The organism is Ascidiaceihabitans sp. (assembly GCF_039986515.1).
Lineage (GTDB): Bacteria > Pseudomonadota > Alphaproteobacteria > Rhodobacterales > Rhodobacteraceae > Ascidiaceihabitans.
Genome location: NZ_JBDWQO010000015.1, coordinates 1 through 54,032, shown reverse-complemented (window position 1 = coordinate 54,032; position 54,032 = coordinate 1). Strand labels below are relative to the sequence as shown.

At 55.4% G+C, this 54,032-nt stretch carries 67 protein-coding genes (1 of these 67 running past the window's edge); 45 read left to right on the top strand and 22 right to left on the bottom strand.

Annotated features, from left to right (window positions below; translation table 11 throughout):
• The 6 genes in view from ABJL60_RS14840 to ABJL60_RS14815 are tightly spaced (at most 31 nt apart) and all read left to right on the top strand, a layout consistent with a single transcriptional unit that may run on beyond the window.
• Positions 1 to 364, top strand: partial view of a Fur family transcriptional regulator gene (locus tag ABJL60_RS14840; protein ID WP_348374442.1) — the 3' portion only. Its footprint begins 23 nt before the window's first position; 364 of the gene's 387 nt are visible here — the last part of the coding sequence; the start codon falls outside the window, past its left edge; it ends in the stop codon at positions 362 to 364.
• A 31-nt stretch (positions 365 to 395) separates the two neighbouring features.
• A complete protein-coding gene (locus ABJL60_RS14835; RefSeq protein WP_348289979.1) occupies positions 396 to 1,103 on the top strand; it encodes a DUF2796 domain-containing protein in 708 nt (235 codons plus the stop codon).
• A gap of 14 nt (positions 1,104 to 1,117) precedes the next feature.
• Positions 1,118 to 1,819, top strand: a complete 702-nt coding sequence (locus ABJL60_RS14830; protein ID WP_348374441.1) for an ABC transporter ATP-binding protein — start codon at positions 1,118 to 1,120, stop codon at positions 1,817 to 1,819.
• Positions 1,816 to 3,066 (top strand): ABC transporter permease, encoded by a 1,251-nt coding sequence (locus ABJL60_RS14825; RefSeq protein WP_348286795.1) that lies wholly within the window; start codon positions 1,816 to 1,818, stop codon positions 3,064 to 3,066. The genes ABJL60_RS14830 and ABJL60_RS14825 overlap by 4 nt, the downstream gene beginning before the upstream one ends.
• Positions 3,067 to 3,081: 15 nt before the next feature.
• Positions 3,082 to 3,588 carry a DUF3299 domain-containing protein gene (locus ABJL60_RS14820; RefSeq protein ID WP_348374440.1) on the top strand — a complete coding sequence of 169 codons (507 nt, stop codon included), beginning with the start codon at positions 3,082 to 3,084 and terminating at the stop codon, positions 3,586 to 3,588.
• 5 nt (positions 3,589 to 3,593) lie between these two features.
• Positions 3,594 to 4,085, top strand: a complete 492-nt coding sequence (locus tag ABJL60_RS14815) for a DUF3299 domain-containing protein (RefSeq protein WP_108830239.1) — start codon at positions 3,594 to 3,596, stop codon at positions 4,083 to 4,085.
• A gap of 30 nt (positions 4,086 to 4,115) precedes the next feature.
• Here the strand turns inward: ABJL60_RS14815 and ABJL60_RS14810 are convergent, their stop codons facing one another.
• A complete protein-coding gene (locus ABJL60_RS14810) occupies positions 4,116 to 5,093 on the bottom strand; it encodes a glutathione S-transferase family protein (protein ID WP_348374439.1) in 978 nt (325 codons plus the stop codon).
• A gap of 194 nt (positions 5,094 to 5,287) precedes the next feature.
• On the opposite strand from ABJL60_RS14810, the gene ABJL60_RS14805 reads away from it, so the two are divergent.
• The 4 genes from ABJL60_RS14805 (at position 5,288) to ABJL60_RS14790 (ending at position 9,139) form a co-directional block, all read left to right on the top strand.
• Entirely contained in the window at positions 5,288 to 5,644 is a 357-nt protein-coding gene (locus tag ABJL60_RS14805) for a hypothetical protein (protein WP_348374438.1), read from the top strand.
• A gap of 68 nt (positions 5,645 to 5,712) precedes the next feature.
• Complete coding sequence (locus tag ABJL60_RS14800; protein WP_348374437.1) at positions 5,713 to 6,123, top strand: hypothetical protein; 411 nt, start codon at positions 5,713 to 5,715, stop codon at positions 6,121 to 6,123.
• A 60-nt stretch (positions 6,124 to 6,183) separates the two neighbouring features.
• Complete coding sequence (locus ABJL60_RS14795; protein WP_348374644.1) at positions 6,184 to 7,569, top strand: PepSY domain-containing protein; 1,386 nt, start codon at positions 6,184 to 6,186, stop codon at positions 7,567 to 7,569.
• 187 nt (positions 7,570 to 7,756) lie between these two features.
• Complete coding sequence (locus ABJL60_RS14790; protein WP_348374436.1) at positions 7,757 to 9,139, top strand: MATE family efflux transporter; 1,383 nt, start codon at positions 7,757 to 7,759, stop codon at positions 9,137 to 9,139.
• Positions 9,140 to 9,182: 43 nt separating this feature from the next.
• Here the strand turns inward: ABJL60_RS14790 and ABJL60_RS14785 are convergent, their stop codons facing one another.
• Complete coding sequence (locus ABJL60_RS14785; protein ID WP_348374435.1) at positions 9,183 to 10,352, bottom strand: MalY/PatB family protein; 1,170 nt, start codon at positions 10,350 to 10,352, stop codon at positions 9,183 to 9,185.
• A gap of 101 nt (positions 10,353 to 10,453) precedes the next feature.
• Between ABJL60_RS14785 and def (ABJL60_RS14780) the strand changes: the two genes are divergently transcribed.
• The 5 genes from def (ABJL60_RS14780) to ABJL60_RS14760 all read left to right on the top strand — a co-directional run bounded on the left by def (ABJL60_RS14780) (position 10,454) and on the right by ABJL60_RS14760 (position 13,206).
• The gene (gene def / locus ABJL60_RS14780) at positions 10,454 to 10,972 is read left to right on the top strand and encodes a peptide deformylase (protein WP_348286781.1); all 519 of its coding nucleotides are present in this window, start codon (positions 10,454 to 10,456) and stop codon (positions 10,970 to 10,972) included.
• On the top strand, positions 10,969 to 11,469 hold the full coding sequence (def, locus tag ABJL60_RS14775; protein WP_348374434.1) for a peptide deformylase: 501 nt from the start codon (positions 10,969 to 10,971) through the stop codon (positions 11,467 to 11,469). Before def (ABJL60_RS14780) ends, def (ABJL60_RS14775) begins: the two co-directional genes overlap by 4 nt.
• On the top strand, positions 11,466 to 11,957 hold the full coding sequence (gene def, locus ABJL60_RS14770) for a peptide deformylase (protein ID WP_348374433.1): 492 nt from the start codon (positions 11,466 to 11,468) through the stop codon (positions 11,955 to 11,957). The genes def (ABJL60_RS14775) and def (ABJL60_RS14770) overlap by 4 nt, the downstream gene beginning before the upstream one ends.
• 94 nt (positions 11,958 to 12,051) lie before the next feature.
• Positions 12,052 to 12,957 carry a methionyl-tRNA formyltransferase gene (gene fmt, locus ABJL60_RS14765; RefSeq protein WP_348374432.1) on the top strand — a complete coding sequence of 302 codons (906 nt, stop codon included), beginning with the start codon at positions 12,052 to 12,054 and terminating at the stop codon, positions 12,955 to 12,957.
• Between the two features lie 12 nt (positions 12,958 to 12,969).
• Positions 12,970 to 13,206 carry a hypothetical protein gene (locus ABJL60_RS14760; RefSeq protein WP_348286773.1) on the top strand — a complete coding sequence of 79 codons (237 nt, stop codon included), beginning with the start codon at positions 12,970 to 12,972 and terminating at the stop codon, positions 13,204 to 13,206.
• Positions 13,207 to 13,219: 13 nt separating this feature from the next.
• On the opposite strand, the gene rnhA is transcribed toward ABJL60_RS14760, so the two are convergent.
• From rnhA to ABJL60_RS14720, 8 genes are all read right to left on the bottom strand, one after another.
• On the bottom strand, positions 13,220 to 13,675 hold the full coding sequence (gene rnhA / locus ABJL60_RS14755; RefSeq protein WP_348286771.1) for a ribonuclease HI: 456 nt from the start codon (positions 13,673 to 13,675) through the stop codon (positions 13,220 to 13,222).
• Positions 13,668 to 14,261, bottom strand: coding sequence for a class I SAM-dependent methyltransferase (locus ABJL60_RS14750; protein WP_348286769.1), 594 nt, complete (start codon positions 14,259 to 14,261; stop codon positions 13,668 to 13,670). The genes rnhA and ABJL60_RS14750 overlap by 8 nt, the downstream gene beginning before the upstream one ends.
• Complete coding sequence (locus tag ABJL60_RS14745) at positions 14,258 to 14,710, bottom strand: DUF3429 domain-containing protein (protein ID WP_348374431.1); 453 nt, start codon at positions 14,708 to 14,710, stop codon at positions 14,258 to 14,260. The genes ABJL60_RS14750 and ABJL60_RS14745 overlap by 4 nt, the downstream gene beginning before the upstream one ends.
• Entirely contained in the window at positions 14,710 to 15,324 is a 615-nt protein-coding gene (locus tag ABJL60_RS14740; RefSeq protein ID WP_348374430.1) for a LysE family translocator, read from the bottom strand. Before ABJL60_RS14740 ends, ABJL60_RS14745 begins: the two co-directional genes overlap by 1 nt.
• A 22-nt stretch (positions 15,325 to 15,346) precedes the next feature.
• Entirely contained in the window at positions 15,347 to 15,739 is a 393-nt protein-coding gene (locus ABJL60_RS14735) for a RidA family protein (protein WP_348374429.1), read from the bottom strand.
• Positions 15,736 to 16,686, bottom strand: coding sequence for a 4-hydroxy-3-methylbut-2-enyl diphosphate reductase (gene ispH, locus ABJL60_RS14730; RefSeq protein WP_348374428.1), 951 nt, complete (start codon positions 16,684 to 16,686; stop codon positions 15,736 to 15,738). Before ispH ends, ABJL60_RS14735 begins: the two co-directional genes overlap by 4 nt.
• Positions 16,687 to 16,715: 29 nt before the next feature.
• Positions 16,716 to 17,033, bottom strand: a complete 318-nt coding sequence (locus tag ABJL60_RS14725; protein WP_348374427.1) for a hypothetical protein — start codon at positions 17,031 to 17,033, stop codon at positions 16,716 to 16,718.
• 96 nt (positions 17,034 to 17,129) lie between these two features.
• Complete coding sequence (locus ABJL60_RS14720) at positions 17,130 to 17,702, bottom strand: NYN domain-containing protein (RefSeq protein ID WP_348286758.1); 573 nt, start codon at positions 17,700 to 17,702, stop codon at positions 17,130 to 17,132.
• Positions 17,703 to 17,850: 148 nt separating this feature from the next.
• Here ABJL60_RS14720 and folK point away from each other — a divergent pair, with 148 nt between their 5' ends.
• The 13 genes from folK (at position 17,851) to recO (ending at position 28,004) form a co-directional block, all read left to right on the top strand.
• Positions 17,851 to 18,420 carry a 2-amino-4-hydroxy-6-hydroxymethyldihydropteridine diphosphokinase gene (folK, locus tag ABJL60_RS14715; RefSeq protein ID WP_348286756.1) on the top strand — a complete coding sequence of 190 codons (570 nt, stop codon included), beginning with the start codon at positions 17,851 to 17,853 and terminating at the stop codon, positions 18,418 to 18,420.
• Between the two features lie 75 nt (positions 18,421 to 18,495).
• Positions 18,496 to 18,849, top strand: a complete 354-nt coding sequence (gene rpoZ / locus ABJL60_RS14710; protein WP_348286754.1) for a DNA-directed RNA polymerase subunit omega — start codon at positions 18,496 to 18,498, stop codon at positions 18,847 to 18,849.
• A gap of 25 nt (positions 18,850 to 18,874) precedes the next feature.
• Positions 18,875 to 21,016, top strand: a complete 2,142-nt coding sequence (locus ABJL60_RS14705) for a bifunctional (p)ppGpp synthetase/guanosine-3',5'-bis(diphosphate) 3'-pyrophosphohydrolase (protein WP_348374426.1) — start codon at positions 18,875 to 18,877, stop codon at positions 21,014 to 21,016.
• Between the two features lie 19 nt (positions 21,017 to 21,035).
• Positions 21,036 to 21,695, top strand: coding sequence for a DUF2062 domain-containing protein (locus ABJL60_RS14700; protein ID WP_108829521.1), 660 nt, complete (start codon positions 21,036 to 21,038; stop codon positions 21,693 to 21,695).
• A gap of 146 nt (positions 21,696 to 21,841) precedes the next feature.
• Positions 21,842 to 22,591 carry a pyridoxine 5'-phosphate synthase gene (locus ABJL60_RS14695; RefSeq protein WP_348374425.1) on the top strand — a complete coding sequence of 250 codons (750 nt, stop codon included), beginning with the start codon at positions 21,842 to 21,844 and terminating at the stop codon, positions 22,589 to 22,591.
• Positions 22,588 to 22,899 carry a Dabb family protein gene (locus tag ABJL60_RS14690; protein WP_348286750.1) on the top strand — a complete coding sequence of 104 codons (312 nt, stop codon included), beginning with the start codon at positions 22,588 to 22,590 and terminating at the stop codon, positions 22,897 to 22,899. Before ABJL60_RS14695 ends, ABJL60_RS14690 begins: the two co-directional genes overlap by 4 nt.
• Positions 22,896 to 23,297: a holo-ACP synthase gene (gene acpS, locus ABJL60_RS14685; protein ID WP_348374424.1), complete on the top strand. Its 402-nt coding sequence runs from the start codon at positions 22,896 to 22,898 to the stop codon at positions 23,295 to 23,297. The genes ABJL60_RS14690 and acpS overlap by 4 nt, the downstream gene beginning before the upstream one ends.
• A 54-nt stretch (positions 23,298 to 23,351) precedes the next feature.
• The gene (gene lepB / locus ABJL60_RS14680) at positions 23,352 to 24,176 is read left to right on the top strand and encodes a signal peptidase I (RefSeq protein WP_108829517.1); all 825 of its coding nucleotides are present in this window, start codon (positions 23,352 to 23,354) and stop codon (positions 24,174 to 24,176) included.
• Positions 24,177 to 24,253: 77 nt separating this feature from the next.
• Positions 24,254 to 25,309, top strand: a complete 1,056-nt coding sequence (lepB, locus tag ABJL60_RS14675) for a signal peptidase I (protein ID WP_348374423.1) — start codon at positions 24,254 to 24,256, stop codon at positions 25,307 to 25,309.
• A complete protein-coding gene (gene rnc, locus ABJL60_RS14670) occupies positions 25,306 to 25,992 on the top strand; it encodes a ribonuclease III (RefSeq protein WP_108829515.1) in 687 nt (228 codons plus the stop codon). The genes lepB (ABJL60_RS14675) and rnc overlap by 4 nt, the downstream gene beginning before the upstream one ends.
• Positions 25,989 to 26,897, top strand: a complete 909-nt coding sequence (gene era / locus ABJL60_RS14665; protein WP_108829514.1) for a GTPase Era — start codon at positions 25,989 to 25,991, stop codon at positions 26,895 to 26,897. Before rnc ends, era begins: the two co-directional genes overlap by 4 nt.
• A 51-nt stretch (positions 26,898 to 26,948) precedes the next feature.
• On the top strand, positions 26,949 to 27,278 hold the full coding sequence (locus tag ABJL60_RS14660) for a DUF1491 family protein (RefSeq protein WP_348286744.1): 330 nt from the start codon (positions 26,949 to 26,951) through the stop codon (positions 27,276 to 27,278).
• Positions 27,279 to 28,004: a DNA repair protein RecO gene (gene recO, locus ABJL60_RS14655; RefSeq protein WP_348374422.1), complete on the top strand. Its 726-nt coding sequence runs from the start codon at positions 27,279 to 27,281 to the stop codon at positions 28,002 to 28,004.
• Here recO and ABJL60_RS14650 read toward each other — a convergent pair.
• Positions 27,988 to 28,377 carry an META domain-containing protein gene (locus ABJL60_RS14650; protein WP_348374421.1) on the bottom strand — a complete coding sequence of 130 codons (390 nt, stop codon included), beginning with the start codon at positions 28,375 to 28,377 and terminating at the stop codon, positions 27,988 to 27,990. The genes recO and ABJL60_RS14650 overlap by 17 nt on opposite strands.
• A gap of 11 nt (positions 28,378 to 28,388) precedes the next feature.
• Positions 28,389 to 28,901: a TetR/AcrR family transcriptional regulator gene (locus ABJL60_RS14645; RefSeq protein ID WP_348374420.1), complete on the bottom strand. Its 513-nt coding sequence runs from the start codon at positions 28,899 to 28,901 to the stop codon at positions 28,389 to 28,391.
• 101 nt (positions 28,902 to 29,002) lie between these two features.
• Here ABJL60_RS14645 and ABJL60_RS14640 point away from each other — a divergent pair, with 101 nt between their 5' ends.
• On the top strand, positions 29,003 to 29,587 hold the full coding sequence (locus ABJL60_RS14640; RefSeq protein WP_348374419.1) for a hypothetical protein: 585 nt from the start codon (positions 29,003 to 29,005) through the stop codon (positions 29,585 to 29,587).
• A gap of 3 nt (positions 29,588 to 29,590) precedes the next feature.
• Here the strand turns inward: ABJL60_RS14640 and ABJL60_RS14635 are convergent, their stop codons facing one another.
• On the bottom strand, positions 29,591 to 31,279 hold the full coding sequence (locus ABJL60_RS14635; RefSeq protein WP_348374418.1) for an acyl-CoA dehydrogenase family protein: 1,689 nt from the start codon (positions 31,277 to 31,279) through the stop codon (positions 29,591 to 29,593).
• Positions 31,280 to 31,427: 148 nt separating this feature from the next.
• On the opposite strand from ABJL60_RS14635, the gene ABJL60_RS14630 reads away from it, so the two are divergent.
• Positions 31,428 to 32,195, top strand: coding sequence for a sulfite exporter TauE/SafE family protein (locus ABJL60_RS14630; protein ID WP_348286733.1), 768 nt, complete (start codon positions 31,428 to 31,430; stop codon positions 32,193 to 32,195).
• Between the two features lie 12 nt (positions 32,196 to 32,207).
• Here the strand turns inward: ABJL60_RS14630 and ABJL60_RS14625 are convergent, their stop codons facing one another.
• Positions 32,208 to 32,564: a helix-turn-helix transcriptional regulator gene (locus ABJL60_RS14625; RefSeq protein ID WP_108829506.1), complete on the bottom strand. Its 357-nt coding sequence runs from the start codon at positions 32,562 to 32,564 to the stop codon at positions 32,208 to 32,210.
• 190 nt (positions 32,565 to 32,754) lie between these two features.
• On the opposite strand from ABJL60_RS14625, the gene ABJL60_RS14620 reads away from it, so the two are divergent.
• Together ABJL60_RS14620 and ABJL60_RS14615 are read left to right on the top strand one after the other, a co-directional pair.
• Complete coding sequence (locus tag ABJL60_RS14620) at positions 32,755 to 33,642, top strand: LysR family transcriptional regulator (RefSeq protein WP_348286730.1); 888 nt, start codon at positions 32,755 to 32,757, stop codon at positions 33,640 to 33,642.
• A 50-nt stretch (positions 33,643 to 33,692) separates the two neighbouring features.
• Positions 33,693 to 34,424, top strand: a complete 732-nt coding sequence (locus ABJL60_RS14615; RefSeq protein WP_348286728.1) for a hypothetical protein — start codon at positions 33,693 to 33,695, stop codon at positions 34,422 to 34,424.
• An 80-nt stretch (positions 34,425 to 34,504) separates the two neighbouring features.
• Here the strand turns inward: ABJL60_RS14615 and ABJL60_RS14610 are convergent, their stop codons facing one another.
• Positions 34,505 to 36,103, bottom strand: a complete 1,599-nt coding sequence (locus ABJL60_RS14610) for a phosphoenolpyruvate carboxykinase (protein WP_348374417.1) — start codon at positions 36,101 to 36,103, stop codon at positions 34,505 to 34,507.
• Positions 36,104 to 36,446: 343 nt separating this feature from the next.
• Between ABJL60_RS14610 and ABJL60_RS14605 the strand changes: the two genes are divergently transcribed.
• From ABJL60_RS14605 to ABJL60_RS14575, 7 genes are all read left to right on the top strand, one after another.
• Entirely contained in the window at positions 36,447 to 37,148 is a 702-nt protein-coding gene (locus ABJL60_RS14605) for a response regulator transcription factor (RefSeq protein ID WP_108829502.1), read from the top strand.
• Positions 37,149 to 37,188: 40 nt separating this feature from the next.
• A complete protein-coding gene (locus tag ABJL60_RS14600; RefSeq protein WP_348374416.1) occupies positions 37,189 to 38,880 on the top strand; it encodes a sensor histidine kinase in 1,692 nt (563 codons plus the stop codon).
• A gap of 3 nt (positions 38,881 to 38,883) precedes the next feature.
• A complete protein-coding gene (locus tag ABJL60_RS14595) occupies positions 38,884 to 39,318 on the top strand; it encodes an HPr kinase/phosphatase C-terminal domain-containing protein (protein WP_348374415.1) in 435 nt (144 codons plus the stop codon).
• Positions 39,315 to 40,208, top strand: a complete 894-nt coding sequence (gene rapZ / locus ABJL60_RS14590; protein WP_348374414.1) for an RNase adapter RapZ — start codon at positions 39,315 to 39,317, stop codon at positions 40,206 to 40,208. The genes ABJL60_RS14595 and rapZ overlap by 4 nt, the downstream gene beginning before the upstream one ends.
• Positions 40,209 to 40,221: 13 nt before the next feature.
• A complete protein-coding gene (locus ABJL60_RS14585; protein ID WP_348374413.1) occupies positions 40,222 to 40,623 on the top strand; it encodes a PTS fructose transporter subunit IIA in 402 nt (133 codons plus the stop codon).
• A complete protein-coding gene (locus tag ABJL60_RS14580; protein WP_108829497.1) occupies positions 40,620 to 40,889 on the top strand; it encodes an HPr family phosphocarrier protein in 270 nt (89 codons plus the stop codon). Before ABJL60_RS14585 ends, ABJL60_RS14580 begins: the two co-directional genes overlap by 4 nt.
• Positions 40,890 to 40,977: 88 nt before the next feature.
• Entirely contained in the window at positions 40,978 to 41,799 is an 822-nt protein-coding gene (locus ABJL60_RS14575; RefSeq protein WP_181364558.1) for a lysophospholipid acyltransferase family protein, read from the top strand.
• A 53-nt stretch (positions 41,800 to 41,852) separates the two neighbouring features.
• Here ABJL60_RS14575 and ABJL60_RS14570 read toward each other — a convergent pair whose 3' ends face one another.
• Positions 41,853 to 42,728 (bottom strand): 3-hydroxybutyryl-CoA dehydrogenase, encoded by an 876-nt coding sequence (locus ABJL60_RS14570; RefSeq protein ID WP_108829495.1) that lies wholly within the window; start codon positions 42,726 to 42,728, stop codon positions 41,853 to 41,855.
• Between the two features lie 162 nt (positions 42,729 to 42,890).
• On the opposite strand from ABJL60_RS14570, the gene ABJL60_RS14565 reads away from it, so the two are divergent.
• Positions 42,891 to 43,715: a DUF6473 family protein gene (locus ABJL60_RS14565; protein WP_348286717.1), complete on the top strand. Its 825-nt coding sequence runs from the start codon at positions 42,891 to 42,893 to the stop codon at positions 43,713 to 43,715.
• A 112-nt stretch (positions 43,716 to 43,827) separates the two neighbouring features.
• On the opposite strand, the gene ABJL60_RS14560 is transcribed toward ABJL60_RS14565, so the two are convergent.
• From ABJL60_RS14560 to ABJL60_RS14535, 6 genes are all read right to left on the bottom strand, one after another.
• The gene (locus tag ABJL60_RS14560; RefSeq protein WP_348286716.1) at positions 43,828 to 44,754 is read right to left on the bottom strand and encodes an FAD-binding protein; all 927 of its coding nucleotides are present in this window, start codon (positions 44,752 to 44,754) and stop codon (positions 43,828 to 43,830) included.
• Complete coding sequence (locus tag ABJL60_RS14555; RefSeq protein WP_348374412.1) at positions 44,754 to 45,512, bottom strand: electron transfer flavoprotein subunit beta/FixA family protein; 759 nt, start codon at positions 45,510 to 45,512, stop codon at positions 44,754 to 44,756. The genes ABJL60_RS14560 and ABJL60_RS14555 overlap by 1 nt, the downstream gene beginning before the upstream one ends.
• A gap of 144 nt (positions 45,513 to 45,656) precedes the next feature.
• Positions 45,657 to 46,229: a cob(I)yrinic acid a,c-diamide adenosyltransferase gene (locus ABJL60_RS14550; RefSeq protein ID WP_108829491.1), complete on the bottom strand. Its 573-nt coding sequence runs from the start codon at positions 46,227 to 46,229 to the stop codon at positions 45,657 to 45,659.
• 4 nt (positions 46,230 to 46,233) lie between these two features.
• Complete coding sequence (locus ABJL60_RS14545; RefSeq protein WP_348286710.1) at positions 46,234 to 46,440, bottom strand: twin transmembrane helix small protein; 207 nt, start codon at positions 46,438 to 46,440, stop codon at positions 46,234 to 46,236.
• A gap of 73 nt (positions 46,441 to 46,513) precedes the next feature.
• Positions 46,514 to 47,344, bottom strand: a complete 831-nt coding sequence (locus ABJL60_RS14540) for an SDR family NAD(P)-dependent oxidoreductase (RefSeq protein ID WP_348286708.1) — start codon at positions 47,342 to 47,344, stop codon at positions 46,514 to 46,516.
• A gap of 49 nt (positions 47,345 to 47,393) precedes the next feature.
• On the bottom strand, positions 47,394 to 47,993 hold the full coding sequence (locus ABJL60_RS14535) for an SH3 domain-containing protein (RefSeq protein ID WP_348286707.1): 600 nt from the start codon (positions 47,991 to 47,993) through the stop codon (positions 47,394 to 47,396).
• 228 nt (positions 47,994 to 48,221) lie between these two features.
• Between ABJL60_RS14535 and ABJL60_RS14530 the strand changes: the two genes are divergently transcribed.
• The 5 genes from ABJL60_RS14530 to ABJL60_RS14510 form a co-directional block, all read left to right on the top strand.
• Positions 48,222 to 50,531, top strand: a complete 2,310-nt coding sequence (locus ABJL60_RS14530) for a DNA topoisomerase IV subunit A (protein ID WP_348286705.1) — start codon at positions 48,222 to 48,224, stop codon at positions 50,529 to 50,531.
• Positions 50,532 to 50,708: 177 nt separating this feature from the next.
• On the top strand, positions 50,709 to 51,923 hold the full coding sequence (locus ABJL60_RS14525; protein ID WP_348374411.1) for a DUF898 family protein: 1,215 nt from the start codon (positions 50,709 to 50,711) through the stop codon (positions 51,921 to 51,923).
• Positions 51,923 to 53,101 carry a M48 family metallopeptidase gene (locus ABJL60_RS14520; protein WP_348374410.1) on the top strand — a complete coding sequence of 393 codons (1,179 nt, stop codon included), beginning with the start codon at positions 51,923 to 51,925 and terminating at the stop codon, positions 53,099 to 53,101. The genes ABJL60_RS14525 and ABJL60_RS14520 overlap by 1 nt, the downstream gene beginning before the upstream one ends.
• A 125-nt stretch (positions 53,102 to 53,226) precedes the next feature.
• On the top strand, positions 53,227 to 53,769 hold the full coding sequence (locus ABJL60_RS14515; protein WP_348374409.1) for a hypothetical protein: 543 nt from the start codon (positions 53,227 to 53,229) through the stop codon (positions 53,767 to 53,769).
• 126 nt (positions 53,770 to 53,895) lie between these two features.
• Positions 53,896 to 54,032 (top strand): GTP-binding protein (locus tag ABJL60_RS14510; RefSeq protein WP_348285774.1); only part of this gene is annotated, 137 nt, incomplete at its 3' end.

Here is a 54,032-nt window from a genome sequence, read left to right as displayed (position 1 = left end):
CCAAACAGATGTACTGGATGTGCTGCGGCAGCACGACAGGCCTTTGACCGCATATGCCATTTTGAACCAGATGAAGCAAAGCGAACCCGGACTTGCCGCCCCCACAATCTACCGCACACTTGAGGCCCTGACCCAGCAAGGGCGCGCCCATAAGCTGGAATCGATTAAAGCGTTCGTGCCGTGCCGGTGCGATCACAACGCCTCTGTTCCCGTGCTTGCTGTCTGCGAAGACTGCGGAATCGTTGAAGAACACGATGGTGCGCCGATCTTGCCCAACCTGAAAGCACTTGCGGAAAAATCCGCCTTTCAGGCCAAACGGCACATTGTTGAAATCCACGGCCGCTGCAAAACATGCGCGGCATAACCCCACCCCCGTTTCACAGGGAACTTCTGCTATGATTAAATCTTCCTCTTCTGCTGCTCTTATCCTTTTTGTTGCGGCGTCGGCGGCGACCGCCGAAGATGCGCGACAGTTAGATGCCCATGAACATGGCGTGGGCCAGTTGGACATTGCATTTGACGGAAACCAGATCGCTATGGAACTGCATGCGCCGGGGGCTGACATCGTCGGGTTCGAATATGCCGCGCAAAGCGCCGAGGATCGCGCAAAGGTAGACGCCGCAGTGGCCAGCCTTGCCCGTCCTCTTGATCTTTTCGCAGTGCCTGCCGCCGCGGGCTGTAGCGTTGTGCAGGCCAGCGCGTCCTTGGAAAGCGAAGAAGATCATGATGATCATGCAGAACACGACGATCACAGCGATCACGACGATCATGAAGAGCACGCCGAGGACGGTCACAAAGATGAAGACCACGCGCATGACGAGGGACATGATCATGATGGCCACGACGATCATGCAGATGGCGAAAAGCATGAAGGCCACGATGATCATGAAGAACATGCCGAAGACGCAGGCCACACAGAGTTTCACGCAGAATATATGTTGGAGTGCGCGGCCCCTGACCAAGCGACCCTGATTGAATTCGCGTATTTCGACACGTTCCCCAATGCGTTGGAACTGGAGGTTCAGGTGATCACGGACAAAGGCGCGACTGCTTTTGAAGTGTTGCGTGACGCGCCAACCCTTGATCTGCGCGACATGTTCTGAGCCTGAACCGCACAATGGGGTCGGGGCCTGCCATACTGTCGTTAAAGGATGTCCGCTACGCTTGGCCGGGGCGGGCGTCTTTTGCTTTGGATATTCCCGACTTTACGCTAGCTGCCTCCGAAAGCGTTTTGTTGTTGGGGGAAAGCGGGTCCGGTAAATCGACGCTTTTGTCTTTGATTTGCGGAACAATCACGGCGGATGCAGGAACGGTCACAGTTGCAGGAACAGATATTGCATCCATGTCTGCGGGCCAACGCGACCAGTTTCGGGCCGAACATATCGGGCTGATTTTCCAACAGTTTAATCTGCTGCCCTATGCCCGTGTTCTTGATAATGTCCTGCTGCCCTTGCGGTTTGCGCCTTTGCGGCGTGCCCGTGCGCGGGTGCCTCGGGAAACCGCGTCGCAGCTGTGTTCAAGCCTTGGGTTACCCGCAGATGCCATCGCGGCGCATGCAGGGATGCTAAGTGTCGGTCAGCAACAGCGCGTCGCAGCGGCGCGGGCCTTGATCGGTGCCCCCCCTTTGATTGTTGCAGATGAACCGACGTCTGCACTGGACGCCGCAACGCAGACCACGTTTCTGGATTTGCTGTTTGCGCAGGTCCAGACCTCGGGCGGGACGCTTTTGATGGTCAGCCATGATGCCCGCCTTGCACCGCATTTCGACCGCGTTGTGCATATGTCGGACATCACCCGGATCGGGGAGGGCGCATTATGATGCTACGCCTTGCCTTCGGGTCGCTGATGGCCCGTGCCCTGACTGTGGGCATGACGATCCTTGCCATTGCTTTGTCTGTTGCATTGTTTTTGGGTGTTGAAAAAGTGCGCACCGGCGCCAAGGCCAGTTTTGCAGATACAATTTCGGGGACAGACCTGATTGTAGGCGCACGGTCGGGGTCTGTTCAGTTGTTGCTGTATTCTGTTTTCCGCATCGGCAACGCCACGAACAATGTCACGTGGGACAGCTATCAAGATATCGCATCGCGCCCCGAGGTCGATTGGATCGTGCCCATTTCGCTGGGCGACAGTCACCGTCAATTTCGGGTTATGGGCACAACCCGTGCGTTTTTTGAGCGCTATAAATACCGGTCGGGACAATCGCTGGCCGTGGCGGATGGCGCTTTGATGGATGACGTGTTTGATACGGTCATCGGGGCGGATGTGGCAGCCACGCTGGGATACAGTGTCGGATCCCCGATTGTTGTGGCCCATGGGCTTGCGTCGTTTGTGGAACACGACAATCAGCCCTTCCGTGTCTCTGGCATTCTGGCAAAGACCGGCACGCCTGTGGACCGCACTGTCATTGTCAGTCTGGAAGCGATCGAAGCGATTCATGTGGATTGGCAAAGCGGGGCGGCCATCCCCGGGCAATCAACATCGCCCGACACAATCCGTCAGATGAAGCTGGAACCCAAAGCCGTAACCGCAGCCCTCGTGGGGGTCAAAAGCCGCCTTAAGGTCTTTGCTTTGCAACGCGCCATCAACGAATACCCGCAGGAACCACTGCTGGCGATCCTGCCCGGCGTGGCCCTGCAAGAGCTGTGGCAAATCGTAGGAATTGCAGAAACGGCGTTGATTGCTGTGTCGGGTATGGTGGTGGTGACGGCCCTGATCGGGATGATGGCCACGATCTTTTCAAGTCTCAACGAACGTCGCCGCGAAATGGCAATATTTCGTGCAATGGGGGCGCGCCCCCGCGTGGTGTTGGGATTGTTGATTGTCGAGGCCGCAATGATGGCGGCGTTCGGGGCCGCATTGGGATTAGGGGTGCTTTATATTGCGCTGTTTGTGGCACAACCTTTAATGGACGCCGCCTTTGGCTTGTGGCTGCCCATTGATCCGCCATCCTTGCGCGAGCTTTGGGTGCTGGCCTGCGTTGTCGGTGCTGGCGTAATTGTGAGCATCGTGCCAGCCCTGCGAGCCTATCGTATGTCGCTGGCTGATGGTATGATGGTCAGGATTTAGCAAAAGAGGGTTGATATGGCACATTTATCGCGCCGCACTCTGATCTCGGTGGCCGCGGCTTTTGGTGCTTTGCCGCAGCATGCGCTTGCAGCATCGCCAAAGATCATCGGTTGGGAAGATTTGATTCCCGCTGGTGTCCCATATGGCGAAATCATCGGTCAGGGGGAAATTGACGCCCTGAATGATACCTGGTTGCCCGAATTCGACGAAAATGCATCCAAGCTGAACAAGGATTTGCACGGGGCCTACATAAAGATGCCCGGCTATATCCTGCCCATTGACGTGTCGACCAAAGGGGTCACCAGCTTTATCTTGGTGCCTTATGTCGGGGCTTGCATCCACACACCGCCGCCGCCGGCCAATCAGCTGGTTTTTGTCGATAGCAAAAAACCTTGGCCCAGCGACAAGCTGTGGGATCCTGTGTGGGTGACGGGCCGAATGCGTCATGAAATGCAATCTACATCGGTGGCTGACATCGGATACGCGCTGACGGCTGAAGCGATGGAAGTCTACGTCTGGTGATGACGATGCCTGACCGCCGCGCCGTTCTGGCCGCCCTTGGGGCGCTGTCCATTACGCCATCCGTGGCGTTTGGCAGTGAATACATTGACTTGGAATGGACAGATCTGGTGCCGGAGGGCCAGCCTGCGCTGCCCCCCGTAATTCAGGACCTGATCCAGCACGATGGCCCCGACATGTCTCGTCAACAGCCAGTGTCGCATGGGGTTCGCACCGATTGGAACGGTGAAATTGTGCGGCTGCCGGGGTTCGTGGTGCCAATCGACTATTCCGGCACAGGGGTGACCGCGTTCATTCTGGTCCCGTTTGTCGGGGCATGCGTGCATGTGCCACCGCCCCCCGCAAACCAGTTGGTTTTTGTCACGACCCAAACGCCCTACGAAGGGTCCGGCCTGTTCGAGGCTGTGAACGTCATCGGCATGTTCGGAACGGCCTCTACATCCACGCAGTTGGCGGACATCGCCTATGCTTTGTCAGCAGACCACATCGAACCCTTTTAACGCGGTCTGATTACCCGCGCCTTATCTGCCTCATCCACCGCGCCCGTGCGGGGCCATGAAGTCAAGAACAGGGTTCGTTGGAATGATCCGGTTCGGGTTAATGGAATCATGGCTGTAGTGATAATGGCGCACGATATGGTCCATGTTCACGGTGCCTGCCACGCCGGGATGTTGGTACAACTCGCGTGTGTAGGCCCAAAGGTTGGGATAATCCACGATGCGTTTGCGATTACATTTGAAGTGCAAATGATACACCGGATCAAAGCGCACAAGCGTTGTGAAAAGCCGCCAATCGGCTTCGGTTAGGACATCGCCCATCAGATACCGGTTCCGGGCCAAGCGGTCTTCCAACCAATCAAGCGTGTCGAACAAAGGTATGATGGCTTCGTCGTAGGCGTCTTGGGTTGTCGCGAACCCGCATCGGTAAACGCCATTATTGAAGGTGTCGTAAATCCGGATGTTTACGGTTTCAATCGCGTCCCGCTGGGTTTCGGGCCAAAAGTCGTCTGTGTTACCGGTGATGGCGTCAAAGGCGCTGTTGAACATGCGGATGATTTCAGAGGATTCGTTGGACACAATCGTGTTTTGATGCGTGTCCCATAGTATTGGCACTGTCACGCGGCCTGAAAAGGCAGGGTCCGCCTTGGTGTAGATGTCGCGGGCAAACGGCAGGCCAAACAAAGTATCGCCTGTCGCGCCATGGTCGTCCTTTTGGAACGTCCAGCCGTCGCCCAGCATGTCAGGATGTACGGCAGAGACAGAAATATGGTCGGATAGGCCTTTGATTTGGCGAAAGATCAACGCGCGATGTGCCCACGGGCAGGCGTAGCTCACGTACAGGTGGTAACGCCCCGATTCGGCAGCGAATCCCGAAACGCCGGTTGGACCTTTTGACCCGTCAGGGGTCACCCAATTGCGAAACTTTGCAGCCGCGCGTTCGAATTTTCCGCCAGAGGATTTTGTGTCGTACCACTGGTCGTGCCAGACGCCGTCAACCAAAAGGCCCATGTGACTTCTCCTTGTTTGTAAAGGAAAGTTAGGCATGAAAGATGATGTGCACCAGTGCAGAACCCGCGCAGCCGCCCTGCGCAAATGCACAAATCTGCAACATGCTGCGATGCGTCGTAAAAAATTAATTTGAAGCTGCTATAGATTGTTCCATGTTCAGTTTCGGGTGGGATGACCTTGAGGAGAGGCTCGCGATGTCGACGTATGTTCCAAAAGAAGTTCAAGCGGGTTTGGACCGTGCACGCCTGGCGCGTCTGGCCAAAGGATCACGGTTGCGGATTGACGTAGACGGGCAGATTTACCGTGTTTTGCGCATGTGGAAGACGGGCTTTTCCATGGATGCGGCGTCCGCGCCATCGCAGGTGCGCGGCCATGTCGATTTATACGACGGTACACGTCACTTGTTCCAGTGTCTGGTGATTGCCAGCGAAGAAGATGCGGGCGAAGTGTCTTTTGAATTCAAACGTTTGACCGCAGTCTCGGATGCTCCGGCCCTTGATTTCGTAAAGGCGAAAGACGCACCCGTGGCCTTGTTGGCAAACGGCAGCTAGCGCAATTTGGCGCAGGGGTAGAAGTAGCTCTCGCAATTTGTGCGGCCCCTTTATAAACCTGTGCCGAAATGACTGTGCGCACACAACATAAATTTGCCTTCCAACCGGCAATGTCCGGCGCGGCCCGGTACGTCCGTGTTTGTGCGGTATGGGTTTTCTGTGCGTGTTTTCTGGCGGCAGCCAGCCTTGCGCCCGGAACAATGCCACAAGCGCAATACGGTGGATTTACAGTCGTTTTATGTACCGGGGATGGTCCGGTCACCATGACTTTGGATGAAAATGGCGACCCCATAGAAGCACAACACGCCGCCTGTGATTGGTCGGCTCAGGTGATCGCTGCCGATGTACCTTTGCATGCCCCGCTGGCAACGCCTGCACGGCTCACTGCGTTTGTTCCAAATTTGGAAGCCCCGCATGTGCCGGTGCGCTTTGCGCTTGTGCAACCCAACCCTGCGCGCGGCCCCCCACAGACCCTCTGAATCGTTCAAATTTTTCAATTCTGTCAGAGGATATATCCCATGGTCTCAATCGACCTTTCGATGACGCCTGCGTCCAGTGATGCCGCGTCAAAATCCAACCCGTTTTACCGTGCCGCATGGCGGTGGCATTTTTATGCGGGCCTTTACGTTATACCGTTTTTCATGATGTTGGCTGTCACCGGCATGGCAATGTTGTGGATCGCCTTTCTGGACGGAAGGGACGGTGAACGCATGCCTGTCGTGCCTCAGGACGCGGCTTTGGCGGTGTCGGTGCAAGCGGATGCTGCCGTGGCTGCCATCCCGAATGGAGTGCTGAAGCAATATGTGGCCCCCCGCGCCGAAGACCGCGCTGCCGTGTTTCGCGTCGATGCGGATGGCACGGCCACAATGGTTGCGGTGGATCCGTACACAGCCGCAGTTATCGCCGAATACCCCCGTCGCTCTGGCTGGTATGATTTTGCAAACAATTTGCACAGCAACATCATGCTGGGTGTCACAGGCGACCGCATGCTAGAGATCGCGGCGTCCTTGGGCATGGTCCTGATTGCCACGGGCCTTTACATGTGGTGGCCCCGCAAAGGCGGCATGCGTGCAGCCCTTGTGCCAAGCTTCAAACGGGGCCGTTCGCTGTGGAAGTCATTGCACGGGGTTCTGGGGATTTGGTTGTCGTTTTTCTTGGTGTTTTTCCTGATTTCCGGTCTGGCTTGGGCCGGCATCTGGGGGGGCAAAATGATGCAGGCCTGGTCGCAATTCCCGGCCGAAAAATGGGACAACGTGCCCTTGTCCGATGACACCCACGCCAGCATGAACCATGGCCCCAAAGAGGTGCCATGGGCGTTGGAACAAACGCCAATGCCCGCTTCGGGCAGTGACGCAGGCGTCACAGGTTTGAAGGCGGGCGTGACGGCTGACATCGACAGCATCGACGCACTGGCCCGCACCATAGGGTTCGATGGGCGATACCAGCTGAACCTTCCATCGGGCGATGCAGGTGTGTGGACCTTAAGCCGTGACAGCATGAGCAACGATACAACCAACCCGATGGCGGACCGCACAACCCACATCGATCAGTATACAGGCAAGATATTGGCCGATGTCCATTTTGCTGATTATTCATGGGCGGGCAAAGCCATGGCCGTGGGCATCGCGTTGCACATGGGGACATTGGGTCTATGGAGTGTTTTGGCCAACACGTTGATTTGCCTTTCAGTTTTGTTCCTTTGCGTCAGCGGCATCATCATGTGGTGGATGCGAAGACCGTCCGGAGCAGGGCGTTTGGCGGCACCCTCCATGCCCGCCCATATGCCGTTTTGGCAGGGCGCGGTTCTGGTCGGCCTTGTGGTTTCATTGGCCTTTCCCTTGGCGGGGTTGACCCTGATCACGGTTTTGGTTCTGGACCTGTTGGTGCTTTCAAAGATACCCGCGCTGAAACGCGCCTTTAGTTAAAGAATGTGGGTTGACCGTTCTTCGGTCAGCCCATACCACCATGCCAAGGGTCTGAACCCCTGCCGCTCGCTGGTGATTTGCCATGGTGAAGTTCAGATAGATAAATCCGCTTTCAGCCATTTGCGGTCTGTCGGCAATGCGAGCCCCTGCACAATTTCCGCATCAAACAGCTGAAAGAAGGCTTTAGATGTCTCACACTGATTCAAAGGGCGTGGTCGCGTCCCAAACCCAAACCGACAACATTTACCTGCAAGGCAGCCTTGGCGCTTTGTTTCTAAAAACGGCGGCGCCTATCATGCTTGTGATGGTGGTCAACGGACTATTTACCATCGTGGATGCCTATTTTCTGGGGGTCTATGTGGGGGCTGACGCGGTGATCGCTGTCACGTTGATGTTTCCGCTTTATATGATGATCGTCGCCCTTTCGACGCTTGTCGGCAACGGGTTTTCATCCGTTTATGCGCGGTATCTGGGCGCAAATGAACAGCAAGCCGCAACAGATGTGTTTGCGTCGGCTTTGCAGCTTTCGGTGCTAATCTCGGGCATCCTGATTGTAGGGTTCGTGGTGTTTGGCTGGTCTTTGGCCTTGCAGGTTGCTGCGGGGGATGCCGGTTTGGCCACCTTGGGGCATCTCTACATTGCCATCATGATTTTTGGTGCCCCGTTGACGTTTGTCTATGCCGTCAACCTTGATGCGGTGCGCGCCGAAGGGCTGTTGCCGTTCATGGCCGCGGTGACGATGGCGTCAGCTTTGATGAACATCTTCTTTGATTGGCTGTTCATCGTGCCCTTTGACATGGGGGTCGCCGGATCGGCCTATGGCACGTTGCTGTCGCAGCTTTTGGCCGCTGGCGTTATTTTGCTGTACCGTCGTCGCAATCCCCGCGCTGTGCCGTTGCGCCTGTTGCGTGCGCAAGCGCGTTATTGGGTTGAAATGCTGGCTTTGGGCGCACCGTCCAGCCTTGGATATGTGGGGCTGTCCTTGTCTGCGGGGGTGACGTTGTTTTCGTTGCAAATTTGGGCCGCGGATATGTTCGAGACGACCAGCGGAGCCTTTGGGATTTTGACACGTTTGATGACGTTCACGTTCTTGCCGTTGCTTGGCTTGTCCTTGGCCTTTCAGACCATTGTGGGCAACAATTACGGGGCCGGGGCGATGGACCGCGTCGGCCAAGCTGTTCGGATCGCCCTTGTGGCGGCCTTCATTTACTGCGCCACGATGCAGGGCCTGTTCTTGCTGCTGGCTCCGTCTTTGGGGGGCATATTTGTCGATGACACCGGCATTCAACTGGAATTGGCGCGTATCATTCCTGTTGCAACGCTGACCCTGATCCTGTTCGGGCCGTTGATGATGATTGCCACCTATTTCCAAGCCATCGGTGATGCGGCCCGTGCCGCTATTCTGGGGCTGTCGCGGACTTATGTGTTTGCAATCCCGCTGACCTTTGCCTTGCCCTTTGTGATGGGGGAATGGGGCATTTGGTATGCGGGGGCGGTCGCCGAAGGATTGGTTCTGGCGACCTGTATTCTGGTGCTTTGGCAGCTAAGGCTCAGGATTAATGGGTCCTGAGCCTAAGGCGCAATTCCGCGCACCCCGCTGTCAAAGCGTAGATTTACTGCAAATCCCCAAACGCGCGTGCAAGGCGGTCAACGGCCTCTTGGACGCGTGCACGGGGGGTGGCGATGTTGAAGCGCAAGAAGGTGTCGCCGCCTGTGCCAAACGTCGGCCCATGGTTGACTGCGATTTCAGCATCTTTTTGCACACGGTTGGTGAAATCTTCGCGCGACATGCCTGTGCCGTCGAAATCAACCCACGACAAATAGGTGGCCTCCAAGTTCATCGACGCCAGCCCCGGAATCGCATTGACGCCCGCATCAAACAGCTTGCGGTTGCCATCGAGGTATTCGATCAACTCGTCCACCCACGCGGCGCCGGCAGGGGAATAGGCAGCGGTCGCCATGAACAGACCGAAAGAGTTCGCAGACAAACCCAAAGCCGCCATGCGCCCTGCAAACCGCGCCCGCAAGTCAGGATCTTCGATAATCACATTTCCCGAATGGGAACCTGCAATGTTGAAGGTCTTGGTGGTGGCTGTCATCATCACCAACCGATCGGTGATGCCTTCAATTTTGGCCATCGGAACGTGTGTGTTTCCCGGAAACACCAGATCGTGGTGGATTTCGTCCGATACAAGCACCAAATCATGGCGTTTGGCGAAATCGGCAACCTCTTGCAGCTCTGCTTTGGTCCAGACACGCCCGCCGGGATTATGTGGTGAACACAGGATCACCATCTTTTCAGCACCTGTCATTTGCGCATCATAGGCGTCAAAATCCATCGTGTAGACACCATCTGTGTTGGCCAGTTCGCATTCAACCACGTGGCGCCCCGCCGCTTTGATGACTTTGGCAAAGGCGTGATAAACAGGCGTGAACAGCACAACCCCGTCGCCGGGGGCTGTGAAGGCGTCAACGCACATGGCGGTGCCGTTCACCAACCCGTGTGTGGTGAAGATCCATGCAGGGTCCACGGACCAGCCGTGGCGTGTTTCCATCCACCAGTTGATGGCCGCCTTGTATTTACTGTCGTCGCCAAAGTAGCCCATCACGCCATGATCGACTTGGGCCGTTACACTATCGAGCACGCATTGCGGGGGTTTAAAGTCCATGTCCGCGACCCACATGGCCAACCCGGTGTCGGTGGGTACGCCATACAGCTCTTCCATTTTGTCCCATTTGACACAGTGGCTGCCGCGTCGTTCGATAATGTCGTCAAAGCTCATGGGGGTCTCCGGATTTTACAGGTTTGGCCCAAGCTACTCTGATCTGATCTGCGTGCAAGGGGGCGTTGCGGCGGCTTTCGCTTTGTCCTACATCTGAGCCTATGAAACGTCCTATTCTTTTGCACCCCGATCCGCGTTTGAAAAAAGCCTGTGCCGCCGTTCCCGATCTGACGGACGATCTGCGGGCTTTGGCTGATGATATGCTGGAAACCATGTACGATGCCCCGGGCGTTGGCCTTGCGGCGCCGCAGGTCGGTGTGCTGCAGCGTCTGGTGGTGCTGGATTGCGTGAAAGCCGAAGGCGAAACACCGCGCCCGCTGATCATGTTCAACCCCGAGGTCGTGGCGTCTTCTGATGATCTGAGCGTCTACGAAGAGGGTTGTTTGTCCATGCCCGAACAGTTCGCAGATGTGACACGGCCTGCCGAAGTCACCGTCAAATGGATCGATCGCGACGGCCATGAGCAGACCGAAGACATGAACGGTTTGTGGGCCACATGTGTGCAACATGAAATTGACCATCTGAACGGCAAGCTGTTCATTGACCACCTCAAGCCTTTGAAACGCCAGATGATCACCCGCAAAATGGTGAAGATGAAGCGCGAATTGGCGCGCGGATGAGTGTTCTGCCTATTTTGAAGTGGCCTGATCCGCGCCTAACCGAAACATGTGTACCTATAGATGAGGTGACTGACGACATCCGCGCGTTGGCCGCAGACATGCTTGAGACGATGTACGCGGCCCCGGGCCGTGGTCTGGCTGCCCCTCAGGTCGGGGCGATGGTGCGTCTGTTTGTAATGGACGTCGGTTGGAAAGAGGGCAAATCCGATCCCCTGATTTGCATCAACCCGATGCTACAAGAGGTTGGGGAAGATCGCGTGTCAAATGACGAAGGCTGTCTGTCTATTCCCGGCGTCAGCACATCCGTGAACCGCCCTGCGCAAGTGCAAATGGTGTGGTCTTCGCTGGAAGGTGCGCGGTACGTGCAGTCCTTTGACGGGTTTGCCGCGGCCTGTGCCCAACACGAACTGGATCACCTGGACGGTATCGTCACTTTTGATCATCTGGATGCCGCGACCCGAGCAGCACTTGAGGCGGAATATGAGGCGCAGCAATGACTGTTCGTCTTTGCCTGCCTTGGCCCGACAAGCGCCTGCGCACAGCTGCCGCCGAAGTCAGTGAAATAACCGATGATATTCGCGCCATATGGCAAGATATGGTCGATACGATGGATGCCATGCCCGGTGTCGGATTGGCCGCGCCACAAATCGGTGTGATGTTGCAATTGGCCGTTGTCGATGCGTCGGACCGCCGCGACCGCCGCATTTTGATGGCCAACCCCAGTGTTCTGGATGCATCCGAAGAGATGAACACACACGATGAAGCCAGTCCCAATTTACCCGGTGTCTCTGCAAAGGTGAAGCGCCCGAAAACTGTGGTCGTGCGCTATATGAATGAGGCTGGTATCATCACCCGCCGTGACTTTGACGGTTTGGAAGCCACGTCCGTCCAACATCAAATCGACCATTTGCAGGGTCGCATGTATTTTGACAATCTGGGTCGTGTGAAACGCGATATGCTGTTGCGCAAGGCACGTAAAAGCTAGGGTTTTGGTGTCTGGAGGGCTTAGTTGGGGCGCTGCCCCCGCCCCTTACGGGTCTCCCCCGGGATATTTTTAGCGAAAAGAAAGAAGGGTCGTCATGCGTGTGGTTTTTATGGGAACGCCTGAATTTTCCGTTCCGGTGCTGGACGCTGTTCTGGCGGCTGGGCACGAGGTTGTCTGCGTTTATTGTCAGCCCCCCCGTCCTGCCGGTCGTGGCAAGAAGGACCGTTTGACGCCGGTACACGCCCGCGCAGACGCGCTAGGATTGCCTGTGCGCCATCCGGTTTCGGTACGCACCCCCGACGCATTGGCCGAGTTTTCAGCGTTGCAAGCGGATGTCGCTGTCGTTGTTGCCTACGGTTTGATTTTGCCGCAAACGATACTGGATGCGCCTGCGCATGGTTGCGTGAATATTCACGCAAGCCTTTTGCCGCGATGGCGGGGCGCTGCCCCCATTCACCGCGCCATCATGTCGGGAGATACGCAAACGGGTGTCTGCATCATGCAGATGGAGGCTGGATTGGACACTGGTCCGGTGTTGCTGCGCCGTTCAACGCCGATCTCGGAGGCTGAGACCACAGCTGACCTGCATGATCGCCTTAGCGAAATGGGGGCGTCTGCGATTGTGGATGTGTTGGCTGATTTGCCGGGACTGCCGCCCGAAATCCAACCCGAAGATGGCGTCACCTATGCTGCCAAAATCGACAAAAGCGAAGCGGCGATTGATTGGGCACAGCCTGCGCGAAATGTGGATCGTTTGATCCGCGGCTTATCCCCGTTTCCAGGGGCCTGGTTTGACTTTGAAGGCACACGCGTGAAGGTTTTGGGATCAATCTGCGTGGATGGCACGGGCATGGCAGGGCAGGTGATCGACGATGCGCTGACGGTGGCCTGTGCTGATGGAGCCGTGCGATTGACCCGCTTGCAACGGGCGGGCAAAGCGGCGCAGGATGTAGAGGTGTTCTTGCGCGGTGTATCGATGCCCGCAGGCACGCAATTGTAAGGAGAGGCTTTTATGTTTCCGACGATGATTGGCACAGTCGTGATTGCGGGGATCATGGGCTATCTGTCCGAAAAGTATGATTTTACCCACAACGGTATCGTTCAAAGCATCATCATCTGCATCGGTGGTGCGTTCTTGTTTTACTTTGTCCGACTGATGTTCGGCTTTGGGTTCGCCAGCCCCGGACTGAACGCGATCGTGTCGTCGATCGGTGCGCTTATCATTGTCCCGACGCATTGGCGCAAATAGCAGGGCGCAGCTTTTAGTTCTTTTTGAACGGCGCCATTCCTGCACGGGCCAGTTCATCGGCGCGTTCGTTTTCGGGGTGGCCGGCGTGCCCTTTGACCCATTCCCATGTCACATCATGCTGCGCGTTTGCCGCATCAAGCCGCTGCCAAAGCTCGGCATTTGCGACGGGTTTTTTCGCCGCATTTTTCCAACCGTTTTTCTTCCACCCAAATATCCACGATGTGATCCCGTTTTTGACATAGTTGCTGTCGGTGACGATGGTGATCTTGGTCTTTCGGGTCAGCGATTCAAGCGCATTGATTGCGGCCAGCAGCTCCATCCGGTTGTTGGTGGTTTGCTTTTCGCCGCCTTTCAGGGTGCGTTCCTTGACAACTGTGTTGCCGTCTTTGGCCTGCAGCAAAGCCCCCCAGCCGCCGGGGCCGGGATTGCCTGAACAGGCGCCGTCTGTGTATGCAAATAAATCAGCCATATGCGCGCAGACATATCCAGTCTGCCATGACGCCGTCCAGCCCTTTATCACTTCCATAACTCCGGTCTGTGATTGTGAGGTTCACGTCCCCCAAAAGCGTTTCCAGCTCGGGTTCTGTGAAGTAGGTGTAGAGCCTGCCGATCGGGTCCCTTTTCGTGCCTGAGCCCAGCTTTACGCCGATATGAAACACGCCGCCGGGTTTAAGGGCTGTGGCGATGGCGCGAAGGTGGCGCGGGACATCTGCGCGGGGCACATGCAGCATGGAAAAATTGGCCCAGATCCCGTCGTAACAATCAGTGCCTGTGACATCATCAAACGTGCCTTGCGTGGCACTTACACCGTTTTGCTGTGCGGCAAGGTCTACCATTTCGCGCACAGGATCCATTGCAATGACGCGAAAGCCTGCTTGCGCTATCTGGCCCGACGCGTGGCCCGGCCCGCATCCTATATCAAGCACCGTGCCACCGGGTGGCAGCGCGGCAAGAAAGCCCAGCAATTGCTTGTCTTTGCGGGTGCCTTCAACCGTCAAGTCGGCGTAATCCTGTGCTTTTTGGGCGTAGACATTCAGGGTTTCTGTATCCGTCAAAAGAGTACTCCGATGCTCAGGCTTCCAACCACGATTGTGGTCAATAACACTCGTAAACGCATCCACCACACTGGTGTAAGCCCCCATGTTGTAAAGGCAAAATCAAGGATAAGGACGCCGATAAAGCCAAAAATCAGGTTCATCAGCCCGCTTGTCGGGCCAGTCGCAGGGGCCAGAAATATCCACAAAGCAGGCAGGGTGGCCAAGGCGTAGCCAACAGCGGCCTGCGCCCTGCGTGTTTTGGTGGCGAAACCCCAAAGGACACCCGACATGAAGCTTAAGATAATGCTGCCGTAGCTGAGTTGCACAAACAAGCTGACGTTGCGTGGCCCGAACAGGCCAGCGCCCCATGTGGCAAGACTGGGCACAAGATAGCTGATGGCACCCCATACAAACGGGATCAGCCCAGCCAACCCAAGCAGCAGAGGCGCGCGTGGAATACCAAACATCAGGCGCGTTCCAAAGCCAATCGTCCGGCCAGGGCCGTGAAGATGACTGCAAAGCTGCGGTTCAGCCACGCCATGGCCCGTTCCGATCCCAAAATCCAGCGTCGTGCGGCTGCGGCGAAACTGCCGTACAGCACAAACACAGCGAAGGTCATCGCCATGAACACAAGCCCCATTACGGACATCTCAAGCGTTGCGGAACTGACGGTGCCAGACAGAAACGGCGGTAGAAGGGCCAAAAAGAAGATCGACAGTTTGGGGTTCAGAATGTTGATCAACGCCCCCCGTCGGGCGATGCGCCAACCGCTTTCTGTTGTTTTGGTTTCGGACACAGCCAGCGCCCCGCCTGATTTCAATGCCTGCCACGCAAGATACAACAGATAAGCGACGCCCGCGAATTTCACGACATTAAACAGCAAGGCTGAGGTGTGCAGGATCGCGGCCAGCCCCAAGGTGGCGGCGGCAAGGTGGGGCACGATCCCGAAGGTGCACCCCAAAGCGGCCCAGATGGCGGCCCGTCGGCCTTGGCCCAGCCCAAGGGCGAGGGTGTAGATGACACCGGTGCCGGGGGCGATGACAACAACAAAAGCGGTGAGCAGAAATTGAAGCGTAATCAAGGTGGGTCTCCGATTTTGGAAGCTATGAAGGGGCGCGTGCAATTACGCGAATTTCGACCAAGGCGCCGGGGCGGCGCAGTCCTGCGACTTCGACGGCGGTCCAAGCAGGGTAGGGCGCTTTGACATAAGCGGCGTGGACGGCTGAAAACGTATCAAAGTGGTCGGCAATCTTGATGTGGTAGCTGGTCATTTCGACAACATGGCCGAAATCCAGATCAGCGCCTGCCAAACAGGTTGCGATTTTGTCGAAGGCGCTGCGGAATTGTGTGGCGGGGTCTTGGGGCATCGTGCCGTCCGTTGCACTGCCTGTCATGCCAGTCACAAACAGATGACCATTGGACATGACGGCCGGCGACAGCTTTAACGGCACATCATCAGCGGTGACGCCTTTGGGAAAGACGGCCCTTTGGCTCATGCTGGTTCGCGCAAGACGCGGGGCACTTTGAATTCGACGTTTTCAACGGCGGTTTCCACCAGTTCCTCGGTCACGTCATATCTGCCTTTGAAAGCGTCGATGACTTCGTTGATCAACACTTCGGGGGCAGAAGCGCCCGCCGTGATCCCGATGGATGTGATTCCGTCCAAAGCCCGCCAATCAATGTCTGTGGCCCGCTGCACCAGCTGTGCGTATTGGCAGCCAGCGCGTGCGCCGACTTCGACCAGCCGTTTGGAATTCGATGAATTCGGTGCGCCCACAACAAGCATCGCGTCGCATTTGGGGGCCATGGCTTTTACGGCTTCCTGACGGTTGGTTGTGGCGTAACAAATGTCTTCTTTGTGCGGGCCTACGATATTGGGAAACCGCGCCTGCAAAGCGGCAACAATGTCGGCTGTGTCGTCCACCGAAAGGGTGGTCTGTGTCACGTAGGCCAGCGCATCGGGGTCGCGCACTGCTACGGATGCAACATCTTGCGGGGTTTCGACCAGCAGCACTTCGCCGTCGGGCAGCTGTCCCATGGTGCCTACGGTTTCGGGATGCCCTTCATGGCCGATCATGATCATTTGCAGGCCATTGTCAGAATGGCGTTGCGCTTCGATGTGGACTTTGCTGACCAAGGGGCAGGTGGCGTCGACATAGACCATCTGGCGGGCGGCGGCGGCATTGGGCACAGATTTCGGGACACCGTGGGCCGAAAAGATAACGGGGCGGTCGTCGGGGCACTCGGACAGTTCTTCGACAAAGACGGCCCCTTTGTCACGCAAGCCGTCGACGACGAATTTGTTGTGTACAATTTCATGGCGCACATAGACGGGCGCCCCCCATTTTTCCAAAGCCATTTCCACAATCTTGATGGCGCGGTCGACGCCTGCGCAAAAGCCGCGCGGTGCCGCAAGGTACAGTGTCAAAGGGGCTTTGGTCATGGGGGCCTCCGCAGGCATGTGCATCTGGCTTATGGATAAGCGCAAGGGGCGCTGTGGTCCAGAGCTGTTGGAGGCCCCTCGCTTTTCATCTGGTGGCCCTGAGCCTGGTGTGCGCGGGCCAGCAGGTCTTGGCTTAAGGCCCAAAGCCGTTCGGCGCTGTTGTCGTCACAAGCGTGGGCATTGACCCCTGCAAATCGTGCTGTAGGTCCATCCGGGTCGGCCGCAGCGGCAACATCGCAATCTTCACAATATACCCCAGCCTTTCCGTCCAACACGGTGGCAGTGGCGGCCCAAACGGTGGTGGATGCGCCTTGTTCAGGCCATTTGACAAAGCTTGCTGTTCGCATATCCAAATTCAAGCAGGTGGCGCGATCTTTTAGAGAGAAACGAAAAGCGCCGACAGGTTTCCCCATCGGCGCTTCAACACAAATGCTATGTGGTTATCATTGCCCTTGTGCGGCAACCTCGTCGCGCTCAGGTGTGAATTCGCGAGGGGGACGCCCAATGACGTCTTTCAATTCGTCCAGCTCGATGAAGTTGTCGGCCTGACGGCGCAGTTCGTCCGAAATCATCGGTGGCTGGCTGCGGATGGTGGACACCACAGACACGCGCACGCCTTGGCGTTGCAGGCTTTCGATCAACGGGCGGAAATCGCCGTCGCCCGAAAACAAGACGATGTGATCGACACGTGGTGCCAGTTCCATCGCATCCACGGCCAATTCGATGTCCATGTTGCCTTTGACTTTACGCCGACCCATGCTGTCGGTGTATTCCTTGGCCGGTTTTGTGACCATGGTGAAGCCGTTGTAGTTCAGCCAGTCTACCAGCGGGCGAATGGGGGAGTATTCGTCATTCTCCAACAGTGCCGTGTAGTAGAACGCCCGCAGCAATTTGCCGCGACGCATGAATTCCTGGCGCAGCAATTTGTAATCGATGTCGAAGCCCAAAGATTTGGCTGCAGCATACAAATTGGACCCGTCAATGAACAGCGCCAGCCGTTCGTCCTTGTAAAACATTTAAATGTCCTTCCGAAGAATTTCGTAGCCGCAGAGAGAGATATAGAGTTTCGAAGTGTGCGTTTGAATAAAATCGGCTACGCAATGTTGTGAAGATAGTATTTCCACCCACGGATCAAGTCTGCGTTTGGGTGAAAAGGGGGGGAAAGTGGCGCAAATCTGCTCACAATTGGTAATTGCCCTAGGGGCAAATCAGCCATCATCCGCTGGTGACCCAGAGGTGACCTTGGGTAAAGCGGTGGATGCGTTGATGCAATCACAGGTCGTGATTCGAGCTGTCAGCCCTTTTTATCGCACCCCGTGTTTTCCTGCGGGTGCCGGTCCGGACTATGTGAATGCGGCCGTCGCGCTAGAAGCGCCATGGTCGCCCGCGCAGGCTTTGGCCGAATTGCACAAGATTGAAAACAGCTTTGGGCGTGTACGTGACCAACGGTGGGGGCAACGCACGCTTGATATGGATTTGATTGCTTACGGCGATCAGGTGGCCCCCGATCTGGCCACTTACACGCAGTGGCGTGATCTGAACCCCGAAGCGCAGTCTCTCAAGGCCCCAGACACATTGATCCTACCGCATCCCCGTTTGCAGGACCGCGCCTTTGTCCTTGTGCCGATGGCCGATGTTGCGCCGGACTGGCGTCATCCGGTGTCAGGCTTGACTGTGTTGCAGATGTTGGCGGCGCTGCCAAAGTCGCTGCGCGATGAGGTCAAAGCGTTATAATATCTGCTTGTAAATTAGGGGAATCCCGCCTAAACACCCGCTTCTATTCCTATCCTTTGCTTTTGGAGCACCACAATGGCCCGCGTTACTGTTGAAGACTGCGTCGATAAAGTCCCAAACCGTTTTGAGTTGGTGATGCTTGCATCGCACCGTGCGCGTGAAATCTCGGCTGGTGCTGCGATCACTGTGGATCGGGACAATGACAAAAACCCTGTTGTGTCCTTGCGCGAGATTGCTGACGAAACGCAAAGCGCTGATGAACTGCGCGAGCGTTTGATCGAATCGAACCAAAACCAGATTGAAGTTGATGAAGCCGAAGAAGACGCAATGGCGCTTTTGATGGGTGCCGAGCAGGACAAGCCCGAAGAAGACAGCATGAACGAAGAAATGTTGTTGCGTCAGTTGATGGCGGCCCAAGGCCAAAGCTAAGGCCACGACTTAGGATGCGGACCGGATGACCACAGCCGATGACCTGATCGCACTGGTCCGCACATACAACCCCAAGACAAACGAAGCCCTTATTCGCGCCGCTTACGATTATGGTGGCGAAATGCACGAAGGGCAGTTTCGCCATTCTGGTGAACCCTATTTTACCCATCCCGTCGCGGTTGCTGCCATTCTAACCGAGCAGCGTCTGGATGATGCCACCATCATCACCGCTTTGCTGCACGACACCATTGAAGACACCAAAGCATCCTACGCTGAGGTCTCTGAGCTTTTCGGGGAAGAGACGGCAAAACTGGTCGATGGCGTCACCAAACTGACCAACCTGCAACTGACCAGCTCTGAGACCAAACAGGCGGAAAATTTCCGTAAGCTGTTTATGGCGATGTCGAAAGACTTGCGTGTTATTCTGGTCAAACTGGCTGACCGCTTGCACAACATGCGCACCATCAAATCCATGCGCCCCGAAAAGCAGGTCCAGAAGGCCCGCGAAACCATGGATATTTTTGCGCCATTGGCAGGCCGTATGGGCATGCAATGGATGCGTGAAGAACTGGAAGACCTGGCGTTTCGCGTTCTCAATTCGGAAGGCCGCGCCAGCATCATTCGCCGCTTTATCACGCTGCAACGCGAAACTGGTGACGTGATCCAACGCATTACCGGCGATATGCGGTTGGAACTTGAAAAAGTCGATATTGAGGCCGACGTGTTTGGCCGCGCCAAAAAGCCCTATTCGATTTGGCGCAAAATGCAGGAAAAGGAACAATCTTTTAGCCGTCTCAGCGATATTTACGGATTTCGGATCGTGACGGGCACCGAAGAAGACTGCTACCGGATTTTGGGGGCCATCCACCAACGGTGGCGGGCTGTGCCGGGCCGCTTCAAAGACTACATCAGCCAGCCAAAATCCAACGGATACCGCTCTATTCACACCACAGTGTCGGGCCGCGACGGCAAACGGGTAGAGGTGCAAATTCGGACCCGCCAAATGCATGATGTGGCAGAATCCGGTGTCGCCGCGCATTGGTCTTACCGCGATGGCGTGCGCACCCAGAACCCCTTTGCTGTGGATCCGGCCAAATGGATCGCACAACTGACCGAACAGTTTGATGGCGAAGATGATCACGAAGACTTTCTTGAGGCCGTCAAGCTCGAGATGTATTCGGATCAGGTTTTTTGCTTCACTCCGAAAGGCGAGGTGGTGAAACTGCCGCGCGGAGCGACGCCTATCGATTTTGCCTATGCCATCCACACGCGCATCGGCAACGCCTGTGTCGGGGCCAAAGTGGATGGTATGCGTGTGCCGCTGTGGACCCGTGTGAAAAACGGGCAATCGGTGGAAGTTGTAACCGCCGAAGGGCAAACGCCCCAAGCAACATGGCTGGACATTGCCCAAACCGGCAAAGCGAAATCTGCCATTCGGCGGTCTTTGCGCGAAGCGGACCGTGAACGGTTTATCAAACTGGGCCGCGAACTGGCGCGATCTGCATTTGGCAACGTCAAAAAGAAGGCCACGGATAAAGCGCTGGCCTCTGCTGCCAAACAGTTGCGATTGAAAGATGGCGATGAGGTTCTGGCGCGTTTGGGGTCAGCCGAATTGACGGGCCGCGAGGTGGTGCAGGCCATCTACCCCGACCTGCAACAAAAATCCGGTGCATCCGTGGATGCGCATCGGGCGGTAATCGGTTTGGCGCCGGGCCAGTCGTTTGAACGCGCCAGCTGTTGCCAGCCTTTGCCCGGAGAACGGATCATCGGGATCACGCAGCGCGGCACAGGCGTTGTTGTGCACACCATTGATTGCGAACGACTGGAAGCCTTTGAACAGCAACCCGATCGTTGGTTGGACCTGCACTGGCACGATGGCAGCCACGCGGCGCAATATGGAGCGACGTTGAAGTTGACCATCGGGAACGATGCCGGTGTCTTGGGGCGCACCTGCACCTTGATTGGTGAGACTGGCGCAAATATCTCAGACTTACATTTTGTGGATCGGAAACCTGACTTTTACAGTTTGCTGATCTATGTGGAATTAAGAGACGTGGCACATCTGCATTCCCTTGTGGGCGCGTTGGAAGCCGAAAGCGATGTCGCCAGCGTTGAGCGGCAAAGAGATATGGCGCGTACCGGCCCTGAAAAGGCTCGTGCCGTCTGAAACGACAAAGGACACCACGGTGATTTTTAAACGCCGCGACCCAAAACCGGTTTTGCGTGCGGTGGCCGAATTTCTTTGGCCACGCGGCGGTTGGGCGCGTGCGTTTCACTATGTCAAACATCGGGTTCGCCGTCTGCCGGACAGTCCCGAACGCATCGCGCGCGGCATTTGGGCCGGTGTCTTTACCACGTTCACCCCCTTTTATGGCATGCATTTCATTGTGGCCGCTTTGATCGCGCGGCTTATGCGCGGCAACATGCTGGCCTCTTTGATGGCGACCTTTTTTGGAAACCCACTGACGTATGTTCCCATTGGCCTTGCCGCCTTGAAAACGGGGCACTGGCTGCTGGGCACCGAGATGGAAGAAGGCGCACAACGGTCTTTTGGCGGAAAATTCTGGGACGCGGCGGCTGACCTTTGGCTGAACATGAAAAACGTGGCAACGGGGCAGGCCACCGACTGGCACGGAATCATGGTGTTCTATCATGAGGTTTTCTACCCCTATCTGGTCGGGGGCATCTTGCCGGGCATCCTATGTGCGACAGTTTGCTACTATATTTCGGTGCCTTTGATCCGCGCCTATCAGCACCGTCGCAAAGGTGTGATCAAGGCCAAATTCGAAGCTTTGAAGGCCAAAGCAGCCGCCAAAGCCGAAGCCAAACGCAAAATTGAAGAATAGTGCGCAGCCGCGTTTGCGCTGTGTCGGTACAATAAACCGGTGTACTTTGCCGGTGCCGCGCGCTTCTTTTGCCCTAAATATCTTCTTGGCCAGAACAAAACCGACATGAAGGCCAAAACGAAAGCCAATACGAAGAAAGGTGCGTTATGACATCGGATGAAAAACTGCGTTTGGGCATCAACATCGACCACGTGGCCACCGTGCGCAACGCACGTGGTGGCGACACGCCTGACCCGCTTCGCGCCGCGCAGATCGCGCAGGAGGCCGGGTGTGACGGCATCACAGCCCACCTGCGCGAAGACAGGCGCCACATCTCGGATGCAGATATTGACGGGTTAATGGAAATGCTGACCGTGCCGCTGAACTTCGAGATGGCGGCCACTGAAGAAATGCAGGCGATTGCTTTGCGGCACAAACCCCATGCTGTGTGCATCGTGCCGGAAAAGCGCGAAGAACGCACAACGGAAGGCGGTTTGGAAGTCGCGCGCGAAGAAAACAGGCTGGCCCATTTCATAGCACCCCTGCGCGAAGCAGGCAGCCGGGTATCAATCTTTATCGCTGCAGACAAACGCCAGATCGAGGCCGCGCACCGCATTGGTGCCGAAGTGGTTGAATTGCACTCAGGTGCCTATTGCGACGCGCATCATGAAGGCCGCATCAACGACCGCGACCGCGAATTGGAAGCCATGCGCGAGATGAGCAGCTTTGCCCATGATCTTGGCCTAGAAGTCCATGTCGGTCATGGTTTGACCTATGAGACGGTCCAACCCGTGGCGGCCTTTCCAGAGGTTAAAGAATTGAATATCGGGCATTTTCTGATTGGTGAAGCGATTTTTCGCGGACTGAACCCCGCCATCGCGGAAATGCGCCGTTTGATGGACGAGGCGCGTGCGTGATCCGTCATTGTGTCATGCTGGATGTGCCATCTGCCGCAATAAAGGATCTTGAAGTTGCCTTGCGCGACCTTGAAACGCTGACGCGGACCTTGCCGGGCATTTCGGGATTTGTGGCTGGCCCGAACCGCGATTTCGAGGGCAAAACACCGGGGTACAGCTACGGATTTACGCTGGACGCCAAAGATGCGGCAGCGTTGCAATCCTATGCGGATGATCCTGCACACCAAGCTATCGGACGCAGGCTTGTTGCGCTGTGTTCCAAAGGCGTGGATGGCATTTTGGTCTATGATCTGGAGGCTGCGATTTGATTTTGGGGATTGGCACAGATTTGGCAAACATCGACCGTATTCAGGGCGTTCTGGATCGTCACGGCGACCGTTTTCGCAATCGTGTGTTCACCGACACGGAACAAGCCAAGGCGGGGCGCAGGCGTGATGTGGCTGGTACATACGCCAAACGCTGGGCTGCAAAAGAAGCCTGTTCAAAAGCGCTTGGAACAGGTTTGCGCATGGGCATCGCGTGGAAGGATATGGCCGTGAGCAATTTGGACACAGGCCAGCCTGTTATGGCGGTGTCGGGGTGGGCGGCCGAGCGCTTGAAAGACATGACGCCTGCGGGTCATGAAGCCATCATTCACGTCACTTTGACCGACGATCACCCCTGGGCGCAGGCCTTTGTTGTCATTGAGGCACGTCCAGTCGCTTGACTTGACCTGTTCGGACCCGCAAGAAGCAGTCCAGACATGAGCAGGAAGACAGACATGGCCAGCGAAGAAAAATCAGGCAATTCCATCGTCGAAACGATCAAAACAGTGGTCTACGCGCTGCTGATCGCAGGTGTGTTTCGGACGCTGTTTTTCCAACCTTTCTGGATTCCATCAGGGTCGATGAAAGAAACGCTTTTGATCGGTGATTTTTTGTTCGTGAACAAAATGGCCTATGGCTATTCATATGCTTCTTGCCCAAGCTTGCCTTTCGCCGGTGTGGACGCCGAAGACCTTTGCGGCTTTCTGAAAAACGACAACAACCGCATTTGGGGCGGTGAGCCTGAACGCGGCGACGTCGTGGTATTCCGTCACCCGGTCTCAGGCGTGGATTACATCAAACGTCTGGTCGGCCTGCCGGGGGATACGTTGCAGGTGAAAAACGGTGTTATCATTTTGAATGGCAAGCCTGTGCCGCAAGAACCAGATGGCATTTTCACGGAAACAAACGCGCCACAGGGTCCGCAAGGTCGCAGACCGGGGTGTGAAAACGGACCCGTTGCATTGGGCGCCGTTTGTGAAAAGCCGCGTTTCGTCGAAACGTTCCCGAATGGTACATCACACAAAATTCTCAACATTGCTGACCTGCCCGCTGACAACACCGCTGTGTTCCGCGTGCCTGAAGGGCAGTTCTTTTTCATGGGCGACAACCGTGACAATTCCGCTGACAGCCGCTTGGCGCAGGTGCGCGGTGGGGTGGGCTTTGTACCCTATGAGAACCTGATCGGCCGCGCGGACCGCATCGTGTTCTCGTCGGCGGGGGCATCCATGTTGTATTTCTGGACCTGGCGCGGCGATCGCTTTCTTAAAGGGGTCCATTGATCTCTGACAGCAGGCGGACAAGCGGACCGGCCCCGCAATTGGGCCCAGTCCGCGCCGTGATCGACTGTGTACGGCTCATGTTTACGTTCAGCGGTCGCGCCAGCCGGTCTGCGTTTATCTGGCCTGTGATCTTTGGCTTGATTGTCATTGTCGTTGCATCCTTGGTCTATCATGCGCTGGTTCCGTCAAAGGTCAGTTTCGGGTACATCCGCTTGGTGGCGGTGACCGTGGCCCTGCCTTTGCTGCCACTTGGTGTGCGCAGGTTGCATGATATGGGTATGTCGGGGTGGTGGGCGCTGTTGTGGTTGGTGCCGTATGTGGGGTTTGTCCTGACGTTGTTTGCAGCTTTCAAACGGGCTGAACTGGGCACAAACCAATATGACCACAGTGACCCGTCTGTGTTCGGGCAGATCGCTGTTGCGGGTGGGTTTGTGGCTTTGGTGGGGGTCACCTTTGCGGTGCAGCCATTCTGGATTCCCGCAGGCAGTATGAAGCCCACAGTTGTTGTGGGTGATTACATAACGGTATCCACAATAGCATACGGGTTGCCCTGTTTCGGGCTGTGTGGCGACGCGGACCGTATGTTGCAACGCAATCCGGGTCGTGGCGATGTCGTTGTGTTCAAACACCCCGTCACGGGTCGTGATTTCATAAAACGTGTGATCGCAGTGTCGGGCGATACTGTTGCGTTGAAAGACGGGCAGGTGGTGGTGAATGGCGCGGGCCTAACGCAAACAGCGCAAGGCGATTATGTTGAGCCCATGGAAATGCAAGGTCTGGGCCACGCGTTGCCGCGGTGCCGGACTGTGACGCCTTTGGGGGGACGTTGTGCGAAATCGCTGCTGCAGGAAACCACGTCTGACGGGCGGCGCTACGGGATTTTGGACATCAGCCAGACGCAGGCCGATTCTATGGCGCAGATTACGGTACCGGATGGCATGATATTTGTGTTGGGGGACAATCGTGATAACTCTGCTGACAGTCGCATGGCGCAGGCCGCTGGCGGTGTGGGGTTTGTGCCGGTGGAAAACCTTGTCGGGCGGGCCACACGTGTTGTGGTGTCGAATGCAGGCTTTGCGCTTTGGGATCCTACCGGATTTAGAGGTGCGCGTTTTTGGACGAAGATACGATGAAATTAAGTGCTGAGCTAAAAGAATTCGAAACGCGCATCGGGCATGTTTTTGCAAATCCCGCATTGCTGACGCGTGCTGTGACGCATGCCTCGATGTCATCGCCCACGCGCGAAGACAACCAGCGTCTGGAGTTTCTAGGGGATAGGGTCTTGGGGCTGGTGATGGCTGAGGCGCTTTTCGCTGGGGATGCATCTGCCACCGAAGGCCAGATGGCGCCGCGTTTCAACGCCCTTGTGCGCAAAGAGGCATGCGCTGATGTGGCCCGCGACATTGGGTTGGGCGAGGTTCTGCGCCTTGGCAGATCAGAAATGGTGTCGGGGGGGCGGCGCAAGAACGCCTTGCTTGGCGATGCGGTTGAGGCCGTCATTGCAGCCGTTTACCTGGATGCGGGGTTTGCAGCAGCCCGCGATATGATTTTGCGTCTTTGGGGCGCACGCATCGGACAAGTCGAAGAAGACGCGCGTGATGCCAAGACCGCGTTGCAGGAATGGGCCCAAGCCCGCAAAATGGCCCCTCCACGCTATGTAGAAACACAGCGCAGTGGCCCCGACCATGCCCCGGTCTTTACCATTGCGGCCCGCCTTGATACGGGCGCTCAAGCCTTGGCCACCGCCGGGTCAAAACGGCAAGCTGAACAAGCCGCTGCCAAAGCCCTTTTGGCTGATTTGGAGAATTCAAAATGACCACCCGCGCAGGATTTGTCGCCCTTATCGGAGAGCCGAACGCCGGAAAATCCACCCTTTTGAACCGCATGGTCGGCGCCAAAGTTTCCATCGTCACCCACAAGGTGCAAACAACGCGCGCCCGCATACGCGGGGTTGCAATGGAGGGTGACGCACAGTTGGTGTTTGTGGACACTCCCGGCTTGTTCCAGCCAAGGCGCCGTCTGGACCGCGCTATGGTGGCTGCCGCGTGGGGCGGGGCCGCGGATGCAGACGTTGTGGTGCTGATGGTCGAAGCCCATCGCGGCGTCACCGAAGGGGTCGAACGCATACTGGAGGGGCTGGGCGACGTCGGCAAAGGCCGTAAAGTTGCGTTGGCCGTCAACAAGATTGACCGCGTTGAGGCCCCCGTTTTGCTGGGACTGACCAAAGACTTGAATGAACGCTATCCTTTCGTTGAGACTTTCCTAATTTCCGCAGAAAAGGGCCACGGTGTAGACGCGTTGCGCACTTGGTTGGCGGGTGAAGTCCCCGAAGGTCCATGGTTGTACCCTGAAGACCAGATCGCCGATTTGCCTTTGCGCATGATCGCGGCTGAAATGACCCGTGAAAAGCTGACGTTGCGACTGCATCAGGAATTGCCCTACCAGCTGACCGTCGAAACGGAAAACTGGGAAGAACGCAAAGACGGCTCCGCCAAAATCGACCAGATCATTTACGTTGTGCGCGATGGCCACAAAGGCATTCTGCTGGGTCACAAAGGCGAAACCATCAAGCAGGTTTCCAAAGCGTCCCGCGAGGAATTGACGGAATTTTTGGGCCGCAAAGTGCATTTGTTTTTGCAAGTCAAAGTGCGTTCCGGCTGGCTGGACGAAGCTGAACGCTATTCGGAGATGGGCTTGGATTTCAAAGATGGCAATGCGTGACTTGGCAGCCTTGGAAACCTCTGGTGGGGATCTTTTTAGGAATATGACACGATGAGCCGCCTGACGTCGCGGTTTTGGGTTGATGCCTATCTCGCGCGTTTGCGGATGTTTGATATTCCCGCGTTTGTGGTGGTTCATGGTGACGATACGGGCGGTGCGGTCTTGGTCAAGCTGAGTACATTGGATGACAAAGCCGTTTTGTATCAGCGATCTTTTGATTTGATGTCAGACACCCGCGTCTGGGCCGAACTGGCAGCGGGGGCTGAGCGCGATGTGGATGCCGCCATAGAGCGCCAATGTGGATTTGATCCCGATCTTTGGGTGATCGAGGTGGAAGACCGGGCGGGGCGGCATCTTCTGGATCAAGAAGGGTTGTCCTAAATGGAATGGCGCGGCACCGGAATTTTACTGGCGGTGCGCCGCCACGGTGAAAGCTCTGCCATCATTGAGGTGTTCACGCCGGAACAGGGCCGCCATGCCGGTGTTGTGCGGGGTGGCACCAGCCGCAAGATTGCACCGATCTTACAACCCGGTGCCCAATTGGACGTGGCATGGCGTGCACGACTTGAGGACCACATTGGCAGTTTCACCGTTGAGCCAATTCGCAGTCGGGCTGACGTGGCTATGGCAGACCGTTTGTCACTGGCTGGATTGAATACGGTCACGGCCTTGCTTAGTTTTTGCCTGCCTGAACGCGAACCTCATGCACCGTTGTACACGCGCACCGAACAGCTTTTGGATCTTTTGGGGAAACCGGATATTTGGCCGTTGGCCTATCTGCGCTGGGAAGTCGCACTGCTAGAGGAAATGGGTCACGGCCTTGATTTGTCGGCCTGTGCGGTGACGGGATCACGAGACGATTTGGTGTATGTCTCGCCCAAAACCGGCCGCGCCGTGTCGCGGAACGGTGCCGGAGACTGGGCAGACCGCTTGCTGCCTTTGCCAGATGTGTTGCGCGGTGTGGGGCCTGCCCCGGACGCCGAAATTATTCAGGGATTTGCAACCACGGGCCATTTCTTGCGCAATCATTTGGCGGCCAATTTGGGAAATCGCCCCCTACCAAAAGCACGAGACCGGTTTGTCGAGGCCTTCAAACGTCAGGTTTGAACTGCAGCGTCCTGCCGTTTGGCGATGTCAAAACAAGTGTGGTTTTTGTAATGTCCGCATGGGTCACTTCGCCAAGCGCTTTCAAGTAGCGCTGCTCAAGGCGCAAGGCGGGGCATGCCGCTTTTGTCGACAGGATCGGACCTGCTGCGAATGCAGGATATGGTGCGGACTGTTCGGCCCGGTAGGCGTTGCAAGGTGCGCGCCCCGCCAATTGTCCCGAGGTCGGAAAAGTAAGCGTTGCTTTGGCAGGGAAGGGTGTTCCGTCCAAGGTCACCAAGGTCCAGACGGTGTCTGCCGTACTGTCATATTGCGACACGTCTTCTGACGTGCATGCGGTGGCGTAGAATGCCAAGACGAATGCCAAGTATTTCAAATCATAATCCCTTATTGCAGCGCCAGAACCACATCGACCAATGCATCAAAGCCTTCGCTTTCGCCGTTCAAAAACCCACCGCCGATCAGGCTGCTGTAGGCTGCTTCGGTGAAGGCCGGATTTGATAGCCCCAGCTGCCCCATAAGAGAGCCGATATAGACAAGCCGTTCGCTGTCTACCGTATTAAGGACAGCTTCAGCTTTGGCGTCATGTGTGGCCCAAGCCCGCAGGGCACGTTCCGTTTTGTCATTGTAAAGCAAACGACCATAGCGCCGCAGCCGTTCATCAGCGGGACCAGCTGTTTCGAGTTCTTGCACGATGGCCTTCAAAGCGTCGGCTTGCCAGTGGTCCAAAAGGGCGCTTTGAAAGGCAACCACATCAGCGAAATGCCAGTAAAATGACCCTTTGGTTGTGTTCAATTCACGCGCCAGTGGCTCTGCGCGCAGACCGTCAGGGCCGTCGCGATGAAGGGCTACAAACCCGGCTGCGATCCATTTGTCTTTGTTCAAACGCTGTTTGGTCATGTCTACACGATATGCTGCAATGCAGCACATCGCAAGTCCGCTGCTGTTCCAGCCTGCGTTGCAGTGTTGCAGATCGTTACGATCCTTGTAGGTTGATCGCCATGCACAAGTTTCAAAAGACCCCTGTTTTTCTTGATCTGGCAACTGCTGTTGCCGTTGTTTTGTTGCTTGCCCTGTTTTTGTACATCGGGCGCATTCTGGACAGTAATTCCCAACACGCTGAGATGCAGACCGTTGCGCATGAACCGTCAGCCGCTGAAAAGGCACTCAAGAACTGGCACAAGAAAAAGGCAGGGGCATCCGCTTTTGCACGTGGCCCAGAGGGACATTTCGGTTGGACGGTCAGGTATAATGACGTGCTTGCCGCCAAGGAAGACGCCTTGGCATATTGTGCGCAACATGGTCCGGCATGCGAGGTGACGGAGTTTAAAGCGGGATTTGAACACCGTGCGTTCAAAGGCACAATCGCACCGCGCACCTTGGAGCTGTATAACTCTTACACACGTGGTGCGGGCGCTAAGGCTTTTGCTTTGTCGCCAGACGGGGCCATCGGGATGGCCACGGGGCAACCGGATGCGGCGCAGGCGCAAAACCGTGCCAAAGCGCTGTGCGAAACCCACAAAAAAGACCGACCCGCTTATCTTGCGGATCGGCCTTGTCTCGTTGTGCTTTCAACGCGGTATTAGGGGTTAACCCAACAAACGCCGCGCGATAACCTGTGCTTGAATTTCTGCCGCACCTTCAAAGATGTTCAGGATACGTGCGTCACACAGCACACGGCTGATTTTGTATTCCAGTGCAAAGCCGTTGCCGCCGTGGATTTGCAAACCGTTGTCGGCTGCTGCCCATGCGACACGAGCGCCTAACAGTTTGGCCATGCCCGCTTCAACGTCACAACGGCGTCCTTCGTCTTTTTCAAACGCCGAGAAATACGTCAGCTGACGCGCCACCATGATTTCCACCGCCATCATGGCCAGTTTGTTGGCCACACGGGGGAAGTTGATCAGGGATTTGCCAAATTGCTTGCGGTCGATGGCGTATTGCATGGACAGATCCAAAGCGGACTGCGCCACACCAATCGCGCGGGCGGCGGTTTGGATGCGTGCCGATTCGAAGGTTTCCATGAGTTGCTTGAACCCTTTGCCTTCTTCACCGCCCAAGAGGTTTTCGCCTTTGACGTGGAAGTTATCAAACCCCAGCTCGTATTCCTTCATGCCGCGGTAGCCCAGCACTTCGATTTCGCCGCCTGTCATGCCTTCGGTGGGGAACGGGTTTTCTTCGGTGCCCGGCGTTTTTTCCGCCAGGAACATGGAAAGGCCTTTGTAGTTGTCGGTTTCCGGGTCGGTCCGGGCCATCAACGTCATGATCTGGGTCCGCGTGGCATGCGTGATCCACGTTTTGTTACCAGTTACTTTATAGTCGCCGTTTTCATCTTTGACTGCGCGGGTGCGCAGGCTGCCAAGGTCAGACCCCGTGTTGGGTTCGGTAAAGACGGCCGTAGGCAGCGTTTCGGCTGATGCAAGACGCGGCAGCCATTTCTCTTTTTGGGCGTCAGTCCCGCCTGCAATGATCAGCTCTGCTGCGATTTCGGATCGTGTTCCGAGGGATCCGACACCGATATATCCGCGTGACAGTTCCTCTGACACAACACACATAGAGGCTTTGGACAGGCCGAGGCCACCGTATTCCTCTGGAATTGTAAGGCCGAAGACGCCCATTTCCGCCAGCTCTTCGATAACTTCCATCGGGATCAATTCATCCTTCAGGTGCCAGTCGTGGGCGAAGGGTTCGACCTTTTCGACGGCGTACCGACGGAACTGTTCGCGGATCATTTCCAACTCGTCATCAAGGCCCGTGGCCCCCACAGTCACTTCGGCGCTGCGTTCTTGCATCAATTCAACCAAACGCACGCGGGCGGCCTGGGTGTTGCCGTGCTGTGTCAGGGTCTGGATTTCAGGCTGCATCATGGTGCGCATGTCGTCTTGGGACAGGCCCATATCCTGCAAGCGCAGGACTTCGCCCTGGTTCATTTGGATGCCGCCATAGACCTGCCAGAGGTATTCACCAAAGGTGATCTGAAGGATCAGTTGTTCGATTTCACCAAACTTGCCATCCGCTTTGATCGCTACGGCCCACTTGTGCATCTCGCGCAGCGATTGGGTGTATGTTGCAAGCCATGCCAGCCCGTGGGTGGCGGTTTGATGTTCTTCGACCAGTCGTGCCGACACGCGCCCGTCCGTGCCGACCAAGCCGCGCAAGCGGTCTTTGGCGGTTTCTAGCAAAGCTTCAACAGGGGCTACAGCCGCGCCTGTCAGTGTCAACAAATCGTCAAGGATCACAGCCTGTGTCATCCCAAGGTCTTGTCCGTCATGTGCCATGAAGTTTTTCCCTCTTTTAGCTTAAGCGCGTGTCTATTCATTTTGCAGGTGCAGCGCAACTTAAATACCCATATGCGACGATTTTTGTCAGAATATTGCGCGTTGATATTTTCCAACAGCGCCCTAACGGGCATGCTATAGCATCGCAATGGATGCACTATTTGACATTTTGACGGTACCACAGCTGTGTCTGGCTGTAAGTATCGCGGTTTTTGCGGGCTTGGTCAAAGGCGTGGTCGGTTTTGCGCTGCCAACCATTATCATTTCCGGCCTAAGTACGTTTTTAAGCCCTGAATTGGCACTTGCGGGGCTGATTTTACCAACTGTTGTGACCAATTTTATGCAGATGTTGCGGCAGGGCGCACGGGCGGCATGGGAATCGGTCAAACGGTTTCGTGTGTTTTTGGGCTTTGGGCTGGTGACCCTTTTGATCGGGGCGCAATTGGTCCGTGTTTTGCCGATGGACGTCATGTTGCTGGTGATTGCTGTTCCGGTGGTCAGTTACGCAATGCTGCAATTGCTCGGTATTGAAATCACGCTTGCAAGACACTCTGGCAAGGTGGCGGCAATAGCGGGGTCAGTCGCCGGATTGATGGGCGGTATGTCGGGTATTTGGGGGCCGCCGACAGTCGCCTATTTGACTGCTTTGAAAACCGACAAAGCAGATCATTTGCGGGTGCAGGGTGTTGTGTACGGATTAGGGGCTGTTGCGCTGCTGTTTGCGCATTTGGGGTCAGGTGTGCTGCGGGCGCAAACCTTACCGCTTAGCTTCGCTATGGTGCCGCCAGCGGTGTTGGGGCTGTGGATCGGGGGACGGTTGCTGGACCGTATCGATCACGTTGTATTTCGCCGCGCGACGTTGGTTGTTCTGCTGATCGCAGGTTTGAACCTGATCCGCCGCGCGGTGTTTGTTTGACGCTTGATGCGTTTAGGAAGCGCGGCGTGTCACTGTAGCGCCCGCCACATCCTCGATGAAAGTAATGATACGTGATTTCGTCTTTTCGTCTTTGATGGAAGCAACGGCCTGAACGATATCCATGGCGCTGTCTGCCGCCCCTTCACTGTCGGCATCGAGGCCTTCAAAGAAGTACGACGTTGATACGTCCAGAATGTTCGCCAGCTCGAACAAGCGACTGGCTGCAATCCGGTTTGAACCGATTTCGTATTTTTGGATTTGCTGGAACGACAGGCCGAGACGACGTGCGACGTCCGTTTGTGACAGACGGCGCAAAGTACGGATCTGTTTGAGCTGACGACCAACGTGAACATCTACTGAGTGTGGCATTGTTATAATTATCCCCGGTTGAACTATCCTGTTGATCCTAAAATTCTCAATTCGGCGCAATTGAGTAACTTTGTACATTTTTCAACCATAGATGTTGCATCGATGTATGATTTGTGTACCATTAACCACTGTGTTACGGAGGCTCTGTAACAAGGCGAAGTTGCGTGTACCGGTTATAGGATTCGAATTATTGTCTGACCTGACGAACCCCCTGTTGTTCGAAATGGTGCGCTCGTTTTCGATGCTTGCCCAAGAATTAAATCTTAGCCGCGCCGTCGCAAAACTGGGCAGCACACGGCAAACCGTGCGACGCCACATTGCGACCCTGGAAGAGTTGAAAGGCGAACAGCTGTTTCGTGTGGTCGACCGCCAGTACACCCTTACCGAAGCGGGCATACGCGCCTTACCTCAAGCCGAAGAAATCATTGCGTTGGGGCATGCTTGGCTGCGCGGACAATCAAGCCATGTCAATGGGTTACAGTATCTTCGCCATCAAGAAGGCAACGGTTGGTACTTTTATCAGCAACAACATGCGTTGCGCAGCATGTGGGACACGGACAGTGCTTTGCTACGTGAAACCGTACGCAGTTGGATCATGTGTGGCGGGCGCATCGAAGCCCCTGAGATGCAGCATATTCGTCCCTATTTGATCATCTACCGCTTTACACCAGTGGGTTGGATTTGTGTTGAATTCGGTGACGAATCCTTTTTCGTACGCTGGTTCGGCAAGCAAAAAGCGCTTAGCAGCGTTGGCCAGACATTGGGCAAAATGCCGGGCGGAAATGACTTTGCCCGCATGCTGAATGTGGCATTTCAGGAAACAGACATCACGCACAACCCCAGATTGGACCATGTGCGCACGATGGTGCCGCGATCCGATGGCGGCCAACCCATGCCCGTTAACTATCGTAGATTGATGTTAAGCGGCGCATTTCCAGACGGCAGCTCAGCTCTTTTGTCGTTGGTTGAGCCCTCGGCTGACCTTGATATCTTTGGGTTTGGCCCAGAAGATTTCCGCGAACCGGATGAAGATTTTGCGCTACGTTTTGACCCAGACAATTTTAAATACGGGTCATAGCAAGAAATTTTTGTTAACCTTGTTCTCAAGCATTGGGTAAGGGAACAGAAATGACACTTCAACCACGCAACGATTCGGCACAATTTATTGCAACTAGCCGCGATATATTGTGGGAAAATGATATTGACGTCACAATTGGTACGAATTTTGACGAATACCAAGAGATTCTGGACCGTGACCGGCCAACGCAGGCCATGGGTGCACCCTTCAATCCAGAGTTGCAGAATCTAAATCCCGGAAACGCCTTTTGGTTGACTGGTCGGGATGTCGACGGACGTTTGATGCATACTCAGGCGGCCCGTTTGATCGACCTGCGGCAAGAAACGCTTGCGGATTATATGCAACACAAGTTCCGTGAATTTCCCCCGGCGATCCCTGATCTTGATCTGGACCGGTCGCGGTTTCGGGCCAGCCCCGGCGCAAAGCACATCACGGGTCGCGTGATTTATCATGGTGAAGTCTGGATGAGCCCGAATGAGGGTCGCTTCCGTGGCAACGGCCTGTCTTCGGTTCTGGCGCGCTACGGTCTTCTGACCGCAATGCAGCGTTGGAACCCGGATTATCTGTTTGGGTTCATGGCCCGAACGGTGGCGTTTAAGGGTTTCGCGGAACGCATGGGATATATGCACAACGAACCGGGTGCTTTGCGCTGGTATCGACATGGCAGTGACATGCCGCTTGAAGGCTTCTTGAGCTATCTAACCAACGAAGAAGCACGGTATCTGCTGGAAATGCCGGTGTCCGATCTGGTGACTTTGCCAGCGACGCAAAAAGCCGCTTAACGGCATCATACCGTTCCGCCCATAATGCAAAAGGCCGGCTGCAATCGATGCACCCGGCCTTTTCGTTTTCAAAATCAATCTCAACCGATGGCGGCAGATCTTACGTCTTCGTCGATGTGCGCCATGTATTGTTCAAAATTGCCCGAGAACATTTCTACCAATTTTGCAGCTTGCGCGTCGTAAGCATTTGCATCGTCCCATGTGCGGCGTGGATCAAGAAGGATATCGGCAACACCGCTGACAGACACAGGGACTTCAAATCCAAAGTTATCGTCTTTGCGATACTCGGCGTCGTTCAGGGACCCTTCCAGCGCGGCTGTCAACAAGGCACGTGTGGCGCGGATTGGCATCCGGGACCCTGTACCATAGGCGCCGCCTGTCCAGCCCGTGTTGACCAGCCAGCATGTCGCACCGTGCTGTGCGATTTTCTCGCGCAACAGGTTGCCATAAACTTCCGGACGGCGCGGCATGAAAGGCGCACCAAAGCATGTTGAAAACGTAGGCTCGGGTTCTGTCACACCGCGTTCTGTGCCCGCCACCTTGGACGTAAAGCCGGACAAGAAGTGATACATGGCTTGGGCAGGCGTCAGTCGCGCGATGGGGGGCAGCACACCGAATGCATCACACGTCAGCATGATGATGTTCTTGGGGTGACCACCAACCGCATCCTTGGACGCGTTTGAAATATAATGCAGCGGGTAAGCGCAACGCATGTTTGCCGTCAGGCTGTCATCTTCAAAGTCCAGATCCAGCGTTTCTTCGTCAAAAACCATGTTTTCGATGACAGTGCCGAACTTTTCGGTGGTCGCATAAATCTCTGGCTCTGCTTCAGCGCTTAGGCTGATCGTCTTGGCATAGCAGCCGCCTTCGAAGTTGAACGTACCACGATCGGACCAGCCGTGTTCATCGTCGCCGATCAACGTGCGGGCCGGGTCCGCAGACAGTGTTGTTTTGCCCGTGCCGGACAGGCCAAAGAACACAGCCGTGTCGACGGGATTGCCTGTGGCATGGTTGGCCGAGCAGTGCATCGGCATGACACCTTTTTCGGGCAGCAGATAATTCAAAAGCGAGAACACGGATTTCTTATTTTCGCCGGCATACTCAGTGCCGCCAATCAAGATCAGCTTGCGATCGAAATTCATCGCGATCACTGTCTCAGACCGACAGTTGTGCTTGGCTGGGTTCGCTTGAAAGCTGGGGCAGTTGATGACGGTGAAGTCTGCAAGGAAACCGTCAAGGTCTTCGCGTTCCGGACGGCGCAACATGTGGCGGATGAACAATCCGTGCCATGCAAGTTCCGTCACCATGCGTACATTGATGCAATAGGCGGGATCGGCACCGCCAACGAGGTCTTGCACGTAATAGTCGCGGCCTTTCATGTGGGTCAGCATGTCTTCGTACAACGCATCAAAGCCTTCTGGCGTCATCTGCGCATTGTTTTCCCACCAGATGGTGTCTTTGACACTGTCCGTCATGACGACATGTTTGTCTTTGGGCGAACGGCCGGTGAACTTGCCGGTCGTGACAAGAAAGGCGCCGCCTTTTCCCAGTTTGCCTTCACCACGTTTGAGTGCGGCTTCTATCAGCACAGGCTCAATTTGGTTGTAATAGACATTGCCCAACCCTTCGATCCCTTGATCTTCGAGGCGGAATTGCGGGTTTACCCGTCCAAATGTCATATGTTGTCTCCTGTGTCCGGCTGATGCTGGAAGTCTGTAGATGCGGGTTTTCACGCCCCAGCCTGCTCTGGCTTGGGGGGGTCTTAACATGACGTTTTACAGCATGAACAGGACGGTTTGGTACAGTTAGCGCCATCAATGTGAAGAATGGTAAAGGACAAGGCAGATATGCATACGCGCATGACGCGAATGTGCGACAATTTAGCCATTCATTAGGATTTTCAGGCCTAATTGGGGCAGGGCGCTCGTGTGATTCGCAGATTTGGATTGATTCGCCCGCCTAAAAACAGAACAATGAGCAAAAAAAATAATCAGTGGCAGCAGCAGTACAAGGATTCAGGCAATGAACAAAATTGCATTGGTAGACGACGACAGGAATATCCTGACGTCGGTTTCAATGACTCTCGAAGCCGAAGGTTTCGAGGTTGAGACATATAACGACGGCCAAGCGGCCCTCGACGCATTTAATAAAAAACTTCCCGATATGGCGGTCCTTGATATCAAGATGCCCCGCATGGATGGCATGGATCTGTTGCAGCGCTTGCGCCAGAAAACCACAATGCCGGTGATCTTCCTGACCTCCAAAGACGACGAGATCGACGAAGTCCTTGGATTGCGCATGGGCGCGGATGACTACGTGAAAAAGCCGTTTTCTCAACGCCTTCTGGTCGAGCGCATTCGCGCATTGCTGCGCCGCCAAGATGCGCAAGCTGGTGAAATTGTCGCCGACAGTGAAGAAACCAAGGTGATGGAACGTGGCGAATTGCGCATGGACCCGTTGCGTCACGCTGTGTCCTGGAAGGGCAACGACGTGTCGTTGACTGTGACAGAATTTCTGTTGTTGCAGGCTTTGGCACAACGCCCCGGCTTTGTGAAGTCGCGTGACCAGTTGATGGACGTCGCCTATGACGATCAGGTCTATGTGGACGACCGCACCATTGACAGCCACATCAAGCGCCTGCGCAAGAAAATGCGCACTGCTGATGATGATTTCTCTGCGATTGAGACCCTTTATGGTATCGGGTATCGTTACAACGAAGACTAAATCGTTGGTCGTTTAGGCCGAAAGGACGCTTGTGCGCGATATGGCCCCTCAACCCTCGCGGGACGGTGATGTTGTTTTGGGTGACGATTGGGTCACCCCGGACAGCGCGGCACCCTCAGAAATGCGTGCGCGCCGTGAACGGCGCGGACTGTTTTCGCTACGCGCGTCACCGCTGACGCGCAAAATCATCACGTTTAATCTGATCGCGCTGAATATACTGGTTGCGGGGATTTTGTATCTCAATTCATCCCGCGACAGTTTGGCTGTTCAACGTGCTGTGGCCTTGGTCAGTCAAGCCGAGCTGATCGCGGACGTGATCGAGGCCCAATTGCCCAGCGACGCCCCGGTTAACCTTGCGACGGCCGATGGCGTGGATGTGTCCGTCACGCTGGACGAGTTGGATTTGCGCGACGGCATCGAGGTCTTTGTGTTTGACCCGACGGACCAGGTAATCGCAAATACAGAAGGCCAGGCCGCGTTGAACGTGGGCCTTGGGGCAAAAGAAACCAACCCGACAATCTTGACCGATGGTTTGAACTGGCTGTGGTCCGCAGTGTCTGCGCCTTTTGCCAGTAGCGACATTGAGCAAGCACAGCCCGTCGAAGAACAATTGCGCACCCTTGTGCAAAAAAGCTTTAGCGAAGGCACCCAGATCAACGACGGCACGGATGCCGACGGCGGTGCGTTGTTCAGTGTGGTAACGCCAATTTTGCAAGGCACCGAAGCCGTTGGCGCAGTTGCCGTAACCAGTGCCGCTGGCGAAATCGACAATCTGGTGCGCAGCGAACGCGAGCGTGTATTGCAGATGTTTATTATCGCCACTTTGGTGTCTATCGGACTTAGTTTGGTCTTGGCATCAACCATCGCGAACCCGTTGTCCGATCTGGCCGCAGCAGCCGAATTGGGTCGTGACAAAAACGCTCGCAAAGTGAACCCCGGACGCATTCGCATCCCCGATCTGACGGCACGCCCTGACGAAATAGGACGTCTCAGCGGCGCATTGCGCGGTATGATAGCAGCGCTTTACAACCGCATCGACGGCAATGAACAATTCGCAGCAGACGTCGCCCATGAAATCAAAAACCCGCTTGCGTCCCTGCGGTCTGCTGTTGGCACATTGCGGATGATCAAACGTGAAGACCAACGCGAAAAGCTGCTGGACGTGATCGACCATGACGTGCGCCGTTTGGACCGTTTGGTCAGTGATATTTCCAACGCATCGCGTTTGGACTCGGAGCTTGTTAAAGAAGAAGAAGAACCCTTCAACCTTCTGACAATGCTGGGTAATCTGGGGCAGTACCTTGGTGAGGATGCCAAAGGCAAAGGCATCGATTTCATAACCGATCTACCGCCTGATCCTGTTGAAGTGCACGGGCTTGAAGCCCGCTTGGCGCAGGTTTTTGTAAATTTGATCACCAACGCGATTTCGTTTTGCGAAGATGGCGACGCTATCCGCGTGTGGGCGCGAAAGCGTGAAAATCGCGTTTTGATTGTGGTCGAAGATACCGGACCGGGTATTCCTGATCAGGCCTTGGCAAAAATCTTCAAACGGTTTTATTCCCAGCGTCCCGAAGAGCATTTCGGAAACAACTCGGGCCTTGGTTTGGCGATCTCAAAGCAGATCGTTGAAGCCCACGGCGGAGTGATTTGGGCGGAAAACATTCGTCCCACAGAAGCCGACATCACGTCCGAGCCTTTGGGCGCACGGTTTGTTGTGGGCCTTCCCGTTTAACACATGCCCGATACAATTTTTCAGACGATACATGCTTCTTGTGTTTCGTTTGAGGGCAATGCCGTCTTGATCAAAGGGGCATCTGGCAGCGGTAAATCATCGCTTGCTTTGCAGATCATGGCCTTTGGTGCGCAGCTTGTATCCGATGACCGAACAGAATTGCGCAGGATCGACAACAGCATCTGGGCCGCCCCCCCCAAAACAATCGCAGGTTTGATAGAAGCAAGGGGGCTGGGCATTCTAAACGCAGAACACACCCCGTCTGCGCAGATTGTATGCGTGGTGGATATGGATGTGGTTGCCACTGAACGGCTGCCTGACCCAAAGGTTACACCCTGTCTTGGTTTGCCTCTGCCCTGTCTTCACAAAATTGATACGCAGGCTTTTCCCGCCATCGTTTTGCAATATCTCAAGGGTGGGATACAAAGAGACATATGATAGACATCGAAACCGACGCACGCCGCCTTGTTCTTGTGACAGGCCCATCCGGGGCCGGAAGATCCAGCGCCTTGCGCGTGCTGGAAGACTTGGGCTTTGAAGCCATCGACAATATGCCACTGCGCCTCATTCGGGCACTTCTTGAAGATCCCGGACCGCGCAAACCAATGGCTTTGGGGATTGATCCGCGCAATCGGGATTTTTCTGCGACGGCTGTGACTGATGCTTTGGGACAAATCGCAGCCATAGGCCACGCCGTTCCCGAACTGCTGTATTTGGATTGCACGACAGATCAGTTGTTGCGCCGTTTTTCGGAAACCCGTCGCAAACACCCTTTGGCGGCAGGGGATCGCCCCGAAGCAGGCATCGCGCGTGAGCTGGAAATTCTGAACCCGTTGCGCACCCGCGCTGATGTCTTGATCGATACCACGGACCTGAATGTGCATCAGTTGCGCACTGAGGTCGAACACTGGTTCTCTGGCGGTGATACGGGGCGTTTGTCGGTTTCGGTTGAATCCTTTTCCTACAAACGCGGCTTGCCGCGCAGCGTCGACATGGTTTTTGATTGCCGTTTTTTGCGCAACCCCTACTGGGAACCCTCATTGCGCAGCGGGAACGGGCAAGACAAAGCTGTTGCAGATTACATCGCTCAGGACCCGCGATGCGGTCCGTTTCAGGACAAGGTCCATGATCTCGCCTTATGGTTGTTGCCAGCCTATTTAGATGAGGGCAAATCACATCTGTCCATTGCATTTGGCTGTACAGGAGGGCAACACAGGTCTGTTGCTATGGCAGAGGCTTTGGCAGCACGTTTGCGTAAAGCAGACTGGCAGGTGTCTGTACGGCACCGCGAATTGGACCGGCGCAAAAAGGGTGAGACAAAAGCGTGATAGGGGCAGCATCGTGATAGGGATTGTGATTGTCGCACATGGGCAATTGGCCAAAGAATATCTTGCGGCCATCGAACATGTTGTGGGCCCGCAGCCTGGGATGTGCGCCATTTCCATCGAAACCGATCATGACCGCACCGCCAAACAGCAAGAGATATGCAAAGCGGCTGACGCTGTAGACCAAGGGCAAGGCGTTGTTCTGGTCACAGACCTTTTTGGCGGATCACCGTCCAACCTAAGCCTGATGGCGTGCCAGCCGCAGGGACGGCGCATCTTATACGGTGCCAATTTGCCGATGCTGTTGAAGCTGGCCAAATCGCGTCATTTGGCGGTGCCAGATGCCGTACGCACAGCCCTTGATGCGGGACGCAAGTATATCGACAGCCAAAACATTAGCGCTGAAAGCAAGTCATGACCAAAGACACGTTAACGATCATAAATGAAAAAGGCCTGCACGCGCGGGCTTCGGCGAAATTGGTGGAAGTGGTCGAAGCGTTCGACGCCCAAGCCGAAGTCAGCAAGGATGGCATGTCTGCATCAGGCGACAGTATTATGGGGCTTTTGATGTTGGCAGCGTCCAAGGGAAGTATTATTGACATCGAAACGTCCGGACCAGACGCGGATGCGTTGGCACAAGCCTTGTCTGTGCTGGTCGCGGACAAGTTCGGAGAAGGAGCCTAAGGGGCTCTGACAAATTCACGGGGAACCAGCAGTGGTCGACAGCGTACGCGATATCTCTGAGGATGCAGAGCCTGAGAATGTGAACTTCATGAAATACGACAGGCGCAGCTTGTCGTATGCCTCTACGTTTGAAGACCCTTGGAAGTCGACCGTCATCCGCATCATCGAAGCTTTGACAGGCAAGCTTACTATTCTGCGATTGATCAAAAAATTCGAAAAAAATGGTACTCCGTCGGGCCAAGGTTTTTGGCGTGCCTGTTTGGATGTCATGGGCATCGATTTGACAACGCCCGAAGAACAACTGCAGCGCCTGCCCAAAGAGGGTCCGGTAATTGTTGTTGCCAACCACCCGCATGGAATGGTGGACGGCATGATCTTTGCCGATTTGATCGGGCGCGTGCGTCCGGACTACCGCATTTTGACCCGTTCATTGCTAACTGCAATTGATGAGGTCGCGGGCAGTTACATGATCCCCGTGCCTTTCACGCATGACCCTGATGCACAGCGTAAGGGCGTGGAGATGCGTAAGGCCGCAATGGATCACCTGAAGGCCGGTGGCGTTGTGGCGCTGTTTCCGTCCGGGGTTGTCGCGTCGTCCGAGACGTATTTTGGACCTGCTGTTGAAGGCGAATGGAACGTGTTCACCGCGGCGCTGATCCGCCGATCCGGGGCGACTGTTGTGCCGATGAAATTCCCCGGACAGAACAGCCGTTGGTATCAAATCGCCAACAAGCTGTCGCCGATGTTGCGCCAGGGGCTGCTGCTGCACGAGATCGTACATTCATGCAACAAGCCGCAAGGGCCGATTGTAGGGCATCCATTGGCCAAAGAAGACGTCGACAAATGGTCTGACGATCCGCGTGGGTTCATGGCGTGGTTGCGTAAGCACACGCTTGACCTGAAAAACTAGTCACTGTCTGTGACGTGTTTGCCGCAATCCTGCCTGCCTTCTTTTGATGAATTTCACCGCGTAGGGACAGGTGTGTCGCCGCGGTAATCATAAAACCCTCGCTGGGTTTTACGGCCCAACCACCCTGCTTCCACATACTTTGTCAGCAAAGGGCAGGGACGGTATTTGGTATCGGCCAACCCGTCGTGCAACACGTTCATGATCGCCAAACACGTGTCCAAACCGATAAAGTCGGCCAGTTCTAATGGTCCCATGGGGTGGTTCGCCCCCAATTTCATAGAACTGTCGATGGATTTCACATTCCCGACCCCTTCGTACAGCGTGTATACGGCTTCGTTGATCATCGGCATCAGAATGCGATTGACGATAAAGGCTGGAAAATCTTCGGCTGATGCCGAGGTCTTGCCCAATCTATCGACCACAGCTTTACAAGCTGAAAATGTGGGCTCGTCCGTGGCGATGCCCCGGATCAGCTCAACCAACTGCATGACGGGCACGGGGTTCATAAAATGAAACCCCATGAATTTTTCCGGACGGTCCGTTCCGCTGGCCAATCGTGTGATCGAAATGGATGAGGTATTGGATGTCAGAATAGTGTGGGGTTGCACATGCGGGATCAAGGCCTCGAAAATCTTATGCTTTACCGGCTCATTTTCCGTCGCAGCCTCAATAATCAGATCGCTGGTCCCGAGATGGGGAAGGTCTTGTGTGGACGTGATCCGTGCCACGGCGGCGGCTTTGTCTTCTGCGCTGATCTTGTCGCGGCTGACCTGACGTTCCAAGTTTTTGTCGATCAAGGCAACGGCTGCGTCCAAAGCGTCCTTATTCACATCGTTCAAAAGCACGTCGTATCCGGCCAGCGCCATCACATGTGCAATGCCGTTACCCATCTGACCCGCGCCGATGATCCCAACTTTTTGGATGTCCATGTGCCGCCCTTTCGCTGCCTTGGGGCATCATAAGGGGCAGCCTATCCTAAGGGCAAGGCGCGAAGTCATTGTGCTGAAAGACAAGGTTTCGTCACATTGTGTTAGGAATTTCTAAGGATATCGCTGTCATACCTTATTGCGGGTGAAAAAAGGTGAGTAAGCATGTCTTTTGATGCGTTGGGGCCGGGTGCCCTTGATTATCTGCCGTGTCGATACGGTACGTCGAAGTTGTTGTTTCGTGGGCCTAGACGGTCCTTAAAGGACCCCTATGTCGCGTTTTTAGGCGGAACCGACACATACGGGAAATTCATTGCAAATCCGTTTCCGGACCTGACAGAGCAAGAGTTGAAAATGACGTGCCTGAACTTGGGCTGCGTCAACGCGGGTATCGACGTTTTTGTAACTGACCCACATGTAAGCGAATTGACCAGCGATGCTGAAGTGACGGTGATCCAGTTGATGGGGGCACACAATATGTCCAATCGCTTCTATTCAGTGCACCCGCGGCGCAACGACCGGTTTTTGAAGCCGTCTAGTTTGCTGCAAGCGATCTACCGCGAAGTTGATTTTGCCGAATTCAACTTCAACAAACATTTGCTATTGCGGCTTTATACGCTTTCCCCCGGGCGGTTCGAAACGGTGGTGGAAGAATTAAAGCAGGCATGGTTGGCCCGTATGCGGACAATGATCAGGTCTATCAAAGGGAAGGTTGTTTTGCTTTGGTTTGCTGATCACACACCCGATGAACAAATGACACTGGACGACGAACGCGACCCTTGGTTTGTCACGCGCGATATGATCGAAGAATTGCGCGAAATGGTGGACGACATAGTCGAAGTTGTAGCCTCAGAGGAAGCTCAGGCAGTTGGCACGGAAGGTATGATTTTTAGCGATCTTGAAGCGCCTGTTGCTGGTTACGTGTTGGGACTGGCTGCTCACCAAGAGGCGGCAGAACAGGTCTCGCGGGTTCTAAAACAATACGTCTAGACATCGAGTGGTATTTCAACCTAACAAGATGCTTGCGCAATCAAAAAGGCCCGCTGAAACCAAGCGGGCCTTTTGACGTTTCTCGTAAGGTGGGCTTAAGCCCACCCCTGCTTTACAGCTTTTCGATCATCTCGGGGACGGCGTCGAACAGATCAGCGACCAGTCCGAAGTCCGCAACTTGGAAGATGGGTGCTTCTTCGTCTTTGTTGATGGCCACGATGACTTTCGAATCTTTCATGCCGGCCAAGTGCTGGATCGCGCCAGAAATACCAACAGCGACATAGAGCTCTGGCGCAACAACCTTGCCAGTTTGGCCCACTTGCCAATCGTTTGGTGCATAACCGGAATCGACGGCCGCACGGGACGCACCAACAGCAGCACCCAGCTTGTCAGCCAGCTTTTCGATCAGGGCAAAGTCCTCTTCGGACCCAACACCGCGACCACCAGACACAACCACACCCGCAGATGTCAGTTCTGGACGATCAGATGCCGCCACTTTGTCTTCAACCCAAGAGGACAGGCCGGGATCGCCAGCTGCACCAATGGTTTCAACAGAAGCAGACCCGCCTGTTGGGGCCGCGTCAAAGGTCGCACCACGGAAGGTCACGACCTTCTTCGCGTCGGATGATTTGACCGTCTGCATGGCGTTACCAGCATAGATCGGACGCTCAAACGTGTCGCCATCGACAACAGCCGTTGCGTCTGAGATTACCATCACATCCAACATCGCCGCGACGCGTGGCATGATGTTCTTGGCATCCGTCGTGGCCGGGGCCACGATGTGCTCATAATCGCCGGACAAAGACACCAAAAGATCCGCAACCGGTTCAGCCAAACGCTTGCCATAAATCGCGTCTTCGGCACAAAGCACCTTGGCCACGCCTGTGATCGTTGCAGCTTCAGCCGCCGCGTCCGAGCATGTGGCGCCTGTGCACAACACAGTCACGTCGCCCAACGCGCCAGCCGCTGTCACAGCTTTTGCTGTGGCGTCCATCGCCAACGCGCCGTCGTTTACTTCAGCTAGAAGAAGTACAGCCATTACACAGTCCCCGCTTCTTTAAGTTTTGCCACCAGATCTTCGACCGATGCCACTTTGATGCCTGCCGCACGTGCCGCTGGCTCTGATGTGCCCACAACAGCCAGACGTGGTGTCACGTCGACGCCGTAATCTGCGGCAGTCTTTTCATCCAAAGGCTTTTTCTTGGCCTTCATGATGTTTGGCAGCGATGCATAGCGTGGCTCGTTCAGGCGCAGGTCAACAGTGATAACCGTCGGCATGCTCACTTCGATGGTTTGCAAACCGCCATCAACTTCGCGTGTGACGCGTGCTTTGTCGCCAGCCACTGCAACTTCGGATGCGAATGTCGCTTGCGACCAGCCCATCAAGGCAGACAGCATCTGGCCCGTTGCGTTCATATCGTTGTCGATGGCTTGTTTGCCACAAAGCACAAGGCCGGGCTGCTCTTCGTCCACAATAGCTTTGAGGATTTTTGCAACGGCCAAAGGCTCGATGTCGTTGTGCACGTCGTCTGCCGCAACAACCAAAATCGCGCGGTCCGCACCCATCGCAAGCGCGGTGCGCAGCGTTTCTTGGGATTGCTTGACGCCAACAGATACGACGATCACTTCGTCGGCCTGACCGGCTTCTTTCAGACGGATCGCCTGTTCGACGGAAATCTCGTCAAACGGGTTCATCGACATTTTTACGTTGGCAAGATCGACACCGGAACCGTCCGCTTTGACACGAACCTTCACGTTATAATCAATCACGCGTTTGACAGGTACGAGGACCTTCATGGGCGTTTCTCCTTAATTACGACTCACCCCACCGGGCTGTTCGTCACACAATTGGCCATTGCATACCCAAGCCAGCGGGTTGGATACAGCGCAAAATCGTCATATTAGCGTTAACGGACGCCGCGTTAGGCACATTCCTTCAGTTTATCGGTTGGCACCGGGGACCCAAAGCACATCATCGACGCCGCCATTGTTGGCGATGCGCGCGGCGACAAAGAACCAATCGCTTAATCGGTTCAAGTATTTCACAGCAGCAGGGTTCACCGATTCCATGGTGGCCAGTTCCACCGCCAATCGTTCTGCGCGGCGCGCAACTGTACGGCAAACATGCAGTTGGGCTGACAATTTCGAACCACCAGGCAAGATAAAGCTGCGCAGGGGTTCCAGCGCGTCATTCATCGCGTCGATTTCTTGTTCCAAGCGCGATACCTGCGCGTCTGCGATACGCAAGGGCGGGTACTCTGCCTCTGCGTCTTTTTCCATGTCCGGACGGCACATGTCCGCACCCAAATCGAACAGGTCATTCTGAATTCGGCTCAGGGCCTCATCGACGGTATCCGTCGCTTCAAGGCGGGCAACGCCCACAAAGCAATTCAATTCATCCGACGTGCCATAGGCTGTGACGCGCATGGCGTGTTTCGCGACGCGGGCCCCATTACCCAATGCGGTTTCCCCGGCGTCTCCGGTCTTGGTGTAGATTTTGTTCAGAACAACCATGTGCTTACCCCCCGTTCCGTTTCACGACCACGTACAGCACGATCAGCCCTACAGCGATGGCCTGTGTCAAAATGCGGTAGCGCATCAATTTGTTGGAATTGTTTTTGGCCCACCCGGAACCCTTCCCGAACCCGCCAAGGCCAAGGCCCAAGACCCCGACAACGGCCAAACAGGCAATGACGATCAAAACAAAAAGTACATCGGTGAGCATGGGTTTGCCCCTTTATTCAACTGCGTTGGTGTGGATGTAGGGGGCAGGTGCGCAAAAGCGAAGGCTTTTTCGCTTATCCGCGTGATAAGACCCAATCCAAGGCCCGTGTTGGCAGAATACGGCGCAGGGTGGCCATGATGTATGTGGGTGTCGTGACAAAATAACGCGGGCGTGGTCGTTTGGATTCTACCGCGTGGATCAGCTTTTTCAGAACGGCGTCTGCGGGCAGTTCAAACTGGTCAGGTCCGCTGCTGTGATACAGTCTTTGCAGCAGCTTTTGTTCGTACTGTTCCTTGCGGGGCGCGTTTTCCCAGTCGATCCACTTTTCGAAATGTGGGATCGAATTTTCGCGAATTTTTGACGTCACCGGACCAGGTTCGATCAAAACCACTTTTACGCCTGTGTCCCGCATTTCGATGCGCAATGTGTCTGTAAGACCTTCAAGCGCAAATTTGGTTGCGTTGTACGCGCCACGCCACGGCATCGTCACGAACCCCAAAACAGAGGAACATTGTACAATGCGACCATGCCCTTGGGCGCGCATCACAGGGATCAGGCAGCGCGTCAGCTCATGCCAGCCAAAGAAGTTACTTTCAAAAATGGATCGCAGTGCGTCGGTGGGCAGATCTTCAACCGCGCCGGGAAGCCCATGTGCACCATTGTTGAACAACACGTCCAAAGTGCCACCCGTTGCCTCAAGCACTTCGTTCAACCCGCTATGGATCGTTTCCGTCCGCGTGTAGTCGATCAAAGGGGCATCAAAGCCCATGGCGCGCAACCGATCACAATCGACTTGCTGGCGGCATGCTGCAAAAACCTTCCAACCCCGATCACGTAAGCCGATTGCGCAAGCAAGACCAATGCCGGACGAGCATCCCGTGATAAGGATCGTCTGTGCCGTCATGCCGCACGTCTTACTGTCTCAGGGAATTTTCGGAAAAGGCACAGGTTCATCAGCTTTCCGTCAACAAAAAGTCAGCCATCCAGCCAACCGAACCACCATCCATGGGGCGCAGTTTAACCCAGCCAGTGCCAGGATCAGAAAGGATTTCGACCTCTTGGCCGCGTGTCAGTTTGCCGACAACGTCAAAGTTCGTCCCCGGACCGCCCCGCATGTTGACGCGGTTTCCCGCGACGGCACGAATATCAGCGGCGATCACAGGTGCCGTATTATCCACGACAACGGCTTCAGTTTCAACTTTGGCCTGTGTGACGAGGCTTGGTAAAATCAGGGTCTGTTCTTCTTGGACCGGCTGCACGGCGGTCGTGCGTACCTCGGGTTGGACAGCTGCCAGTTTTTCTGCGGTGTCCAAAGTGTTCAGATCAAAAGATGCCCGTGTCACGACTGCCGAACTTGCTGTGTCGGCGGGTTGTTGTGGCGCAGGGGCAGTGTCTTGCGTTGCTTCGGCCACACGCACTTTCGGCAAGGCCTGTTCTGCTACAGGGTCCATACGGCTGATGCGCAGTGCTTCAGGATCAAAGTCTTTGCCACCACTGAGTTCGTAAAAAACGACACCCATAAACGCAAAGCTCAACAAGATAAATTTGGTCATACCAGTGATCCCCCACAAATCACAAAACTAACGCGCACTGGCAGAGTGCGGTTCCGAATCTTCTACCACAATTTGAAAAAATCTTCATCGGGGAAGCGCTTAGAAAGTTTCCCCGACGCACAGCGCGTGTCTTTGTTGCAACGCCAAATCGACCAGAGCCGCAAAAGCCTACGCAAAGGGGGCAAAGTCCGCTTGTCCGCTTCGCAGCGCCCGCGTAAACATCGTGGCATGAATGATGTAACCGACAGCCCAAGCAAAGATTTAAGCGAACCATTGCGCCGTGCGCTTGGGGATCGTTACCTGACATATGCGTTGTCGACGATTATGCACCGCGCTTTGCCGGATGCGCGCGACGGATTGAAACCTGTGCATCGCCGCATCCTGTATGCGATGCGGGAATTGCGCCTTTCGTCCACGGGCGGCTTTCGGAAGTCTGCCAAAATTTCCGGCGACGTTATGGGCAACTATCACCCGCATGGTGACGCTGCGATTTATGACGCGATGGCGCGTTTGGCGCAGGACTTCAACGTGCGCTATCCTTTGGTCGACGGCCAAGGCAACTTTGGCAACATTGACGGCGATAACCCGGCCGCATCCCGTTATACCGAAGCACGCATGACGGCTGTGGCCGAAATGATGTTGGACGGTCTAAACGAAAACGCCGTGGATTTCCGCGAAAACTATGACGGCACGTTAACAGAGCCTACCGTTTTACCAGCACAGTTCCCGAACCTGTTGGCCAACGGGTCTTCGGGCATCGCTGTGGGCATGGCCACCAATATTCCGCCGCACAACATCTCAGAACTATGCGACGCCTGTTTGCATTTGATCAAAACGCCAGACGCGCGCGACGATACGTTGCTGAACTTTGTACCGGGCCCCGATTTTCCAACTGGCGGCATTATCGTCGAGCCACCCGAGAACATCGCGACGGCTTACCGAACGGGCAAAGGCGGCTTCCGCTTGCGGTGCCGCTACGAAGTCGAGGATCTGGGGCGGGGCCAGTGGCAGATTGTAGTCACGGAAATTCCCTATCAGGTTCAAAAATCGAAGCTGATCGAGAAAATCGCAGAGCTGATCCAGACCAAAAAGGTCCCGATTCTGGGCGATGTGCGCGACGAATCTGCGGATGATATTCGCCTTGTGCTTGAGCCGCGGTCCAAAAATGTCGATCCCGATGTTTTGATGGGGATGATGTACCGCAGTTCCGATCTTGAGGTGCGGTTTTCGCTCAACATGAACGTGTTGATTGACGGGCTGACCCCAAAGGTCTGTTCCATGAAGGAAGTGCTGCGCGCCTTTCTGGACCATCGCCGCGAAGTTTTGCAGCGTCGGTCGACACATCGGATGGAAAAAATCGACCACCGTTTGGAGGTTCTGGAAGGCTTCATCGTTGCCTTTTTGAATCTTGACCGTGTGATCGACATCATTCGCTACGACAACGAACCCAAAGCGGCTTTGATGCGCGAGGACTGGGGCAAAACGCATGTGCGCGCGATGGACGAGGCGGACTATGTATCGCCTGGCCCAAGCGACGGTGAATTAAGCGACGTGCAGGCCGACGCGATTTTGAACATGCGCTTGCGCAGCTTACGCCGCCTTGAAGAACTTGAATTGCTGCGCGAACAGACCGCTTTGATGGAAGAACGCGCCGGCCTTGAGGATTTGCTTGGCGATGAAGGCTTGCAATGGTCGTCGATCGCCGACCAGTTGAAAGAAACCAAAAAGCAATTTGGCAAGGGTTTCGAAATTGACGGCAAGAACATCGGCTTGCGTCGTACCAGCTTTGCCGAAGCGGGCGAAGTGGCCGAAGTTCCGTTGGAAGCCATGATAGACCGCGAGCCGATTACGGTTGTCTGTTCGCAAATGGGATGGGTGCGGGCCATGACGGGCCACATTGATCTGGAACGCGAGCTAAAGTTCAAAGACGGCGACGGTCCGCGCTTTATCTTCCACGCCGAAACGACTGACCGTTTGTTGGTGTTTGGGGCGAACGGGCGGTTCTACACTTTGTCTGCGGCCAACTTACCGGGGGGGCGGGGCATGGGCGAGCCGTTGCGCCTGATGGTGGATCTACCGAACGAGGCGGAAATTCTCGACATCATGATCCACAAACCGGGGCGCAAGCTTTTGGTGGCGTCCAGCGCGGGCGACGGTTTTGTGGTGCCGGAAGACGACGTCGTGGCGCAAACCCGTTCTGGCAAACAGGTATTGAATGTGCGCAGCCCGTCGCGGGCGCTTATTTGCAAACCCGTATCGGGCGACAGCGTGGCTGTGGTTGGCGAAAACCGCAAAGTGTTGGTGTTTGGTTTGGACGAGCTTCCCGAAATGGGACGCGGCAAAGGTGTGCGCTTGCAAAAATACAAAGACGGGGGGTTGTCGGATGCGACGACGTTCAACCGTGCAGAAGGGTTAAGTTGGCTGGATCCGGCCGGGCGCACGCGCACTGAAACCGACCTTGGCGAATGGACTGGCAAACGCGCATCGGCAGGCCGTATGGCGCCACGCGGGTTCCCGCGCGACAACCGCTTCAACTGATACGAACCTTGGAAAGCACGCTTGCGAAATCGTGAAGCCCAGTCTTGCAAGTCAGGTAAACCGGACCCCGCGTTCCATGATTTTTTGGCATCATGTATTTGAATTCTACCCCAACGCGTGGCAGTTTAGAAAACTAACGACCCGTGCATAAGCATCGGGCGGATCGAGGGAAAACGTATGAGTGCGCAAATTCATGGCCGGTATCACGGCCAAGGCCAGCCATTGTTCTGGCTGTATATCAAAACGGCATTGCTGACGATGGTCACGCTGGGCATTTACCGGTTCTGGGCCAAAACCCGCATCCGCAAATACATCTGGTCCGCAACCAGCGCCAATGAAGACAGCTTTGAATACACCGGCACGGGCCTTGAAAAATTCTTGGGCTTTTTGGTCGCGATCGTCATTTTGGCAATCTATTTGGGCATCGTGCAGATGGTTCTGTTTTTTGCGGGATTGAACATCTTCGTAGACCCTGAACGGGCGTCCTCAACCGAGGAATTGCGCCAGATTGCGGCTTTTTACATTACCTTTTTCGCTGTTTTTCCCCTGTTGTTGTTCGCGCAATACCGTGCACGACGCTACAAGATGGCACGAACACGGTGGCGTGGCATTCGCTTTGGCATGGAAAGTGCTGCTTGGGGCTATGTGTGGCGGGCCATCGGGCATTATCTTGTGACCATTATCACCCTTGGCATTATGTTGCCGCGCCAGACGTTCTACCTTGAGAAGTTCATGGCGGACCGGTCTTGGTACGGGGACGCGCGCCTGGAACAAGATGGCAAATGGACTGACCTTTACGCAGGCATGAAGCATGTCTTTATCGGTCTTGCCATTCTGATTTTGAGCGGCGTGATTGGTGTTGTTTTGCAGTCCATTGCCTTGGCTATGATCTGTGGAATCGTGGGGTATGTCTGGCTGATTATTGGTACCGTCTACTACCGTGTTTACGCGTTCAACTACCTGACAGGGCACAAGGTTCTGGACGACAAGATCGGTTTCTTTTCCGAGGCGAAAACAGGCACCGTCGTAACCACTGTCGTTGTAGGGTCGCTGATCATCGGGGCGTTGTCCGCCATCGTTTTGTTCGTGGTTGGTGCGGTCGGTGCAGGTGCATTCGCCGTTGCGACATCAGGCGCAGGCTTTGGAGGCGAGCCGGATATGATCGGTATCTTCGTGACCAGCATTTTGATCGCGGTGGCATATATCGGCTTTTTATTGGGGATTGGCGGTCTGTCTTTGGTGCTGATCACACAGCCCATCATTGCGCACCTTGTAGACGGTATTCAGGTGCATGGCGCCGAACATCTGGATGCAATTCAACAGCGCAGTGCAGACCTGGGCGCAGATGCCGAAGGCTTTGCGGATGCACTTGATATTGGTGGTTCAATCTAATGGCAGAAGTTGGCCGGTATTATGATGGTGAAACTGGCCAACGCCTGACCGTTGAGGTGACGCTGGTTGAGACAGGCGTTTTGCGTCTGTCTCATCCTGAATTGCAAAACGGGCCAGTGCCAGGCCAACTGGACTGGCCGTTTGATCAACTGCGGGCCTTGCCGGACCAAGCCCGAGATGACCAGCTTATTGTGACGCTCGTCGCGGCTCACTCAGATGACAGTGCTCTGATAAACAACGTGCGCTTGACCTTGGTTGGGGCTGCCTTGATCCATGACGTCCGGGCCGTTTGCCCGCTTCTGGACAAACGTGATGTCGCCCGAGGCACCGGTTTTAAAGTTGTGACGCGCCTTGGTATGGCGGTCGCGGCCTTTGTTTTGATGATATTTGTGATTTTGCCAGCCATGGCGAACACTTTTGCCAATTTGATCCCGATTGAACGTGAAGTGGCCTATGGCAAGACGATCGTGCGCAACATGGAACGTGTGTTTGGCGGGCGCGAGGCCGGGCAGCTTATGTGTAGCTCACCCAAAGGGGATGCAGCTTTGGCGCGAATGGTGGCGCGGCTGACTGAAAATACACCCACAGATTACGATCTGAACATAGCCGTTATGAACAATGACATGGTCAACGCTTTTGCTGCCCCCGGCGGACAAATCGTCATCATGAAAGGGTTGATCGACAAAGCCAAAAGCGCGGATGAGGTGGCAGCGGTGCTGGGCCACGAAATCGCGCATGTCGAAAGCCGGGACCCCACACGCGGTGCGTTGCGTGCGGCAGGATCAGCCGGGCTGTTGTCGATGGTTGTTGGTGATTTCACCGGCGGTGGCATTGCCTTGGCGATGACGCAATGGGTGCTGGACGCGTCCTATACCCGCGAAGCCGAAACACAGGCTGATGTCTATGCGCGTGACATGTTGGGACGTGCGGGTGTCAGCACCGCCGGCATGGCCACTTTCTTTAGAACACTGGAAGAATCGACCAAAGGTGGCCCGGATTTGCCTACCTATTTGTCCAGCCATCCCAGTTCGGGGTCGCGCAGCGATCTGGCGGCGTCTTTTGCGGAAATGCAGAGCAATACCACCTCTGTGATCAACGAAGATGATTGGAAAGCATTGCGCAGCATTTGCGACGGCCATTCCAAGACAGGCAAGGCCAACAAAGGGTCCAAAACCTGAAATTAACGCACGGCGATGACGCAAAAGGGCAAATGTGCCGCAGGTCAGCGGCCATCTGCGTCGGCTTGATTGCACCACCGACGGGGGTCGGATAACCCTATCCAAGACACATTAGGAGAAGTGACATGCGTTGGATGCTCATGGTCGTGATGGCCGTATCTTTGGCGGCTTGCAACGGGGCCTCTGACTTGAAAGATGCGCCTGTGCCTTTGGGCAATTTCAACCTTGTGCACAACATTGTTGTCGCGCCGAAAGCCTTCAAAGGGCCTCTGAGCCGCAAAGCATCGGAAGAGCAGCTGACCACAACATTACAAGCTGCAATTGCCGAACGCTTTGACCGCTATGAAGGCTCCAAACGCTACCATTTCGGTGTTAGCGTCGAAGGGTATGTGCTGGCCCAACCCGGTGTGCCGCTGGTGTTGTCGCCCAAATCCATTCTGATCATCAATGTCACGGTCTGGGATGATGCCGCCGGCAAAAAACTGAACGATGAACCAAAACAAATCACGGTTCTGGAAAGCTTTGGCAGCGGCACGCTTGTTGGGTCCGGATACACATTGTCCGCGCAAGAGCAGCTGAAAAACCTAAGCCAAAACGCCGCAAAGTCGATTGAACGGTATCTGGTGCAACAACGCGACGAACAAGGCTGGTTCAAAGACGACGTTTGATCAAATCGCTTCTTTGTGAGGCGTCAAGCGAACTGGTGCTTGATTTTTCCAACCAAAGCCAATAAATCGCGCCCGAGATGAACACCGGGTCGATCTGCGGCCCCATGAAAGAAAAGGGCGCCTCCCATGGCTAAGGAAAAGTTTGAACGCAATAAGCCGCACGTCAACATCGGCACAATCGGCCACGTTGACCACGGCAAAACGACGCTGACAGCGGCGATCACCAAGTACTTTGGTGACTTCCAAGCGTATGACCAGATTGA

Coding starts and splice junctions, on each gene's coding strand:
- ABJL60_RS14555 (WP_348374412.1), bottom strand. CDS start 45,512: ATGAAGGTCCTCGTACCTGTCAAACGCGTGATTGATTATAACGTGAAG.
- ABJL60_RS14515 (WP_348374409.1), top strand. CDS start 53,227: ATGCGTTGGATGCTCATGGTCGTGATGGCCGTATCTTTGGCGGCTTGC.
- ABJL60_RS14735 (WP_348374429.1), bottom strand. CDS start 15,739: ATGAGCCAAAGGGCCGTCTTTCCCAAAGGCGTCACCGCTGATGATGTG.
- ABJL60_RS14760 (WP_348286773.1), top strand. CDS start 12,970: ATGTTTCCGACGATGATTGGCACAGTCGTGATTGCGGGGATCATGGGC.
- ABJL60_RS14660 (WP_348286744.1), top strand. CDS start 26,949: ATGAGCCGCCTGACGTCGCGGTTTTGGGTTGATGCCTATCTCGCGCGT.
- ABJL60_RS14805 (WP_348374438.1), top strand. CDS start 5,288: ATGTCGACGTATGTTCCAAAAGAAGTTCAAGCGGGTTTGGACCGTGCA.
- def (WP_348286781.1), top strand. CDS start 10,454: ATGAAACGTCCTATTCTTTTGCACCCCGATCCGCGTTTGAAAAAAGCC.
- rapZ (WP_348374414.1), top strand. CDS start 39,315: ATGATAGACATCGAAACCGACGCACGCCGCCTTGTTCTTGTGACAGGC.
- recO (WP_348374422.1), top strand. CDS start 27,279: ATGGAATGGCGCGGCACCGGAATTTTACTGGCGGTGCGCCGCCACGGT.
- ispH (WP_348374428.1), bottom strand. CDS start 16,686: ATGACCAAAGCCCCTTTGACACTGTACCTTGCGGCACCGCGCGGCTTT.
- rnhA (WP_348286771.1), bottom strand. CDS start 13,675: ATGGCTGATTTATTTGCATACACAGACGGCGCCTGTTCAGGCAATCCC.
- rnc (WP_108829515.1), top strand. CDS start 25,306: ATGAAATTAAGTGCTGAGCTAAAAGAATTCGAAACGCGCATCGGGCAT.
- ABJL60_RS14835 (WP_348289979.1), top strand. CDS start 396: ATGATTAAATCTTCCTCTTCTGCTGCTCTTATCCTTTTTGTTGCGGCG.
- ABJL60_RS14580 (WP_108829497.1), top strand. CDS start 40,620: ATGACCAAAGACACGTTAACGATCATAAATGAAAAAGGCCTGCACGCG.
- fmt (WP_348374432.1), top strand. CDS start 12,052: ATGCGTGTGGTTTTTATGGGAACGCCTGAATTTTCCGTTCCGGTGCTG.
- ABJL60_RS14560 (WP_348286716.1), bottom strand. CDS start 44,754: ATGGCTGTACTTCTTCTAGCTGAAGTAAACGACGGCGCGTTGGCGATG.
- ABJL60_RS14645 (WP_348374420.1), bottom strand. CDS start 28,901: ATGACCAAACAGCGTTTGAACAAAGACAAATGGATCGCAGCCGGGTTT.
- ABJL60_RS14800 (WP_348374437.1), top strand. CDS start 5,713: ATGACTGTGCGCACACAACATAAATTTGCCTTCCAACCGGCAATGTCC.
- ABJL60_RS14625 (WP_108829506.1), bottom strand. CDS start 32,564: ATGCCACACTCAGTAGATGTTCACGTTGGTCGTCAGCTCAAACAGATC.
- ABJL60_RS14790 (WP_348374436.1), top strand. CDS start 7,757: ATGTCTCACACTGATTCAAAGGGCGTGGTCGCGTCCCAAACCCAAACC.
- ABJL60_RS14540 (WP_348286708.1), bottom strand. CDS start 47,344: ATGACGGCACAGACGATCCTTATCACGGGATGCTCGTCCGGCATTGGT.
- ABJL60_RS14570 (WP_108829495.1), bottom strand. CDS start 42,728: ATGGACATCCAAAAAGTTGGGATCATCGGCGCGGGTCAGATGGGTAAC.
- ABJL60_RS14520 (WP_348374410.1), top strand. CDS start 51,923: ATGGCAGAAGTTGGCCGGTATTATGATGGTGAAACTGGCCAACGCCTG.
- ABJL60_RS14525 (WP_348374411.1), top strand. CDS start 50,709: ATGAGTGCGCAAATTCATGGCCGGTATCACGGCCAAGGCCAGCCATTG.
- ABJL60_RS14815 (WP_108830239.1), top strand. CDS start 3,594: ATGCCTGACCGCCGCGCCGTTCTGGCCGCCCTTGGGGCGCTGTCCATT.
- ABJL60_RS14825 (WP_348286795.1), top strand. CDS start 1,816: ATGATGCTACGCCTTGCCTTCGGGTCGCTGATGGCCCGTGCCCTGACT.
- ABJL60_RS14725 (WP_348374427.1), bottom strand. CDS start 17,033: ATGCGAACAGCAAGCTTTGTCAAATGGCCTGAACAAGGCGCATCCACC.
- def (WP_348374434.1), top strand. CDS start 10,969: ATGAGTGTTCTGCCTATTTTGAAGTGGCCTGATCCGCGCCTAACCGAA.
- ABJL60_RS14830 (WP_348374441.1), top strand. CDS start 1,118: ATGGGGTCGGGGCCTGCCATACTGTCGTTAAAGGATGTCCGCTACGCT.
- ABJL60_RS14795 (WP_348374644.1), top strand. CDS start 6,184: ATGACGCCTGCGTCCAGTGATGCCGCGTCAAAATCCAACCCGTTTTAC.
- ABJL60_RS14720 (WP_348286758.1), bottom strand. CDS start 17,702: ATGTTTTACAAGGACGAACGGCTGGCGCTGTTCATTGACGGGTCCAAT.
- ABJL60_RS14535 (WP_348286707.1), bottom strand. CDS start 47,993: ATGACCAAATTTATCTTGTTGAGCTTTGCGTTTATGGGTGTCGTTTTT.
- ABJL60_RS14695 (WP_348374425.1), top strand. CDS start 21,842: ATGACATCGGATGAAAAACTGCGTTTGGGCATCAACATCGACCACGTG.
- rpoZ (WP_348286754.1), top strand. CDS start 18,496: ATGGCCCGCGTTACTGTTGAAGACTGCGTCGATAAAGTCCCAAACCGT.
- era (WP_108829514.1), top strand. CDS start 25,989: ATGACCACCCGCGCAGGATTTGTCGCCCTTATCGGAGAGCCGAACGCC.
- ABJL60_RS14640 (WP_348374419.1), top strand. CDS start 29,003: ATGCACAAGTTTCAAAAGACCCCTGTTTTTCTTGATCTGGCAACTGCT.
- ABJL60_RS14595 (WP_348374415.1), top strand. CDS start 38,884: ATGCCCGATACAATTTTTCAGACGATACATGCTTCTTGTGTTTCGTTT.
- lepB (WP_348374423.1), top strand. CDS start 24,254: ATGTTTACGTTCAGCGGTCGCGCCAGCCGGTCTGCGTTTATCTGGCCT.
- ABJL60_RS14605 (WP_108829502.1), top strand. CDS start 36,447: ATGAACAAAATTGCATTGGTAGACGACGACAGGAATATCCTGACGTCG.
- ABJL60_RS14630 (WP_348286733.1), top strand. CDS start 31,428: ATGGATGCACTATTTGACATTTTGACGGTACCACAGCTGTGTCTGGCT.
- ABJL60_RS14550 (WP_108829491.1), bottom strand. CDS start 46,229: ATGGTTGTTCTGAACAAAATCTACACCAAGACCGGAGACGCCGGGGAA.
- ABJL60_RS14785 (WP_348374435.1), bottom strand. CDS start 10,352: ATGAGCTTTGACGACATTATCGAACGACGCGGCAGCCACTGTGTCAAA.
- ABJL60_RS14705 (WP_348374426.1), top strand. CDS start 18,875: ATGACCACAGCCGATGACCTGATCGCACTGGTCCGCACATACAACCCC.
- ABJL60_RS14530 (WP_348286705.1), top strand. CDS start 48,222: ATGAATGATGTAACCGACAGCCCAAGCAAAGATTTAAGCGAACCATTG.
- ABJL60_RS14610 (WP_348374417.1), bottom strand. CDS start 36,103: ATGACATTTGGACGGGTAAACCCGCAATTCCGCCTCGAAGATCAAGGG.
- ABJL60_RS14565 (WP_348286717.1), top strand. CDS start 42,891: ATGTCTTTTGATGCGTTGGGGCCGGGTGCCCTTGATTATCTGCCGTGT.
- ABJL60_RS14810 (WP_348374439.1), bottom strand. CDS start 5,093: ATGGGCCTTTTGGTTGACGGCGTCTGGCACGACCAGTGGTACGACACA.
- ABJL60_RS14615 (WP_348286728.1), top strand. CDS start 33,693: ATGACACTTCAACCACGCAACGATTCGGCACAATTTATTGCAACTAGC.
- def (WP_348374433.1), top strand. CDS start 11,466: ATGACTGTTCGTCTTTGCCTGCCTTGGCCCGACAAGCGCCTGCGCACA.
- ABJL60_RS14635 (WP_348374418.1), bottom strand. CDS start 31,279: ATGGCACATGACGGACAAGACCTTGGGATGACACAGGCTGTGATCCTT.
- ABJL60_RS14600 (WP_348374416.1), top strand. CDS start 37,189: ATGGCCCCTCAACCCTCGCGGGACGGTGATGTTGTTTTGGGTGACGAT.
- ABJL60_RS14575 (WP_181364558.1), top strand. CDS start 40,978: ATGAAATACGACAGGCGCAGCTTGTCGTATGCCTCTACGTTTGAAGAC.
- ABJL60_RS14745 (WP_348374431.1), bottom strand. CDS start 14,710: ATGTTTGGTATTCCACGCGCGCCTCTGCTGCTTGGGTTGGCTGGGCTG.
- ABJL60_RS14545 (WP_348286710.1), bottom strand. CDS start 46,440: ATGCTCACCGATGTACTTTTTGTTTTGATCGTCATTGCCTGTTTGGCC.
- ABJL60_RS14820 (WP_348374440.1), top strand. CDS start 3,082: ATGGCACATTTATCGCGCCGCACTCTGATCTCGGTGGCCGCGGCTTTT.
- lepB (WP_108829517.1), top strand. CDS start 23,352: ATGGCCAGCGAAGAAAAATCAGGCAATTCCATCGTCGAAACGATCAAA.